The 47640-nt window shown below is 72.9% G+C and carries 42 protein-coding genes, 1 pseudogene and 1 riboswitch (1 of these 44 cut by a window edge); of the genes and pseudogenes, 26 read left to right on the top strand and 17 right to left on the bottom strand.

Going from position 1 to position 47640, the window contains the following annotated elements; translation table 11 throughout:
- Positions 1 to 195: 195 nt before the first annotated feature.
- Positions 196 to 1197 carry a ribonucleotide-diphosphate reductase subunit beta gene (locus tag ACA361_RS38935; RefSeq protein ID WP_375020158.1) on the bottom strand — a complete coding sequence of 334 codons (1002 nt, stop codon included), beginning with the start codon at positions 1195 to 1197 and terminating at the stop codon, positions 196 to 198.
- Positions 1194 to 3497 carry a ribonucleoside-diphosphate reductase subunit alpha gene (locus ACA361_RS38930; protein ID WP_375020157.1) on the bottom strand — a complete coding sequence of 768 codons (2304 nt, stop codon included), beginning with the start codon at positions 3495 to 3497 and terminating at the stop codon, positions 1194 to 1196. Before ACA361_RS38930 ends, ACA361_RS38935 begins: the two co-directional genes overlap by 4 nt.
- 90 nt (positions 3498 to 3587) lie before the next feature.
- A riboswitch (cobalamin riboswitch) is annotated at positions 3588 to 3861 on the bottom strand.
- A 104-nt stretch (positions 3862 to 3965) separates the two neighbouring features.
- Between ACA361_RS38930 and ACA361_RS38925 the strand changes: the two genes are divergently transcribed.
- The 7 genes from ACA361_RS38925 to ACA361_RS38895 all read left to right on the top strand — a co-directional run bounded on the left by ACA361_RS38925 (position 3966) and on the right by ACA361_RS38895 (position 11375).
- Positions 3966 to 4562, top strand: coding sequence for a hypothetical protein (locus ACA361_RS38925; protein WP_375020156.1), 597 nt, complete (start codon positions 3966 to 3968; stop codon positions 4560 to 4562).
- 110 nt (positions 4563 to 4672) lie between these two features.
- On the top strand, positions 4673 to 5398 hold the full coding sequence (locus ACA361_RS38920; RefSeq protein WP_375020155.1) for a YcnI family protein: 726 nt from the start codon (positions 4673 to 4675) through the stop codon (positions 5396 to 5398).
- A complete protein-coding gene (locus ACA361_RS38915; protein ID WP_375020154.1) occupies positions 5395 to 5958 on the top strand; it encodes a copper resistance protein CopC in 564 nt (187 codons plus the stop codon). Before ACA361_RS38920 ends, ACA361_RS38915 begins: the two co-directional genes overlap by 4 nt.
- Positions 5959 to 6134: 176 nt before the next feature.
- Positions 6135 to 6905 (top strand): group II truncated hemoglobin, encoded by a 771-nt coding sequence (locus ACA361_RS38910; protein WP_375020153.1) that lies wholly within the window; start codon positions 6135 to 6137, stop codon positions 6903 to 6905.
- A 244-nt stretch (positions 6906 to 7149) separates the two neighbouring features.
- Positions 7150 to 8832, top strand: coding sequence for an AMP-binding protein (locus ACA361_RS38905; RefSeq protein WP_375020152.1), 1683 nt, complete (start codon positions 7150 to 7152; stop codon positions 8830 to 8832).
- Entirely contained in the window at positions 8829 to 10445 is a 1617-nt protein-coding gene (locus ACA361_RS38900) for an AMP-binding protein (RefSeq protein ID WP_375020151.1), read from the top strand. Before ACA361_RS38905 ends, ACA361_RS38900 begins: the two co-directional genes overlap by 4 nt.
- A gap of 99 nt (positions 10446 to 10544) precedes the next feature.
- Positions 10545 to 11375, top strand: coding sequence for a LuxR C-terminal-related transcriptional regulator (locus ACA361_RS38895; protein WP_375020150.1), 831 nt, complete (start codon positions 10545 to 10547; stop codon positions 11373 to 11375).
- A gap of 1 nt (position 11376) precedes the next feature.
- On the opposite strand, the gene ACA361_RS38890 is transcribed toward ACA361_RS38895, so the two are convergent.
- Entirely contained in the window at positions 11377 to 11634 is a 258-nt protein-coding gene (locus ACA361_RS38890; protein ID WP_375020149.1) for a hypothetical protein, read from the bottom strand.
- A gap of 197 nt (positions 11635 to 11831) precedes the next feature.
- On the opposite strand from ACA361_RS38890, the gene ACA361_RS38885 reads away from it, so the two are divergent.
- A complete protein-coding gene (locus ACA361_RS38885) occupies positions 11832 to 12467 on the top strand; it encodes a hypothetical protein (RefSeq protein ID WP_375020148.1) in 636 nt (211 codons plus the stop codon).
- Positions 12468 to 12487: 20 nt separating this feature from the next.
- On the opposite strand, the gene ACA361_RS38880 is transcribed toward ACA361_RS38885, so the two are convergent.
- The 3 genes from ACA361_RS38880 to ACA361_RS38870 form a co-directional block, all read right to left on the bottom strand.
- On the bottom strand, positions 12488 to 14077 hold the full coding sequence (locus tag ACA361_RS38880) for an amidohydrolase family protein (RefSeq protein WP_375020147.1): 1590 nt from the start codon (positions 14075 to 14077) through the stop codon (positions 12488 to 12490).
- Positions 14077 to 15333 (bottom strand): alanine racemase, encoded by a 1257-nt coding sequence (locus ACA361_RS38875; protein WP_375020146.1) that lies wholly within the window; start codon positions 15331 to 15333, stop codon positions 14077 to 14079. The genes ACA361_RS38880 and ACA361_RS38875 overlap by 1 nt, the downstream gene beginning before the upstream one ends.
- A 76-nt stretch (positions 15334 to 15409) precedes the next feature.
- Positions 15410 to 16156: an ABC transporter permease gene (locus tag ACA361_RS38870; protein WP_375020145.1), complete on the bottom strand. Its 747-nt coding sequence runs from the start codon at positions 16154 to 16156 to the stop codon at positions 15410 to 15412.
- Between the two features lie 171 nt (positions 16157 to 16327).
- Here ACA361_RS38870 and ACA361_RS38865 point away from each other — a divergent pair, with 171 nt between their 5' ends.
- The gene (locus tag ACA361_RS38865) at positions 16328 to 17107 is read left to right on the top strand and encodes a polysaccharide deacetylase family protein (RefSeq protein ID WP_375020144.1); all 780 of its coding nucleotides are present in this window, start codon (positions 16328 to 16330) and stop codon (positions 17105 to 17107) included.
- A 133-nt stretch (positions 17108 to 17240) separates the two neighbouring features.
- Here the strand turns inward: ACA361_RS38865 and ACA361_RS38860 are convergent, their stop codons facing one another.
- The gene (locus tag ACA361_RS38860) at positions 17241 to 17570 is read right to left on the bottom strand and encodes a hypothetical protein (protein WP_375020143.1); all 330 of its coding nucleotides are present in this window, start codon (positions 17568 to 17570) and stop codon (positions 17241 to 17243) included.
- A 222-nt stretch (positions 17571 to 17792) separates the two neighbouring features.
- Here ACA361_RS38860 and ACA361_RS38855 point away from each other — a divergent pair, with 222 nt between their 5' ends.
- From ACA361_RS38855 to ACA361_RS38845, 3 genes are all read left to right on the top strand, one after another.
- Positions 17793 to 19109 (top strand): sensor histidine kinase, encoded by a 1317-nt coding sequence (locus ACA361_RS38855; RefSeq protein ID WP_375020141.1) that lies wholly within the window; start codon positions 17793 to 17795, stop codon positions 19107 to 19109.
- Between the two features lie 19 nt (positions 19110 to 19128).
- Entirely contained in the window at positions 19129 to 19773 is a 645-nt protein-coding gene (locus tag ACA361_RS38850) for a LuxR C-terminal-related transcriptional regulator (RefSeq protein ID WP_375020140.1), read from the top strand.
- Positions 19774 to 19922: 149 nt separating this feature from the next.
- A complete protein-coding gene (locus tag ACA361_RS38845; RefSeq protein WP_375020139.1) occupies positions 19923 to 20777 on the top strand; it encodes a hypothetical protein in 855 nt (284 codons plus the stop codon).
- 183 nt (positions 20778 to 20960) lie between these two features.
- On the opposite strand, the gene ACA361_RS38840 is transcribed toward ACA361_RS38845, so the two are convergent.
- On the bottom strand, positions 20961 to 21743 hold the full coding sequence (locus tag ACA361_RS38840) for an enoyl-CoA hydratase/isomerase family protein (protein ID WP_375020138.1): 783 nt from the start codon (positions 21741 to 21743) through the stop codon (positions 20961 to 20963).
- Positions 21744 to 22260: 517 nt separating this feature from the next.
- Here ACA361_RS38840 and rho point away from each other — a divergent pair.
- Positions 22261 to 23430 (top strand): annotated as a pseudogene (rho, locus tag ACA361_RS38835) (transcription termination factor Rho); the annotation flags it as partial.
- Here rho and ACA361_RS38830 read toward each other — a convergent pair.
- Positions 23408 to 24364, bottom strand: coding sequence for a serine/threonine-protein kinase (locus ACA361_RS38830; RefSeq protein WP_375020137.1), 957 nt, complete (start codon positions 24362 to 24364; stop codon positions 23408 to 23410). The pseudogene rho and the gene ACA361_RS38830 sit on opposite strands and share 23 nt — an antisense overlap.
- Before the next feature lie 107 nt (positions 24365 to 24471).
- Positions 24472 to 26049: an acyl-CoA synthetase gene (locus tag ACA361_RS38825; protein ID WP_375020136.1), complete on the bottom strand. Its 1578-nt coding sequence runs from the start codon at positions 26047 to 26049 to the stop codon at positions 24472 to 24474.
- Positions 26050 to 26386: 337 nt separating this feature from the next.
- On the opposite strand from ACA361_RS38825, the gene sigE reads away from it, so the two are divergent.
- From sigE to ACA361_RS38805, 4 genes are all read left to right on the top strand, one after another.
- Entirely contained in the window at positions 26387 to 26938 is a 552-nt protein-coding gene (sigE, locus tag ACA361_RS38820; RefSeq protein WP_375020135.1) for an RNA polymerase sigma factor SigE, read from the top strand.
- 139 nt (positions 26939 to 27077) lie between these two features.
- A complete protein-coding gene (locus ACA361_RS38815) occupies positions 27078 to 27881 on the top strand; it encodes an alpha/beta fold hydrolase (RefSeq protein WP_375020134.1) in 804 nt (267 codons plus the stop codon).
- Between the two features lie 80 nt (positions 27882 to 27961).
- The gene (locus ACA361_RS38810; protein ID WP_375020133.1) at positions 27962 to 28513 is read left to right on the top strand and encodes a YceI family protein; all 552 of its coding nucleotides are present in this window, start codon (positions 27962 to 27964) and stop codon (positions 28511 to 28513) included.
- A gap of 409 nt (positions 28514 to 28922) precedes the next feature.
- A complete protein-coding gene (locus tag ACA361_RS38805) occupies positions 28923 to 29150 on the top strand; it encodes a hypothetical protein (RefSeq protein ID WP_375020132.1) in 228 nt (75 codons plus the stop codon).
- Positions 29151 to 29199: 49 nt separating this feature from the next.
- On the opposite strand, the gene ACA361_RS38800 is transcribed toward ACA361_RS38805, so the two are convergent.
- Positions 29200 to 30549 (bottom strand): sensor histidine kinase, encoded by a 1350-nt coding sequence (locus ACA361_RS38800; RefSeq protein ID WP_375020131.1) that lies wholly within the window; start codon positions 30547 to 30549, stop codon positions 29200 to 29202.
- 165 nt (positions 30550 to 30714) lie between these two features.
- Here ACA361_RS38800 and ACA361_RS38795 point away from each other — a divergent pair, with 165 nt between their 5' ends.
- Genes ACA361_RS38795 through ACA361_RS38785 form a run of 3 tightly spaced genes read left to right on the top strand, consistent with a single transcriptional unit; the run spans position 30715 to position 34078 of the window.
- On the top strand, positions 30715 to 32196 hold the full coding sequence (locus ACA361_RS38795) for a glutamate--cysteine ligase (protein WP_375020130.1): 1482 nt from the start codon (positions 30715 to 30717) through the stop codon (positions 32194 to 32196).
- A 41-nt stretch (positions 32197 to 32237) separates the two neighbouring features.
- On the top strand, positions 32238 to 32993 hold the full coding sequence (locus ACA361_RS38790) for a response regulator transcription factor (protein ID WP_375020129.1): 756 nt from the start codon (positions 32238 to 32240) through the stop codon (positions 32991 to 32993).
- Positions 32990 to 34078 (top strand): ATP-binding protein, encoded by a 1089-nt coding sequence (locus ACA361_RS38785; RefSeq protein WP_375020128.1) that lies wholly within the window; start codon positions 32990 to 32992, stop codon positions 34076 to 34078. Before ACA361_RS38790 ends, ACA361_RS38785 begins: the two co-directional genes overlap by 4 nt.
- Here ACA361_RS38785 and ACA361_RS38780 read toward each other — a convergent pair.
- On the bottom strand, positions 34062 to 35336 hold the full coding sequence (locus tag ACA361_RS38780; protein WP_375020127.1) for a helix-turn-helix domain-containing protein: 1275 nt from the start codon (positions 35334 to 35336) through the stop codon (positions 34062 to 34064). The two genes, ACA361_RS38785 and ACA361_RS38780, sit on opposite strands and share 17 nt — an antisense overlap.
- A gap of 272 nt (positions 35337 to 35608) precedes the next feature.
- On the opposite strand from ACA361_RS38780, the gene ACA361_RS38775 reads away from it, so the two are divergent.
- Positions 35609 to 37240 carry a cytochrome bc complex cytochrome b subunit gene (locus tag ACA361_RS38775; RefSeq protein WP_375020126.1) on the top strand — a complete coding sequence of 544 codons (1632 nt, stop codon included), beginning with the start codon at positions 35609 to 35611 and terminating at the stop codon, positions 37238 to 37240.
- A gap of 6 nt (positions 37241 to 37246) precedes the next feature.
- On the opposite strand, the gene ACA361_RS38770 is transcribed toward ACA361_RS38775, so the two are convergent.
- Positions 37247 to 37921 (bottom strand): response regulator, encoded by a 675-nt coding sequence (locus tag ACA361_RS38770; protein WP_375020125.1) that lies wholly within the window; start codon positions 37919 to 37921, stop codon positions 37247 to 37249.
- Positions 37918 to 38067 carry a hypothetical protein gene (locus tag ACA361_RS38765; protein WP_375020124.1) on the bottom strand — a complete coding sequence of 50 codons (150 nt, stop codon included), beginning with the start codon at positions 38065 to 38067 and terminating at the stop codon, positions 37918 to 37920. The genes ACA361_RS38770 and ACA361_RS38765 overlap by 4 nt, the downstream gene beginning before the upstream one ends.
- On the opposite strand from ACA361_RS38765, the gene ACA361_RS38760 reads away from it, so the two are divergent.
- The 3 genes from ACA361_RS38760 to ACA361_RS38750 all read left to right on the top strand — a co-directional run bounded on the left by ACA361_RS38760 (position 38059) and on the right by ACA361_RS38750 (position 39931).
- Entirely contained in the window at positions 38059 to 38124 is a 66-nt protein-coding gene (locus tag ACA361_RS38760; RefSeq protein WP_375020159.1) for a multicopper oxidase domain-containing protein, read from the top strand. The two genes, ACA361_RS38765 and ACA361_RS38760, sit on opposite strands and share 9 nt — an antisense overlap.
- 451 nt (positions 38125 to 38575) lie before the next feature.
- Positions 38576 to 39295, top strand: a complete 720-nt coding sequence (locus ACA361_RS38755) for a hypothetical protein (protein ID WP_375020123.1) — start codon at positions 38576 to 38578, stop codon at positions 39293 to 39295.
- On the top strand, positions 39296 to 39931 hold the full coding sequence (locus tag ACA361_RS38750) for a class F sortase (protein WP_375020122.1): 636 nt from the start codon (positions 39296 to 39298) through the stop codon (positions 39929 to 39931).
- A 43-nt stretch (positions 39932 to 39974) separates the two neighbouring features.
- Here ACA361_RS38750 and ACA361_RS38745 read toward each other — a convergent pair whose 3' ends face one another.
- A complete protein-coding gene (locus tag ACA361_RS38745) occupies positions 39975 to 41153 on the bottom strand; it encodes an MFS transporter (protein ID WP_375020121.1) in 1179 nt (392 codons plus the stop codon).
- An 88-nt stretch (positions 41154 to 41241) separates the two neighbouring features.
- On the opposite strand from ACA361_RS38745, the gene ACA361_RS38740 reads away from it, so the two are divergent.
- Entirely contained in the window at positions 41242 to 42129 is an 888-nt protein-coding gene (locus tag ACA361_RS38740) for a LysR family transcriptional regulator (protein ID WP_375020120.1), read from the top strand.
- A 125-nt stretch (positions 42130 to 42254) separates the two neighbouring features.
- Positions 42255 to 42707, top strand: coding sequence for an iron chaperone (locus ACA361_RS38735; protein ID WP_375020119.1), 453 nt, complete (start codon positions 42255 to 42257; stop codon positions 42705 to 42707).
- An 84-nt stretch (positions 42708 to 42791) separates the two neighbouring features.
- Here the strand turns inward: ACA361_RS38735 and ccrA are convergent, their stop codons facing one another.
- Together ccrA and ACA361_RS38725 are read right to left on the bottom strand one after the other, a co-directional pair.
- The gene (gene ccrA / locus ACA361_RS38730; RefSeq protein ID WP_375020118.1) at positions 42792 to 44123 is read right to left on the bottom strand and encodes a crotonyl-CoA carboxylase/reductase; all 1332 of its coding nucleotides are present in this window, start codon (positions 44121 to 44123) and stop codon (positions 42792 to 42794) included.
- On the bottom strand, positions 44101 to 47640 hold the 3' portion of the coding sequence (locus ACA361_RS38725; RefSeq protein WP_375020117.1) for an SDR family NAD(P)-dependent oxidoreductase. 3045 nt of this gene lie beyond the right edge of the window; 3540 of the gene's 6585 nt are visible here — the last part of the coding sequence; its start codon lies off the right edge, out of view; the stop codon is at positions 44101 to 44103. Before ACA361_RS38725 ends, ccrA begins: the two co-directional genes overlap by 23 nt.

Raw genomic sequence — 47640 nt, 5'->3', positions numbered from 1 at the left:
CATGAGGGCCTCCTGGCGATCGGCGTAGATGTCGCAATCCACACCGAACCCGGAGGCCCTCCCTCACTTCAAGATCATCCGACCGTGTCCACCGCGTTCGCAACCTCCCGGGTCAGTACAGCTAGCCGGCCCGCCGCCCGCCCGGCGCCCGTAGCCGCTCTTCGCGCGGCCGCGGTCCCCGGGCGGGCGGCGGCGTCAGAACGCCTCGTCGAAGGAGACGCTGCCTTCCACGCCGATCTGGTAGGCGGAGACGCGGCGCTCGAAGAAGTTCGACAGCTCCTGGACGTCCTGCAGCTCCATGAACGAGAACGGGTTCGCCGAGCCGTACCGGACGGGCAGGCCGAGCCGGGCGAGGCGCTGGTCGGCGACGTACTCCAGGTAGCGGCGCATGTCGTCGGCGCTCATGCCCGGCAGGCCGTCGCCGCAGAGGTCGCGAGCGAAGGCCAGCTCCGCCTCCACGGCCTCCTCCATCATGCGGGTGACCTGGGCGGTCATCTCCGCGTCGAACAGTTCCGGCTCCTCCTCCCGGACGGTGTCGACGACCGAGAACGCGAACTCCATGTGCATGCTCTCGTCCCGGAAAACCCAGTTGGTGCCGGAGGCGAGGCCGTTCAGGAGGCCGCGGGAGCGGAGCCAGTAGACGTACGCGAAGGCCCCGTAGAAGAACAGGCCCTCGATGCACGCGGCGAAGCAGATGAGGTTCAGCAGGAACGTGCGGCGGTCCGCCGCCGTGCGCAGCTCGTCCAGGCCGCCGAGCGCGTCGATCCAGCGGAAGCAGAACCCGGCCTTCGCCCGGATGGACGGGATGTGCTCGATCGCCGCGAACGCCTTGGCGCGCTCGTCGTTGTCGGGAAGGTAGGTGTCCAGCAGCGTCAGGTAGAACTGGACGTGCACGGCCTCCTCGAACAGCTGGCGGGAGAGGTAGAGGCGTGCCTCGGGCGCGTTCACGTGCTTGTAGAGGTTCAGCACGAGGTTGTTCGCCACGATCGAGTCGCCGGTGGCGAAGAACGCGACCAGGCGGTTGACCAGGTGCAGCTCCGCCGGGGTGAGGCGGGCGAGGTCGGCCAGGTCGGAGGCGAGATCGACCTCCTCGACCGTCCAGGTGTTGCGGATGGCGGCGCGGTAGCGCTCGTAGAAGTCGGGGTAGCGCATGGGCCGCAGGGTCAGGTCCATGCCGGGGTCCAGCAGCAGGCTCACTGGCACGCCTCGCAGGTCTCGGGGTTCTCAAGGGAGCACATGACCGCTTCCGTAGGGGAGACGGTCGTCTGGGCGATGCGCGTCGCCGGGCGCGAGCGCAGGTAGTAGGTCGTCTTGAGACCGCTGCGCCACGCGTACGCGTACATCGAGGAGAGCTTGCCGATCGTGGGCGTCTCCAGGAACAGGTTCAGCGACTGGCTCTGGTCGATGTACGGCGTGCGCGCCGCGGCGAGGTCGATCAGGGCCTTCTGGGGGAGCTCCCAGGCCGTCCTGTAGAGGGCGCGCAGTTCCTCGGGGAGGTCGGTGAGGCCCTGGACGGACCCGTTCGCGCGCTTGATCGCGTCCCGTACCGGCGGCGTCCACAGCCCGAGCGCCTTGAGGTCGGCGACCAGGTAGCCGTTGATCTGCAGGAACTCGCCCGACAGCGTCTCGCGCTTGAACAGGTTGGACACCTGCGGCTCGATGCACTCGTAGCAGCCCGCGATGGACGCGATCGTCGCGGTCGGCGCGATGGCGATCAGGAGGGAGTTGCGCAGGCCCACGTCGGCGATCCGGGCGCGCAGGGCGTCCCATTCGGCCGTCCGGGACGGGCTCGCGTCCGGGAAGTGGTCCAGGTGCAGCCGCCCGCGGGCGGTGCGGGTGTGCTCGTACTCCGGCAGCCGGCCCAGCTCCTCGGCCAGGTCGGCGGACGCCCCGTACGCCGCGAGCGCGATCTCCTCGGCGATCCGGGTCGAGAGCGCGCGGGCCTCGGCGGAGTCGAACGGCAGCCGCAGCTTGAAGAACACGTCCGCCAGGCCCATCACGCCCAGCCCCACCGGCCGCCAGCGCCGGTTCGCGCCGGCCGCCTCGCCGGTCGGGTAGAAGCCGCGGTCGATCGTCCGGTCCAGGAAGCGCACGGCGGTACGGACGGTCGCGCGCAGCCGCGCCCAGTCCACCCCGTCCGGGCCGGTGTGGGCGGACAGGTTGACCGACCCGAGGTTGCACACCGCCGTCTCCGCGTCGCCCGTCACCTCCAGGATCTCCGTGCAGAGGTTGGACAGGTGGACGACGCGGCCCGGCGTGGCCGTCTGGTTGCAGGCGCGGTTGGCGGCGTCCTTGAACGTCATCCAGCCGTTGCCGGTCTCCGCAAGGGTCCGCATCATCCGGCCGTACAGGCGCCGCGCCGGGACCTGGCGCACGTACCGGCCGTCCTCCTCGGCCTTCCGGTACGCGGCGTCGAACTCCTCGCCCCACAGGTCGGTGAGCTCGGGCACCTCCTTGGGGTCGAACAGCGACCACGTCCCGTCGGACTCGACCCGGCGCATGAACTCGTCCGGGATCCAGTTCGCGAGGTTGAGGTTGTGGGTGCGGCGCGCGTCCTCGCCGGTGTTGTCGCGCAGCTCCAGGAACTCCTCGACGTCGGCGTGCCACGGCTCCAGGTACACGCACGCGGCGCCCTTGCGGCGGCCGCCCTGGTTGACGGCGGCGACGGACGAGTCCAGCGTCCGCAGCCACGGGACGATCCCGTTCGACAGGCCGTTGGTGCCGCGGATCAGCGAGCCGCGCGACCGGACCCGCGACCACGAGATCCCGATGCCGCCGGCGTACTTGCTGAGCCGGGCGACCTGCGCGTACCGCTCGTAGATCGACTCCAGCTCGTCCCGCGGCGAGTCCAGCAGGAAGCACGACGACAGCTGCGGGCGGCGGGCCGCGGAGTTGAACAGCGTCGGGGAGCTGGGCAGGTACGACAGCGTGCTGAGCAGGCCGTACAGCTCCGCCGCCTCGGCCACGGTGTCGGAGAGGCCGACAGCGACGCGCAGGAGGAAGAACTGAGGGCGCTCCAGTACGCGGCGGGTGCTCGGGTGGCGGAGCAGGTAGCGGTCGTAGAGGGTGCGGAGGCCGAAGTACTCGAACCGCTCGTCGGCGGCCTCGTCGACCAGCGCGTCCAGCTCGGCGGCGTGCGCGGCGGCGAACGCCGCGGCCGCGTCCGACAGGAGCCCCTCGCGGTGCGAGGCCGCCACGGACTCCGCGAACGTCCGCACGCCCTCGGCCGCGGTCTCCTCGGCGATCTTCGCCGCCAGCAGCCGGGCGGCGACCCTGGAGTACGCGGGCTCGGCCGCCACCAGCGCGGCCGCCTCGGCGACGGCGCGGTCGCGCCGCGCCGCCTCCCCGGTCTCCCCCCGTACCGCCGCCAGCAGCGGCCCCGGCTCGGCGCCGGGCAGACCGGCGCAGGCACGCTCGATCGCGGCGCCGATGTCGCCGCCGTCACCGTCGCCGGACACCCCGGACGGGCGCGGTGGCGCCGTGAGTTGCCGTGTCACGTACTCGCTCTCCCCTTGAGATCGGCCCGCGGGCAGGGGAGGAGGACAGCACGGCAGGCCGCCGCGCGCCCACCGGCCTCCCGCGAAGCCTGGACGTCCATCAGTGCGGGCAGGTCTTCGGACTCGCGGGCACCGCGCGTCCCCCTCCGGGCCTCCCGGAAGGAGCGCGCGACCTAATGACCGTCGCTTCCCGGCGCACCGTCACGGTGCGCCAGTGCTCTATGACGGCGGTCGTTCCCGCTCACCGCTGCGGGGCAGTCCCGGAATTGGGCGGCCCGCGACATCGGGCCGCACCGCACCGGGTTCCCTCTTACGACGCCCGCACCGCGATCGGCACGGGCGAACCAGCACGATCATGACCCTACATGTGGCGGGGGCCGATTGCGACAACACTAGATGTTGGGTCGCCATACCGATCCCGGGGGGTGTGTAGAGATCACCGGCCGCGGGTGGGACGATGTTCGCGCCATGTCCCCGCACCCGCCGCGTCCCCTCTTCCGTACCTCGCGGGCGGTGGTCTTCACCACCGTCTGCGTGACGCTGGCGACCCTCGGGCACTCCCTCACGTCCACCGCGACCATCCCGTACTGGGCGGTCGCGGCGGGCTTCGGCGGCGTCCTCGCGGTGACGCTGGCGCTGGCGGGCCACGAGCGCTCGCTGCCCACCCTGCTCGGCGGGCTGCTGGGCGGCCAGTTCGCGCTGCACAGCCTGTACGCGGGCGCCGAATGCACGACCGTCACCGCGACCGGGCACCACGCGATCGCGGTCACGCCGGACTCCGGCGGCGGATCGGGGACGGCGATGACGCTCGCGCACGTCGCGGCGGCGGTCGTCTCGGCCTGGTGGCTGCGGCGCGGCGAGCGGGCGGCCTGGTCGCTGGCCCGCCGGATCGCCACCGCCCCGGCCCGGGTCCTGATCGCGATCGAACCCGCCACCGCCCCGCCGCGCACCGCGCCGGTCCCGGTGGAGGAGACCCCCGCCCGTCCGAGCGGGCGGATCCTGCGGCACGAGGTCGTGCGCCGGGGCCCGCCGTGCCGTTCGAGGGCGCTCGCGCTCGCCTGCTGAGCCCCCGGCTCGTCGCGCAGGCCGAGCCGTCGAGTGCCGTACGCCACCGGACCGTGCGCCCGTCCCGGGCCCGTCCGGCCTTCACCCGTACGCCTCGAACGGAGATTTCCATGTCCCGGACCACTACCGGCATGTCACGGCATATACGCAGATCAGCCGCCGTCGCCGCGCTGGCCGCCGTCGCCCTCACCGGCCTGGCCACCGGCGCGTCGGCCCACGTCACCGCCGACCCCCGGACCGCCGAGCAGGGCTCGTACACCAAGGTGTCCTTCCGGGTGCCGAACGAGCGCGACAACGCGCGGACCACCAAGCTCGTGATCGAGATGCCGTCCGACCCCGTGATCGAGCACGTGTCGGTACGGCCCGTGCCCGGCTGGAAGGTCGAGGTCGAGCGCGCCAAGCCGCCGAAGCCCGTCAAGACCGAGGGCGGCGAGCTCACCGAGTACGTCTCGAAGATCATCTGGACCGGCGGTGAGATCGAGGCCGGGCGGTTCGAGGAGTTCGACGTCTCGATGGGGCCGCTGCCCGCGAACGCCGACCGGGTCCTCTTCAAGGCCGCGCAGACCTACTCCAACGACGAGGTCGTGAACTGGGACCAGGACCCCGGCGACGGCTCCAGCGAGCCCGAGCATCCCGCTCCGTACCTCAGACTGACACCGAAGGCCGCGGCCGAGCCGGTCGCCGCGAACGCCGCGAACGGCACGACGCCGGCGGCCGCCGCGTCCCCGGCCGGCGACGGCACGGCCCGGCTGCTCGGCGGCCTCGGCCTGGCCGCCGGAGTGATCGGGATCGGCGTCGGCGCTCTCGGCCTCACCCGCGCAAGGAGGAAAGCATGAGGTTCCGCAAGATCACCCTGGCGATCGCGCTGGTCGGGGCGGTGCTCGGGCTCGGCGCCGCGCCCGCCTGGGCGCATGACGCGCTGAAGTCCTCCAACCCGGAGAAGGGCGCCGAGATCGCGTCGCCGCAGGAGATCGAGCTGACCTTCACCGGCACCGTCCGGGTGCCGCAGATCGTCCTCACCGGGCCCGACGGCGCCAAGCACGGCGCCGGGGCGGCGCGGGCGGTCGACAACAAGGTCACCCAGGCGGTGGACGGGACGCTCCCGAACGGCGAGTACACGGTCGGCTGGCGCGTCGTCTCCAGCGACGGCCACCCGATCACCGGCAGCTTCAAGTTCTCGGTGAAGGGCGGCCCCGCCGCGGACCCGTCCGCGGCGGCGTCCGCGGATCCCGCCACGTCCGCGCCGTCCACCCCGTCCGCGCCCGCCACCACGCGGGCGGCGGGCGAGGAGGAGAGCGGCTCCTCGTCCGGCTGGCTGTGGATCGGCGTGGCCGCCCTGGTCGTCGCGGTCATCGCCGGCGGCGTGTTCTGGGCGCGGCGCCCCGGCGAGGACTGACGCCGGCGGCCCGCGCTCCCGAGCGCCGGCCGGCGGTCCGGACAGGCCCGGCATCCCGTTCCGCGCGGGGTGCCGGGCCTGCCGCTCCCGGCCCTGCCGGGTTCGGCCAACCCCTCCCCGCGTGATGATTACTCGATTACATTGATAGCGCCATCCATGATCAAGGGCGTGATCACATGATCGTCGAGTACATCCGCTATCGCGTCGACCGGCAGGACGCCGAGGAGTTCGAGGCCGCGTACGCGCGCGCCGCCGTCCCCCTGGCCGCCGCCCCCCAGTGCGTGGACTTCGAGCTGTCCCGCTGCGTGGACGAGCCCGAGTCGTACATCCTGCGCATCACCTGGACCTCGGCCGAGGCCCATATGCGGGAGTTCCGCGGCGGCGAGCACTTCACGGCCTTCTTCGCCGAGATCCGCCCCTACGTGCAGCGGATCGAGGAGATGCGCCACTACGAGCGCACCGCCGTGAAGGGGACCGGTTCAGCCGTTCCGAGCCTGTACGAGTGGGCGGGCGGAACGGCGGCGTTCGACCGCCTGACCGAGGTCTTCTACGCGCGAGTGCTCAAGGACGACCTGATCGGCCCGCTGTTCGCGCACATGGACCCGGGGCACCCCAGGTACGTCGCGATGTGGCTGAGCGAGGTGTTCGGCGGCCCCTCCCGCTACACGGACGAGCGCGGCGGCTACCCCCACATGCTCGCCCAGCACCTCGGAAGGCACATCGGCGAACCGCAGCGCCGCCGCTGGGTGAGCCTCCTCATGGACGCGGCGGACGAGGTCGGCCTCCCCGCCGATCCCGAGTTCCGTGCCGCGTTCTCCGGCTACATCGAATGGGGCACGCGCCTGGCCGTCTCCAACTCCGCCCTGGAAGCCGCGCCGCCGTCCGACGGCATCCCCGTGCCGCGGTGGGGGTGGGGCGTCGCGCCCCCCTACGTTCCGGAGTCCTGACCTCTCGCGGCGTACGAGACCGACCGCGCGCTCGTCCGGCGGCTCGCCGGCGAGGGCGTCCTCGCCCCCGGCTGGACGGTCGACACCGCCGCCGGCACGCTGCGCGCGACCTTCGTACCGGGCGCCCTGCCGGGTAGGAACCGACCACCCACTTTCGGGGGTGGCGCGAGGTCGCCGGCGTGGCCAACGATTCTCGTGGCCGACGAGGTGGAGCCAACGGCTTCGGGGCTGACGAGGAGGACCCATGGCTGCAGTCGAGTTCCGCGCGGCACGCGACTTCCTGCTCGCCCATCGCGAGGACTACGCGACGGCGTACGAGAAGTTCCGGTGGCCGGTGCTGACCGGGTTCAACTGGGCGCTGGACTGGTTCGACAGGCTGGCGGAGGACAACGACGCGACCGCGCTCTGGATCGTCGAGGAGGACGGCTCCGAGGAGCGCCACTCGTTCGCCGACATGGCCCGCCGCTCCAACCAGGTCGCCAACCGCCTGCGCGCGGCGGGCGTCCGCCGCGGCGACCGCGTCATCCTCATGCTCGGCAACCAGGTCGAGCTGTGGGAGACGATCCTGGCCGCGATGAAGCTGGGCGCCGTGCTGATCCCGACCACGACGCTGCTCGGCACCGCCGACCTCAGGGACCGGCTCGACCGCGGCCGCGCCCGCCATGTCGTCGCCGCCTCGGCCGTGACCGAGCGGTTCGCCGGCATCCCCGGCGACTACACCCGGATCGCCGTGGGGGCCGAGGTCGACGGCTGGCTGCGGTACGCCGACGCCTACGACGCCCCGACCGACTTCACCCCGTACGGCGCGACGTTCTCCAGCGACACGCTGCTGCTTTACTTCACCTCCGGCACCACCGCGCGCCCCAAGCTCGTCGAGCACACCCACGCGAGCTACCCGGTCGGCCACCTGTCCACGATGTACTGGATCGGCCTGCGCCCCGGCGACGTCCACCTCAACATCTCCTCGGCCGGCTGGGCCAAGCACGCCTGGAGCAACGTCTTCGCGCCCTGGAACGCGGGCGCCTGCGTGTTCATCTTCAACTACACGCGCTTCGACGCCGACCGGCTGCTCGGCGAGCTCGACCGGTGCGGCGTCACCAGCTTCTGCGCCCCGCCCACCGTCTGGCGGATGCTCATCCAGGCCGACCTGTCCCGGCTCGCCACCCCGCCCCGCGAGGTCGTCGCCGCCGGCGAGCCCCTCAACCCCGAGGTCATCGAACGGGTCCGCGACGCCTGGGGCGTGACGATCCGGGACGGCTTCGGGCAGACCGAGACGACCGTGCAGATCGCCAACTCCCCCGGCCAGCCGGTCAAGCCCGGCTCGATGGGACGCCCCGCGCCCGGCTACAAGGTCACCCTGGTCGACCCGGTCACCGGCGAGCCCGCCACCGAGGGCGAGATCTGCCTCGACCTCGACGACCGCCCGCTCGGCCTGATGACCGGCTACCACGGCGACGACGACCGCACCGCCGAGGCCATGGCCGGCGGCCGCTACCACACCGGCGACATCGGCTCCGTGGACGAGGACGGCTACATCACCTACGTCGGCCGCTCCGACGACGTCTTCAAGGCGTCCGACTACAAGATCTCGCCGTTCGAGCTGGAGAGCGTGCTGATCGAGCACGAGGCGGTCGCCGAGGCCGCCGTGGTGCCGTCCCCGGACCCGGTGCGGCTCGCCGTTCCCAAGGCGTACATCACGCTGGCCGCCGGCTGGGAGCCCGATGCCGCCACCGCAAAGGCGATCTTCGAGCACAGCCGGGCGCAGCTGTCCCCGTACAAGCGCGTCCGCCTCCTGGAGTTCGGCGAGCTGCCCAAGACCATCTCCGGCAAGATCCGCCGCGTCGAGCTCCGCACCGCCGAGACCGCCAAGCATCCCGGCCCCGGCGCCCGTCCCGAGGGCGAGTACCGCGAGGAGGACTTCCGGTGAGCGGCCTGTCGTACGCCTCGGGGACCTCGGCCCGGCCGCTGCTGGGCGAGACCATCGGCGCCAACCTCGCCCGCACGGTCGCCGCGTTCGCCGACCGCGACGCGCTGGTCGAGCGCGCCACCGGCCGGCGCTGGTCGTACGACCACTTCGCCGCCGAGGTCGACACCGTCGCGCTCGGCCTGCTGGCCCTCGGCGTGACCAAGGGCGACCGGGTCGGGATCTGGGCGCCCAACTGCGCCGAATGGATGTTCGTCCAGTACGCGACGGCCCGGATCGGCGCCGTCCTCGTCAACATCAACCCCGCGTACCGGGTCCACGAGCTGGAGTTCGTGCTCGGCCAGGCCGGCGTCCGCACCCTGGTGGCGGCGCCCTCGTTCAAGACCTCCGACTACGCCGCCATGATCGAGGAGGTGCGCCCGAAGACCGGCCTCCGCGACGTGATCCTCATCGGCCGGGAGTCCTGGGACGGCCTGCTCGCCCGCGGCCGGGCGGGCGACCGCGCGCGGCTCGACGCCATCGAGCTGAGCGCCGACGACCCGATCAACATCCAGTACACCAGCGGGACGACCGGCTTCCCCAAAGGCGCCACGCTGTCCCACCACAACATCCTCAACAACGGCTACTTCGTCGGCGAGACGTGCGGCTACGACGAGGAGGACCGGATCTGCGTCCCGGTGCCCTTCTACCACTGCTTCGGCATGGTGATGGGGAACCTGGCGGCCACCAGCCACGGCTCCTGCGTCGTGATCCCGGCGCCGGGCTTCGACCCCCGCGCCACCCTGGAGGCCGTCGCGGCCGAACGCTGCACGTCCCTCTACGGCGTCCCGACGATGTTCATCGCCGAGCTGAACGACGACTCGTTCGCCGACCACGACCTCTCGTCGCTGCGCACCGGCATCATGGCCGGCTCCCCCTGCCCGGTCGAGGTCATGAAGCAGGTCATCGAGCGCATGGGCATGACCGAGGTGACCATCTGCTACGGCATGACCGAGACCTCGCCCGTCTCCACCCAGACCCGCGCCGGCGACTCCCTCGACCGCCGCGTCTCCACGGTCGGCACCGTCCACCCGCACCTCGAGATCAAGATCGTCGATCCGGAGTCCGGCGCGACCGTCCCGCACGGCACCCCCGGCGAGCTGTGCACCCGCGGCTACTCGGTCATGCTCGGCTACTGGGACGAACCGGCCAAGACGGCCGAGGCCATCGACGCCGCGCGCTGGATGCACACCGGCGACCTGGCCGTGATGGACGCCGAGGGCTACGTCAACATCACCGGCCGGATCAAGGACATGGTCATCCGCGGCGGCGAGAACATCTACCCCCGCGAGGTCGAGGAGTTCCTCTACACCCATCCCGACATCGTGGACGCCCAGGTCATCGGCGTACCGGACCCCAAGTACGGCGAGGAGCTCATGGCCTGGGTCCGGCTCCGCCCCGGCGCCGACCCCCTCACCGCCGAGGCCCTCCGCGAGTTCTGCGCCGGCCGCCTCGCCCACTACAAGATCCCGCGCTACGTGCATCTCGTCGACGACTTCCCCATGACCGTCACCGGCAAGGTCCGCAAGGTCCAGATGCGCGCCGAGGCCATCGACATCCTCGGCCTGGACGCCTGACCCCGCCCCTGACCGGGCCGCCGCCGGCGTGCCGGGGCGAGTGGCCCGGATCACCGCCACCCCTTTCATCCTGCCGGGCGGGCGGGCATGCTGCTGCTCATGGGTGACGACGCGGGAGCGGTGCGTACGGCGGTCCTGTCACTCCAGCGCGCGACCGGGCTGCCGATGGTGTTCGGCGGCGCGCTGAGCGGACGCGACCGGATGCGCATCACGGAACTGGTCGGAGGCACCACCGGCTCGCTCGACGGGCTGGTGGTCCGCCGCAACTCCGGGCTGGGCGGCAAGGCGATGGCCCTGGAACGTCCCGTGTGGGTCAGCGACTACCCCCGCGCGGCCTCGATCAGCCACGACTACGACGGGCCGGTGGGCGCGGAGGGGCTGCTCTCGATCGTCGCGGTGCCGATCGTCGTCCGGCGCAACGTCCGGGGCGTCCTGTACGGCGCGCTCCGCGAGCCGCTGTCGCTCGCGGACCGCGTCCTCGCCATGGCCGTGCAGGCGGCCCGCGACCTGGAGCAGGACCTCGCCGTACGGGACGAGGCCGACCAGGCCCTGGCCCGGCTCAACGCGCCGTGCGCCGGCTCGGCGGCCGCCCGCTGGGAGGAGATCCGCGCCGTCCACGCCGAACTCCGCGGCCTGGCCGACCAGGTCACCGACCCCGACGTGCAGGCCCGCCTCCTGAGGGCCTCCAGCCGCCTCGCCGCCGCCGGCCGCGAGGGCGCGCCCGCCGCCGCGTCCCCCGGCCTGTCCCCCCGCGAACTCGACGTGCTCTCGTACGTCGCCATCGGCTGCACGAACGCGCAGGCCGCCCAGCAGCTCGGCCTGCTCCCGGCGACCGTGAAGAGCTACCTGAAGTCGGCGATGCGCAAGCTGAACAGCCACACCCGGATGGAAGCCGTCGCCAGGGCCCGCCGCTCCGGCCTGCTCCCCTGACTCACCGCCCGGCGCGCCGGTCCTCAAGGACCTCTTCGATGGTGCGGACGGCGCCCGTGGCGAGGCGGGGATCGCGGTCCCGGTAGTAGGGCAGGAGGTTCAGGGCCATGGCGAGGGCGCGGCCGCGGCCCCGGGCCCAGGTCGCGTCGTCCACGGCCAGCGCCCGGCGGAAGAGCGGGCGGGTCGCGGAGGACCGCTTCGCGACCAGCCGGGCCACCAGTCCGGCGTCGATCTCCAGTTCGTCGTCGTGGATCCGCATCCGCCCGCATGTCCGCCAGGTTAGGGGGCGCTCCTTCGTAAGGGTTCCGTATGGGGGCGGTACGGGTTCGGTCCGGTGTCCGCGTGCCGTGTCGAGGACGGGCGGCCGTTCATCCGACGGTCATCCGGGCGCCGTCCGGAACGTCCCGGGCGGACAGCGCCCCCGCTCATCATGGGCGGCCGGACCAGGGAGGAGCGGTGTTCCGTCGCAGGGGGAAGCGGGCCGGCGGCACGGGGAACCGCGGGCGGCGGCTGGCGGCCGCTCAGGCGCCGGCGATCTGGGCGCTCACCGGACTGTACGTGCTGGCCCTGCTGGGGCTGGCGGCGTACCTGCTGGCGGCCTCGGGGGCGATGCTGAACGAGACGCTCGGCCGGATGTTCGCCGCCGTCTGGACGGTTCCGGCGATCGGCGCCCTGGCCGCGGCGGCGCACGGGGTCGTCCGCGCGTACACCAGCGCCCACTGGCTGGACGGCACCGTGCTGGTGGCGCGGCGCCTCGGCGGCACCGTGCGCTGCGACCTGTCGCGGGCGGCGGTCGAGGTGGACCACGGGATCGACGATCCGCGGCTCGCGCCGAGCCTGCTGGACGGGCGGCCGCCCGACCCGTGGCTGACGGCGCGCGTGCCGGGGGAGCGGCCGCTGCGGGTGCGGCTCCAGCGGGCGGGGACGGTGTACGGGATGTCGCCGGACGATCTGCGCGCGCTGGCCGCGGCCATCATGCACGGCCGTACCTGCGGCGGCGACCGGGCGGCCGAGGTCGCCGGCGAGCTGGTGTGGCTCGCCGGCGCGCCCGCCGGCCGGTCCGCGGAACCAGACGACGGACGGGGCGGGTAGCCCGCGACGGCCGGCCCGTGTCAGTGGACGCGGCCGTCCGGCCGGCGGCGCAGCGAGCGGCCCGGGAGCGCGCCGGTGCGGCGGCCTTCGGCGATCACGGGGACGCCGCCGACCAGGACGTACGGGATGCCCTCGGCCCGGCGGCGCGGTTCGGCGAACGTCGCCGCGTCCCGGACGGTCGCGGGATCGAAGAGCACCAGGTCGGCGTGGTACCCGGTGCGGACGAGCCCGCGGCCGGCGAGCCGGAGCCGCCGCGCGGGGCGCCCGGTCAGGTGCGCGACGCACTCCTCCAGGGAGAAGACGCCGAGGTCACGCGCGTAGTGTCCGAGGAAGCGCGGGAACGTCCCCCACGCGCGGGGGTGCGGCTTGGCGGGGGCCAGGAGGCCGTCGCTGCCGCCGGTGTGGGCGGGGTGCCGCATGATGGCCCGGACGTTCGACTCGTCGCCGATGTGCTGCAGGATCGTGGTGCCGAGGTCGTCGGCCAGGAGGCGGTCGCAGTAGGTGTCGAACGGGGAGCGCCCGGAGGCGGCGGCGAGTTCGGCGACGGTACGGCCGACGGCGCCGGGGTCGCGGGAGCCGGCGATCTCGATCGTCTCCCATTCGACGGGGACGCCGTGGCAGCCGTCCGAGCCCTCCACTTCCATGACGTACCGGATGCGCTCCCGTTCGGACGGGTCGGCGAGGCGGCGCAGCGTCGCGGCCGGTCCGCCTTCCGCGGAGCGGCTCGGCAGCAGCGCGGCCAGGGTCGTGGCGCCGGGCAGGTAGGGATAGGTGTCGAGGCTGATGTCGCAGCCGCCGGCGATGGCCTCGTCGAGCAGGGCGAGCAGCTCCGCGGCGCGCCCCCTGTTGACGGCGAAGTTCATCGTCGCGTGGGCGAGGTGCAGGGGGCAGCCCGACGCGCGCGAGACCTCCACCATCCCGGCGTACGCCTCCAAGGCGCCGGCGCCGTACGAGCGGTGGTGCGGGGCGTAGAAGCCGCCGAGCCCGGCGACGACGCGGCACAGCTCGACGAGTTCGCCGTCTTCGGCGTACATGCCCGGCACGTACGTGAGGCCGCTCGACATCCCGACCGCGCCCTCTTCCATGCCGAGGGCGACCAGTTCGCGTTGCCGGTCCAGTTCGGCCTCCGTGGGCGGGCGCGCGTCCCATCCCATCGCGAGCATCCGCACCGAGCCCTGCGGGACGAGGTAGCAGGCGTTGACGGCGATGCCCTCGTCGAGGCGGTCCAGGTACTCGCCGACGCTCCGCCAGTTCCAGTCGAAGCCGGGCGGGTCGCCGTTCCAGCCCGTGATCGCCTGGCGGGTGGCGGCGAGCGTGGCGTCGTCGGACGGCGCGTACGACAGGCCGTCCTGCCCGATGACCTCGCACGTGACGCCCTGGCTCACCTTGGCGAGATGGTCCGGTTCGGCGAGGAGCGCCAGGTCGGAGTGCGCGTGCATGTCGATGAAGCCGGGCGCGAGGGCGAGGCCGGACGCGTCGATCGTGCGCCGGCCGGTGAGCCCGGCGCCCATCTCGGTGATGCGGCCGTCCGTGACGGCGACGTCCGCGACGCGTGCGGGCCCGCCGGTCCCGTCGATGACGGTGGCTCCGCTGATGACCAGGTCCGCCATCAGAACCACGTCCGTACGAGGTCCACGACGACGGGCTCCTCGGCGCCGGCGTCGTCCACGACCGGGATCAGCGTCCACTTGTCGAACGCCGTGCACGGGTGCGAGAGCCCCAGCCGCACGACGTCGCCGACCTCGACCGCCGCTCCCCGCAGGAAGGCGTGCTGGTCGTTGAGGGCGGTGACGCGCGCCTTCGCCAGCGGGGCGCCGCCGGTGCCGCGGACGATCTGTGGCTCCGGCATCCCCTCGTCGAACGGCAGGTCGCGCTTGCCCGCGTCCAGGAGCGCCAGCTCCGGCTCCGGCCGGGACACCACGCGCGCCCACCCGTGCATCGCCGAACGCAGCCGCTCCCCGTCCCCCGAACCGCGCGCGAACGGGGAGATCCCCCGGTAGAAGCCGTCGTCGTGGACGAGATAGGCGCCCGAACGCAGCACCAGCCGGCCGTCCAGGCCGCCGAGCGCCGCCACCACCTGGTCGAAGAACGCGCTGCCGCCCGCCGTCACCAGCGGCTCGTCCGTCTCGTACGGGAGGCGCCCGTGGAGGTCGGCCAGGCGGCCCAGGTACGTGTCGACGGCCGCGAGCCCCTCCGCGGACGCGTCGTGCGCGAGGGCGCCCTCGTAACCGCCCGTTCCGGCGAGCCGCAGCGTGGGGGCCTTCTCGGCGGCCTCCCCGATGGCGACGGCGTCGTTGACGTCGCGGGCGCCCGTACGGCCGTGCGGGCCGCCCAGCTCTACGCAGACGTCCACCTGGCGCTGCGCGCGCGCCGCCCGCAGCGCCTCGTCCATCAGTTCGACGGAGCGGACGGAGTCCACCCAGCAGACGAAGTCGAACTCGGGGTGTTCTTCGAGCTCCGCCGACAGCCACGCGAGTCCGGCCGCGTCGAGCAGCGCGTTCGCCAGCAGCACGCGCCGTACGCCGAACGCGCGCGCGACGCGGAGCTGCGGCAGGTTCGCCACGGTGATCGCCCAGGAGCCGGCCTCCAGCTGGCGCCGCCACAGCTGCGGCGCCATCGTCGTCTTACCGTGCGGTGCCAGCAGTGCCCCCGCCGACCGGGCCCAGCCCGCCATCAGCTCCAGGTTGTGGTCGAGGGCGCCCGCGTCCAGGGTCAGCAGCGGGGTGCCGAACTCGTCCAGCGGACGGCGGGCGCGCGCGTACTCGCGCACGGTCGAGCCGTGCGCCGAAGCGGGAACGGCCTTGAAGCGCCAGTCGAGGACCTCCTCGCCGAGCGCGTCCACGGCGGCGCCGTCGATCATTGCCATGACCTGACCTCCTCTGTTGCACGTAACGCGATTCCGCCGGCTGCGGGCACGTCGCCTGAGAGCGGCGCCGGCGGCCTCATCCGGCGGTCAGGCGGCCGGTGGCCACCAGCTCCAGCGTGATGAGCGCGGCGGCCGACTCGATCGCCAGCAGCCCGATCAGCACCAGCAGCTGCGTCGCCCCGGCCTCGACCGGGTCCGAGCCGCCCAGCAGCACGCCGACGAACGCGCCGGGCAGCGTGACGAGCCCGACCGTACGGGTCTGGTCGACCGCCGGGACCAGCGCCAGCGCCGCCGCCGGCCGGCACACCTCCAGGGCCGCGTCCCGCGGCATCAGCCCGAGCGCCAGCCCGCCCTCGTACTCGCCGCGCCGGGTGCGCAGCTCGTCCAGCGCGCGCCGCCCGGTCAGCGCCGTCACCGTCATCGCGCCGCCGATGAGGATCCCGGCGATCGGCAGCACCGCGACCGGGCGCGCCGGGACGAGCCTCGTGGCCATGAGCAGCGCCAGCACGGGCGCCACTCCCGCCGCGATCGGGACGAGCGTCCACCAGGCGCCGCCGCGCACCGTCCCCGTGACGCGGCGGCCGGATGTGGCCGCCGCGACCACGACCATGCCCGTCACGAACACCGCCGTCCATCCCGCGCTGCGCAGCACGGCCGCGATGAGCAGCGAGACCACCGCGAGCTGGACGGTGGCGCGGGCCGCGGCGACCAGCACCTCGCGCGACAGGCCGAGCCCGCCCAGCCGGACGAGCAGCGCCGCGAGGCAGGCCAGCGCGAGCAGGACCAGGCCCAGGACCGGGCCGACGGCGGGAGCCGCGTTCATGCAGTCGTTCTCCCCCGATCAAGGGCGATCTCCCGGAGATCGCCGGATCGCGACAAGGATTCAACGGATTGTGATCGTTTTGGCCGCGTTGGCCCCTTCGGCCCCGATAGCGTGGGGCCTGTGGCGGAAATGGATCCCGGCCTCGCGTCACGTCGCAAGGCTCTCTGGTTGATGGGCGCCGCCGGTCTCCTGGCACTCGGCGCCGACAGCGCGGGCGCGACCACGTCGAGTACCGGCGCGGGCCCGCGGTCGCGCGTCGCCCCGCGTCCGCGGCCGACGCCGACCCCGACGCCCACGCCGAAGGTGCGGCCCGCGCCCTGGACCCCGGGCCGCCTCGCCGCGGCCAAGCCCGGCGAGCCCATCCGCCGCCTGTCGGAGCTCGTCCCGCCCGCGCCGCCGAACACGATCGCGCTCACGATCGACGACGGCCCGCACCCCGAGTACACGCCGCGGGTCCTGGACGTCCTCGCCGAGCACCAGGTGCACGCCACGTTCTTCATCATCGGCCAGCAGGTCAAGGAGTACCCCAAGCTCGTCGAGCGGATCGCCGCCGGCGGCCACCAGATCTGCAACCACACGATGACGCACCCGCTGTCGTTCGACGACCTGCCGAAGAAGCGGCTGAAGAAGGAGATCGCCGAGCCGCACGACGTGATCGCGCAGACCTCGCAGGTCGTGCCGACGTTCTTCCGGGCGCCCGGCGGCGCCTGGTCGCCCGCGGTCATGGACGTCATCGGCGAGCACGGCATGCTGCCGATCGACTGGGCGGTCGACCCGCGCGACTGGGCCCGGCCCGGTGTCGGCAGCATCCGCAAGACGCTGACGAAGAGCAAGGCCGGGGACATCCTGCTCATCCACGACGGCGGCGGGGACCGCTCGCAGACCGTCAAGGCGATCCGCGCCGCCATCCCGAAGCTCAAGGAGAAGGGGCTGAGCTTCGTCGCCCTCTGACCACCGGGTCGAGGACGCGCTCGGCCGGCGCCGCGTCGCGGTGCTCGGCGACCTCGGTGAGGCGGCCGCCGCCCTGTCCGCCGGCGTCCGTGCGCGCCTCCGCTGACAGGGCGCTTCCCGGCCGCGGCTCGGCTCACCTGACGGTGACGATCTCGTGCATGCCCTGGGCCGCGTGCATCCGCCCGGTGCGGTAGTCGGTGATCCACGTGACCAGCGCGTACGTCCCGGGGCGCAGGCCCACCGACAGCACCGCCGTCCGCCCCGGCGACAGCGGCACCATGCCCGCCGGCCCGCCGGTGAACGGCGCCGGCGCCTGCGGCCCGCCCTCCATCGCGGCGAAGAACGCGCCGACCTCCGCCCGGGTCGTGCCGGGACGTACCGGCATGAAGATGGCCTCGTCGAACTGGCGGGAGCGGTTGGCGACGCGAACCGGCGCGAGTGCGGGAACGCGGAAGTTCGGCATGCGCCAACTGTGAAGCGACCATGATCGTCACCGCGTCCGGCGCGCGATGTAACCGCCCCGGCAGGGGTTACAGCCCCGGATGTAGGCGCCGATCGCCCCTGGTGGGGCGCGGGCTGGGGGTGTACCTGGCTACACCCCCTGCTCGGGGTCCCGGCACACTGTGTTCGGCGGAGATCCGGACAAGACTGGCATCCGTACGATGGGCGAGGTACGGAGGCAACGGTGAACGGCGAACCGACCAGGCGGTCCTGGCTGATGGAGCGGGCCCGCGCGCCCTGGCGCGGATACCTGCTGATGCTGATGTCGGTCCCCGCGATGCTGCTCGCCTCCCTGCTCAGCAGCACGCTCTCGCTGATCAGCGTCGGGGTGGGCATCCTCGTCGTTCCCTGCGTGGTCGGCTGGGTCCGGCGGTTCACCGGCGTCTACCGGACCCGGATCGCCGAGTGGACCGGCCACCGCATCGAGCGTCCCTACCTGCCGCCGGCCCCGGAAGAGGCGGCCGAGACGGGGAACGCGCTGCGGCTGCGCCAGTTCCAGCGGGTGATCACCGACCCCGCCACCTGGCGGGACTTCGCGTGGCTGCTCCTCGACCCGGTCGTCGCGCTGTTCACCGCCGGGCTGCCCGCCTTGATGATCATGTACGGGGTGTGGGGCTGGAACCTGTCGGCATGGGCCGGCGCCGTCTTCGGTGAGCTCGGCTGGGTCGACTACTACACGTTCGTCCGGGTGGACGAGCACTACGCCGACGGGCCGTACCGGATCATCGGCACCGCCGTGCTGGGCACGATGTTCATCGTGGCCGGCTTCCTGCTGGGGCCGAAGATGCTCGACGTGTACGGCCGCTGGGGGACGAGCCTGCTCGGCCCGACCGAGAGGTCGCGGCTGGCGCTGCGCGTCCAGCACCTCACCGAGACCCGTTCGGAGGCCGTGGACGCGTCGGCGGCCGAGCTGCGCCGGATCGAGCGCGACCTGCACGACGGCGCGCAGGCCCGGCTCGTCGCGATGGGCATGAGCCTCGGCGCCATCGAGCACCTGCTGGACCGGGACCCCGAGAAGGCGCGCATCCTGCTCGCGGAGACGCGCGCGTCGTCCGCCAAGGCGCTGGCCGAGCTGCGCGACCTCGTCCGCGGCATCCACCCGCCGGTGCTGGCCGACCGCGGGATCGGCGACGCGGTACGGGCCCTCGCGCTCGACCACCCGCTCCCGGTCGAGGTGACCGTCGACCTGCCGGCCCGGCCCGAGCCGCCGGTCGAGTCGGCCGTCTACTTCGCCGTCTGCGAGATGCTCACCAACACCGCCAAGCACTCCGGCGCGGACCGGGTCTGGGTGGAGCTCGCGTACCGGGACGAGGCGATCCGCGCCAGCGTCACCGACGACGGCAGGGGAGGCGCGAGCCTGGAAGGCGGGACGGGGCTGCGCGGGATCGAGCGGCGGATCGGTACATTCGACGGCGTGCTCGCCCTGAGCTCTCCGCCGGGCGGCCCGACCGTCGTCACCCTGGAGGTTCCGTGCTCGCTGCCGGCGTCCCCCGCGCTCTGAGTCCGGAGCGGGCCCGCTGATGCGGGTCGTCCTGGCCGAGGACCTCGCCCTCCTGCGGGAGGGCCTGGTCAGCCTCCTGGAAGCGCACGACTTCGAGATCGCGGCGGCCGTGGACAACGGGCCGTCCCTGCTGAAGGCGCTGCTCGACCACCGTCCCGATGTGGCGGTGGTCGACGTGCGCCTGCCGCCGTCGTTCACCGACGAGGGCCTGCAGGCGGCGCTGGAGGCGCGCCGGCAGGTGCCGGGCCTTCCCGTGCTGGTGCTGTCGCAGTACGTGGAGCAGTTGTACGCGCGCGAGCTGCTGGCCGACGGTTCGGGCGGCATCGGCTACCTGCTGAAGGACCGGGTCTTCGACGCCGCGCAGTTCGTGGACGCGGTGCGCCGGGTCGCCGCGGGCGGCACGGCCATGGACCCCGAGGTCATCTCCCGCCTCGTCGCGCGCAACACCCGGCGGGAACCGCTGGGACGGCTCACGCCGCGCGAGCTGGAGGTGCTGGAGCTGATGGCGCAGGGCCGCTCCAACGCCGCCATCGCGCAGCAGCTCGTCGTCACCGAGCGCGCGGTCACCAAGCACACCGCCAACATCTTCGGGAAGCTGGGCCTCACGGTCTCGGACGACGACAACCGCCGCGTCCTCGCCGTGCTGGCCTACCTCAACCGCTGAGGCCCCAGATGCGCCGCGCTCCGCGCCATCGCCGAGATCACCCCCGCGAGGGACGCCTCCTGGTCCCTGAAACGCGATTTCGGCCTATCACGGTCCGCACGTGGTGAATTATCTTGCCTGGCAAGAAACAGCCCTCCAGGAGGGGCGCCATGACGTGGATCCTGTTCCTGCTCTGCCTGGCGATCGCGGGCCGGGAGCTCTACCTGGCGTTCGACCGCAGGCGCCCCGCCCCCGAACTCACCCGCCTCCGCCTGCACCTGGAGGACGTCCGCCGGGAACTGGACCGGTTCCGCTCGGCCCAGCGCGAGCGGAACGACCGGCTCGCCTCCGCCCAGGACGACCACGCCGGCGCGCTGTCGGAGGCCGACGCCCGCATCCGGTCGCTGATCGCCCAGATCAACGACCGGATGCTCCCCGAGGTCAACACCCGCCTCACCCGGCAGCGCGAGACGATCGACCGGCTCACGACCGAGGTGACCGGCCTGCGCGACCACCTCGTCCGCCGCATGGACCACGCCGCCGCGGTCTCCCTCGGCGCCGACCCGGCCGACACCGTCACCGGCGCCCTGGGCGGGCGCGCCGGCGACCTCGACCCCGCCGACGACCTCCGCCACGCCTACGAACTCTTCACCGGCCGCTACGGGATGCGGATCGAGCTCACCGCCCCCGCCGCGCACACGATGCGCTACTACCTCTCCGGCCGCAGCCCCCGGGGCCTGGAGCGCGACTTCATCGACCTGCTCCACCGGCTCCGCACCCCCTGCGAGGACCAGGACCTGGACTCCGCCGAGGTCCTCCTGAACGCCCTGCTCCGCACCGAACAGGCCGCCGCCCAGATCGGCCCCCTGCTCCTGGCCCGCACCCCGACCGCCCTGCTCTGCGGCGTCCTCCCCCTGGCCGAACTGCGCAAGACGGAGACCACCCCGCTGGTCGCCGCCCCTGCGACCGCGGCCACCCGCCTGAGCCGCCTCCCCCACCCCCGCTTCCACAACGCGACCCCGTGACTCCGCACCCGTGCTCGGCGTCAGCCGCCGGGACGTGGTCGCGGATCGCCCTTGAGGGGGCGACCAGGAGGCCGACCGGGGTGGCGGCGTAAACCGCGGCGAACTCGTCCTCGGCCGGCCGGGTTCTCGCCATCTCCGAGCCGCGCCCGTCGTCCGCCGCTCGGGACAGCGGGGAACGGCGGCTCAGGTGCGGGAGGTCGTCCAGGTGAAGCGGGGCGGGCGGCGGGTGAGGAAGGCGGCGACGCCCTCGTCCATGTCGCCGGTGGGGGCGTGCGCCTCCTTGAGCCAGGCCCGCACGGCGGGATCGGCGTCGCCGCCGGTGGCCAGGATGTCGACGATCTCCTTGGTGGCCTGCTGGGTGAGGAGGGAGCGGGACGCCAGGGTGGCGGCGAAGGCGGCGACGCGGTCGTGCAGGGCGCCCGGCGGGACGATCTCGTCCAGGAGGCCGATGCGCAGGGCGTGGGGCGCGTCGATGAGGTCGGCCGAGAACAGCAGGTATTTGGCGGCCGACGCGCCGATCTGGCGGACGAGGCGGCGGGTCGCCGAGCCGGGGTAGACGATGCCGAGGCGGGCCGGGGTGACGCCGAAGCGGGCGTCCTCCGCCGCGAAGCGCAGGTCGCAGGCCGTGGCGAGCTGGCAGCCGCCGCCCACGCAGAAGCCCTCGACGGCGGCGATCGTCGGCTTGGGGAACGCGGCCAGCGCCTCTTCCGCGATCGTGGACGGGTGCGCGTCGCCGCGGCGCCGGATGTCCTCCAGCTCGCCGATGTCGGCGCCGGCCGAGAAGTCGCCGCCGGCCCCGGTGAGCACCACGGCGCGTACGGCGGGGTCGGTACGGAACGCGTCGAGCAGCACGGGGAGCCGCAGCCACATGGCCTCGCTCATGGCGTTGCGCTTGTCCGGCCGGTCGATCGTGATCGTCGCGACGCCGCCGGCGACCTCGCCGCGCAGCCACTGCTCAGCGGCCATCCCGCCTCCTTGTTTTCGACGAACCGTAATCGTACGAGCGGTCGGGTTCGCCGGCCCGTCCCGGGGCGTGTCCGGGAACCTTGGCCGGAGATGCGGAGTCATACGGATTGGCAGAGGGAAGGTTCGGGCTCTTCAGAGGGGGAACATGTACGACCGGCGCGTACGGCACGCCGGAGCGCGGGAATGCGAAACGAGTGTTGTGTGCTGTACTGTCGTGGTAGCGCCTTTGTGAGCGTTTCTACCCCGCCCGGGCCATCTGAGCGCCCGGTGATCGTTCGAGTTCCCCCATTCGTCCGTGCCCGGGGGACACGCGGATCCGCGTCCCGGGCCATCGCACCTAGGGAGCCGTCGACAGCCCCGTGAACGGAGCTGCAAACCCCCTTTCGCGTACGCGCCCCGCGCGGCGGAGAGCCGTACGCCGAAACCGACTCCGGGCCCAGCGCGGCGGCGCGCGACCGCCCGAGAAGGGATCTTCATGACCACCACCACACCCGAACGCACGGCCGTGCCCAGGCAGGGCGCCGGCCGGCGCAGGACGCCGCGGGCCGCGGCGCAGGACCTCAGTCCGGCTCCGGAACAGCAGCCCGCGATCCCGTTCCAGGGCGTTCTCTGCGTTCAGGACAAGCACGCCTTCGTGCGGACCGAGAGCTACCTGCCCGGGCCCGCCGACGTGTACCTGACGCTCGCGCAGGTCAAGGCGAGCAACCTGCGGGCCGGTGACATCGTCGCCGGGACCGCGCGGCCCCCGCGTTCCAACCGGGAGAAGCACAACGCGCTCGTCGAGGTCGAGACCGTCAACGGCGGCCGGCCCGAGGACGCGGCGGCGCGGCCGGACTTCGGGAAGCTGACCCCGCTGTTCCCGAACGAGCGGCTGCGGCTGGACAGCGGCGCGCTGGCGCCGCGCGTCATCGACCTGGTCTCGCCAATCGGCAAGGGCCAGCGCGGGCTCATCGTGTCGCCGCCCAAGGTCGGCAAGACGATGATCCTCCAGGCCCTGGCCAACGCGATCAGCGTCAACAACCCGGAATGCCACCTCATGGTCGTGCTCATCGACGAGCGGCCCGAGGAGGTCACCGACATGCAGCGCTCGGTGAAGGGCGAGGTCGTCCACTCGACGTTCGACCGCCCCGCCGAGGAGCACATCACGCTGGCCGAGATGGCCATCGAACGGGCCAAGCGCCTGGTCGAGCAGGGCCGCGACGTGGTCATCCTGCTCGACTCGATCACCCGGCTGGGGCGCGCGTACAACCTCGCGGCGCCGTCCAGCAGCCGGATCCTGGCGGGCGGTGTGGCGACGACCGCGCTGTACCCGCCGAAGAAGTTCTTCGGGGCCGCCCGCAACATCGAGAACGGCGGTTCCCTCACCATCCTGGCGACCGCGCTGGTCGACACCGGGTCGCGGATGGACGACGTGTTCTTCGAGGAGTTCAAGGGCACCGGGAACATGGAGCTCAAGCTCGACCGGGGCCTCGCGGACCGGCGGATCTTCCCCGCGGTCGACATCGAGGCGTCCAGCACGCGCCGCGAGGAGCTGCTCATGGGCGCCGAGGAGCTGCAGCTCAACTGGCGGCTGCGCCGCGCCCTGCACGGCCTCGAACGGCAGCAGGCCGTCGAGATGCTCCTGGAGCGGATGAAGGGCACCACCTCCAACGCCGAGTTCCTGCTCAAGGTCCAGCAGACGACCTGACGGGCACCGTTCCCAGGAACGGACGCGGATCGCTCACCATCAGGCCGATCCGTACGGGCCACGGCTTCGGCAGCAAGCGGCGGCGCCAGGGCGGCGAGCGCGGATCGCCCGGAGGGGCGGGCGGACGGGCCGCCTCGCGGAGCAGCCGAGCGGCCTCGGGCGCGCGCATACGCTCGTTCGGGTCCTGGCGGAGCAGGCCCTCTATCACCGGCGCGAGCCGGCCGGCGCGTACCGGCGGGTCGTACTCTCCCAGCAGTACGGCCAGCATCGACGCCAGCGCGTGGCTGCGCAGGAAGGGCGAGAAGCCCTCGACGGCCGCGTACAGCGTGGCGCCCAGCGACCACAGGTCCGACTCCTGGCGCCCCGGGTCGCCGAGGACGCGTTCGGGCGACAGGTACGCGGGCGACCCCTCGATGCCGGCGACCAGCGTCTCCTCCGGTTCGCTCGCCTGGTCCATGTGCACGGCCAGGCCGAAGTCGGTGAGCAGGATGCGGCCGTCGTTGCAGAGCAGCACGTTGCTGGGCTTGACGTCGCGGTGCAGGATGCCGGCGCCGTGCGCGGCGGTGAGCACCGACAGCACGCACTGGCCGATGCGCGCGGCGCGTTCCACGCGGAGCGGCCCGCCCTCGACGATCACCTGGTGCAGCGAGCGGGCGCGCAGCAGCTCCATGACGATCCAGGGCCGGCCGTCCTCGATGACGATGTCGTGCACGTCGACGACGCCGGGATGCCGCAGCGCGGCGGTGGCGCGCGCCTCCTCGATGAGCCGGCGGCAGAGGAGCCGGCGCTCGCCGATCGTGCGCCGGTCCGGGAGGCGGACCTCCTTGACCGCGACGTCGCGGGCCAGCATGTCGTCGTGGGCCCGCCAGACGGTGCCCATCCCGCCGCGGCCGACCACCGAGAGCAGGTGATACCGCTCCGCAAGCGGTATCAACCGATCTCTCCCCATGAGGTGGTTATGCGCGCGAAGCGCCCCAAGGCATGCTCGGCGACACCAAATGGATTCTTGACCGTGCCGGCCGCGGCGGCGGGCGGGCCGGGCTACCCGGCGAACACCGCCTTGGCCCACTTGTAGTCGGACTTGCCGACGGCCGTGCGCTGCACCTCGTCCACCAGCCGGATCTGGCGCGGCAGCTTGTAGCCGGCCAGCCGCCCGCGGCAGTGCTCGGTCAGCTCCTCCAGCGTCGGCTCCGTCCCGGGACGGGGCGCGATGACGGCGGCGACGCGCTGCCCGAAACGCTCGTCCGGCAGCCCGACCACGACGACGTCGTACACGTCGGGGTGGTCCTTGAGCGCCACCTCGACCTCCTCCGGGTACACCTTCTCGCCGCCGGTGTTGATCATCAGCGAGCCGCGGCCGAGCAGCGTGATGGTGCCGTCCTCCTCCAGCGCGGCGAAGTCGCCGGGGACGGACCAGCGGACGCCGTCGGCGTCGGTGAAGAACGTGGACGCGGTCTTCTTCGGGTCGTTGTAGTAGCCGATCGGGATGTGGCCGCTGCGCGCCAGCCTGCCGATCTCGCCGGGCCGGACGACCTTGAGGTCGTCGTCCAGGACGGTGATGCCCGGCTTCATCATGAACCGCGCGGTGCCCTCCTTCGACTCGATCGAGGGGCCGCAGGCGCCTGTTTCGGACGCACCATAATTATCGAGGAACATGATGTTCGGCAGGTGCTCCTTGAGCTCCGCCTTGGCGCTCTCGGTCAGCGGCGCGCCGCCGGACGCGATCGCGAACAGCGCGGACATGTCGTACTCGCCCGCGCCCAGTTCCTTCGCGACCGGGCGGGCCATCACGTCGCCGACGAGCATGATGACGTTCGCCTTCTCGTCGACCGCGATGCGCAGCGCCCGGCCGGCGTCGAACGCGTGGTCGGTGTAGAGGACGACCTTGGCCCCGCTGAAGAGGCCCATGAACGCGACCCACTGGCCGGCGCCGTGCATGACGGGCGCGCAGTCGAGCACGCACATCGCGTCGGCCTCGGCGTTCACGGCGATGGCCTCGGGGCTGCCGATCGGGTCGCCGAGCACGTTCCCGCCGCCGAGCGCGCCGAAGAAGATGTCCTCGCAGCGCCACTCGACGCCCTTGGGGTAGCCGGTCGTGCCGCCGGTGTACATGATGTAGCGGTCGTCGCTGGAACGCTCGGGGAAGTCGTCGCCGGCCGGCGCGGCGGCCAGCGCGTCCTCGTACCCGACGGCGTCCGCGATCTCGTCGCCGGCGCCGTCCTCCAGCACCACCACGTGCCGCAGTCTCGGCAGGTCGCCGCGGATCTCCTCGACCCGGGCCAGCAGGGACCGCTCGCCGATCAGGGCGACCGAGTCGGAGTCGGACAGCACGTGCTGCAGCTCGGCGGCCACGTACCGGAAGTTCACCGGGATCGGCACCGCCCGGATCTTGAAGATGCCGAGCATGCTCTCCAGCCACTCGGCGCGGTTGTAGGCCAGGATCGCCACGTGCTCGCCCGGCTTCACCCCGGCGGCCGCGAGGTGGTGCCCGACGCGGCTCGCCCGTTCGTTCAGTTCGCGGTACGTACGGCGCTCGTCGCCGGCGACGAGCGCGGGCCGGTCCGGTCCCGCCTCGGCCAGGATCTCGAGCAGGTCGGCCAGGTTGTAGCTTCGCGCCATGCCACGTCCTCGGGTGCGGGGGTGGTGGAGAGTGTCCCGATCATCTCCGGGCGGGCCGCGCCGACTCAATCCTTGCTGACAGATCGTCCAATGAAATGGGTCACACGGTCCGGCCGATGAGTGATCGGTCACATCGCTGTATCCCGACACTACTCGGGCAAATCCGATACGTCCCGCATATGCGCTGATCAGGAGACTTTTCTAGCCGGAGCCCTCCCAAGATCGTCTGCCGTTTCCAGCCACGCCGCGGCGTTCTTACACGGCTCTTATCTGGGTACCGGCATGCTTGGCCGTAACGATTTCGTATCAGACGGGGGTAGCGGTGAGCGCAGGTGCGATGGCGTGGACTCCTCCGACATGGGAGGAGATCGTCAGCGAGCACTCGACCAGGGTGTTCCGGCTGGCGTACCGCCTGACCGGCAACCGGCACGATGCCGAGGATCTGACCCAGGACGTCTTCATCCGCGTCTTCCGGTCCCTCTCGTCGTACAGTCCCGGCACGTTCGAGGGCTGGCTGCATCGGATCACCACCAACCTGTTCCTGGACCGCGCGCGCCGCAAGCAGCGCATCCGGTTCGACGCGCTGGGGGACGACGCCGCCGAGCGGCTGCAGGGCCGCGAGCCGTCCCCGGCCCAGGCGTACGACGACCGGCACCTGGACCACGACATCCAGAAGGCTCTGGACGAGCTGGCGCCCGAATACCGCGCCGCCGTCGTCCTGTGCGACATCGAGGGCCTGACGTACGAGGAGATCGCGGCATCCCTCGGGGTGAAGCTGGGCACCGTCCGCAGCCGCATCCACCGCGGCCGCGCGCAGCTCCGCACCGCCCTCGAACACCGCCGCCCGGCCGACGCCGGCGCCCCCGCGGACACCCCGGCGGCCCTCTGACCTCGGATCTCCCCGTGACCGCAGCACCCGCGGCGGTATGGACCGTTCCGCCGCACCTGATCGCGCATGTCCCGCGTCGCCCGGTCTGTGAGGACCATCACTCGTGACCCGCCGGTAACTTCTGGCCTACCCTCGGCGCGTGGACATCGACTTCGAGCGCCGGGGCGAAGGGCCGCCGCTGGTGCTGCTGCACGGCATCGGGCATCGCCGCCAGGGCTGGGAGCCCGTCATGGACCGGCTGGCGGCCGAACGCGACGTGATCGCCGTCGATCTGCCCGGCTTCGGCGCGTCGCCGCCGCTGCCGGCCGGGACCCCGTACACGGTGGACGCCACGATCGACGTTCTGCTGGACCTCCTCGCGAAGCTGGGGATCGAGCGGCCGCACATCGCGGGCAACTCGCTCGGCGGCCTGTTCTCGCTGGAGGCGGCCGACCGGGGGCTGGTCAGCTCGGCCACCGTGCTGTCGCCGGCCGGGTTCTACAACGCCCGCGAGCTGGCGACGGCCGCCTGGATACTGCGGGCGTCGCGGTTCGCGGCCGGGCTGCCCGCGCACGTCATGGAACGGCTCGCGAGCAACCCGCGGCTGCGGACGGCGATGTTCGGCCTGATCTACGGCCGTCCCGATCTGCTGGAGTGGGAGGCGCTGGCCGGCGACACGCGGGCGATGCGGAGCGCGGCCGGGTTCGAGCCGACGCTGCGGGCCGGGCGGAACGTACGGTTCCGCGGGTCCTGCGCCGACGTCCCGGTGACGATCGCGTGGGGCGTGAAGGACCGCCTGCTGCGCGCGAGCCAGGCCGTACGGGCCCAGCGGGCGCTGCCCAACGCGCGGTTCGTCTGGCTGGAGGGCTGCGGCCACGTCCCGATGGGGGACGACCCGGAGCTGGTGGCCAAGGTCCTGCTGGAGGGCAGCGACCATCCGATCGGGAACAAGGCCGCCGCCTAGCCGGTTGACAGTGTTTGAAACTTCAACTAGTGTCCCCCAGGACCGGTTGTTGAAACTTCAAGCACTTCTCGGGAGAGATCATGAGCATCGCCACCACCGCTCCGGGCCTGACCGCCGGCACCTGGAACATCGACCCGTCCCACTCCGAGGTCACCTTCGCGATCCGGCACCTCATGACCAAGGTACGGGGCAGCTTCACCGACTTCTCCGGCACCGTCACCGTCGCCGAGGACCTCGCCTCCTCCACCGCGACCGCCGAGATCCAGATGGCCTCCCTCGACACCCGCAACGCCGACCGCGACGCCCACGTCCGCTCCTCCGACGTCCTCGACGTCGAGAACCACCCCGCGATGACCTTCACCACCAAGGGCATCCGCGCCGAAGGCGGCGACAACTACGTGGACGGCGAGCTCACCATCCGCGGCGTCACCCGCCCCGTCACTCTCGAGGTCGAGTACCACGGCGTCGGCGACGACCCGTGGGGCGGCGTCCGCGCCGGCTTCTCCGCCACCACCACCATCAACCGCAAGGACTGGGGCATCGAGTTCAACGTCCCCCTGTCCGGCGACAAGGCCCTCCTCGGCGACAAGGTCGACATCCACCTGGAGATCCAGGCTGTGTTCTCGGCGTAGCCCTTGGCGTCGGGCGTTGGACGCCCTCCTTCGGCGGGCTTCGCGGCGATCGCCGCATCGCTCCGACTCGCCCAGGGGCTCGCTGCGCGATCAGATGCTCGCTTCGCTCGCATCTGGCTTCGCACGCGATCGCAACGCCCAGGGTCCGCACGACCTCAGCAGGCCGCCTCAGGTTGTCGGCAACGTGTCGTGCGGACCTGGCGTGGTTCCTCGCGGTTCCGCCGGAGTCGTTGTCGGAAGGCCGCTCACCAGTCGGTGAGCGCCCTTCCGGCGTGTCGGGGGGCCTGCCGGTCAGGTCGCTATGGCTTCAAGAGCAGGGCAATGAATCCCCCGCCCGGGTGCCGATCAGGCCAGGTCACGGCCATGCTTGCTACCGTTGGTAGTCAACTCCGTACAGAGAGGAGCCGTCATGCGTCGGCTCGTGATCACGCTCGTCGCCCTGGCCGCCGGTCTGCTGCTTCCGGCCGCCACCGCCCATGCCGAGGCAGGTGTGGGGCAGAAGGCGACGGCCGCCCAGTCCGCGCCCTCGGACGACGGCTGGCCGTGGTTCTGGGGGAGCGGCGACGACGACGAGGAGCAGGGCTGGGAGAACTGGGACAAGGACACCATCGACCTGGACTTCGACAACATCCTCTAGCGCGCCGGGACGCCAGGCGGCCGCCCGGCCGCCTGGCGTCCGCCGTGTGTCAGGGGAGGCGGGGAAGGGTCAACGTGAAGCGGGTGCCCGCGGGGTGGTCGTCGACCTTCAGGGTGCCGCCGTGCGCCTGGGCGATCTCGCGGGCGATGGCCAGGCCCAGGCCGGTGCCGCCGGCGCCGCGGCTGCGGGCCGTGTCCAGGCGGGTGAAGCGCTGGAAGACGCGTTCGCGGTCGGCCTCGGGGATGCCGGGGCCGTCGTCGGTGACGGACAGCTCGGCGGTGGCGCCGTTCCGCCGTAGCGCCACCTCGACCTTGCCGCCGCCGTACCGCTCGGCGTTGTCGAGGAGGTTGGCCAGGAGGCGGACGATCTGCATGCGCACGCCGCGTACCAGGACTCCTCGCGGCAGATGGGTGTCGATCACCGGGAGGGACGGGTGGCGCGCGATCTCGGTCTCCGCGAGGGCGCCGAGGTCGATGTCCTCCTCCGCGCCGGGGGCGCCGGTGCCGATGCGGGCCAGCAGGAGGAGGTCGGTGACGATCGACTCCAGCCGGTCGGTGTCGCGCAGGGCCGACCGGACCGTGTCCGTCAGGTCGGTGTCCTCGGGGTGCATCGACGCGTCCTCCAGGTTGGCGCGCAGGCCGGCGATCGGGGTGCGCAGCTCGTGGGAGGCGTCGGAGGCGAACTGGCGCTGCCGGGCGACCGCGCGTTCCAGCCGGTCGAGGGTCGCGTTCGCGGTACGGGCCAGCTCGGCGATCTCGTCCTCGCCGGCCGGCTCGGGAACGCGGCGGCTCAGGTCGCTGGCGCTGATCTCGGCGAGCTGGGCGCGGATCTGCTCGACCGGGCGGAGGGTGCGGCCGACGATGTGCCAGGTGATCCAGGCCGCCGCCGCGGAGAGGAGCACGACGGCGAGGGCGAGGAGCAGTTCCAGGAGACCGGTCACCAGGATCGAGGGCATCGGCTTGCCCGCGTACACCACGACGGAGTCGGGGGCCGTGGTGGTGCGGATGACCTCGATGGCCATGCAGCGGCCGCCGGGGCCGCGGCCGTCGCACTCGACCAGGTCCAGGATGCGCTTGTCGCGGGACGGCCACAGCGTGCTGAGCGGCGGGTGGCCGGCCGCGGCGGGGGTGGCGCCGAGGACGCGGCCGCCGGGGGCGACGACCTGGATCAGGACCCGGCCGCCGGACTCGTCGGGGATGGCGGGACCGGTGAGCGAGCCGTCGCGGACGCTGGCGCTGACCCGGCGGGCGGCGAGCTGGGTGTCCTCCAGGAGCCGGGCGCCGACGGCGGCGCGGATCGCGTAGTCGGCCCCGACGGCGATGCCGCCGAAGACGAGCGCGGCCAGCACGGCCGCGATCAGGGTGTCACGTGCCCGGATCGACCGGGGTCGAAGCCGCATCGGTCGTCCTCCTCGGCTGACCAGCCTGTCACGGCCCGTAGCGTCCCCCCAAAACTTACCCATAGGTAATGAATGTAGGGCCGTGTCGGCGCAGGTCACCGAGCATCGGACGGTCCGAAACCGGCCCCCGGGTTTCGCCACCGAACATTGGGACATGCGACTCATATGGGCAGAGATGTCACCCCCATCACCATCAGCGGCGAGGACCGGCGCCGGTACCGCGACAAAGTCCGGCAGTGCCTGGACGTGCTCGCCCGGATGCTGGCCGAGTCGCAGTTCGACTTCGAGCGCCCGCACATCGGGCTGGAGATCGAGCTGAACCTGATCGACGCCATGGGCGACCCCCTGATGCGCAACGCCGACGTGCTCAAGGCCATCGCCGATCCGGCCTGGGCCACCGAGCTGGGCCAGTTCAATCTGGAGATCAACATCCCGCCGCGGGAGCTGGGCGGCTCCGGCACCGGGGAGCTGGAGGCCGAGGTCCGGGACCATCTGAACCTGGCCGACGCGCGGGCCCGCGAGGTCGGCGCGCACCTGGTGATGATCGGCATCCTGCCGACGCTGCGCCGCTCCGACATCGGCGAGGAGACGCTGTCGGCCAACGCGCGCTACAAGATGCTGAACGACCAGATCTTCGCCGCCCGCGGCGAGGAGATGCGCATCTCGGTGGACGGCCCCGAGCCGCTGCGGATGCACACCGACACGATCCTCCCCGAGGCCGCGTGCACCAGCGTGCAGTTCCACCTCCAGGTCAGCCCCGACCATTTCGGGAACTACTGGAACGCGGCGCAGGCCATCGCCGGCCCCCAGGTGGCGCTGGCCGCCAACTCCCCGTACCTGTTCGGGAACCGGCTCTGGCAGGAGACCCGCATCACGCTGTTCGAGCAGGCCACCGACACCCGGCCGGACGAGCTGAAGACGCAGGGCGTGCGGCCGCGGGTGTGGTTCGGGGAACGCTGGATCACGTCCGTGTTCGATCTGTTCGAGGAGAACACCCGCTACTTCCCCGCGCTGCTCCCCCTGTGCGATGACGAGGACCCCGACGCCGTCCTGGAAGAGGGTGGGATCCCGGAGCTGGGCGAGCTGAGCCTGCACAACGGGACGGTCTACCGCTGGAACCGCCCCATCTACGCCGTCGTGAACGGCCGCCCGCACCTGCGCGTGGAGAACCGCGTCCTGCCGGCCGGGCCGACCGTCGCCGACGTCGTGGCGAACGGCGCGTTCTACTACGGCCTCGTGCGGATGCTCGCCGAGGAGGAGCGGCCGGTGTGGACGCGGATGTCGTTCGCGACCGCGGCGGAGAACCTGCACCGGTCCGCACGGGACGGGCTGGAGGCGATCCTGTACTGGCCGGGGATCGGCGAGGTGCCGGCCGCCGAGCTGATCCAGCGGACGCTGCTGCCGCTGGCGTACGAGGGCCTGGACCGCTGGGACGTCGACCCGGCGCGCCGCGACCGGCTGCTCGGGATCATCGAGCGGCGCTGCGCGACCGGGCGGACGGGGGCGGCCTGGCAGATCCAGACCGTCGACGCGATCCAGGAGTCGTTCGGGACGGAGCGGCATGAGGCGCTGCGGCTGATGACGCAGAGCTACACGCGGCTGATGCACTCGAACGAGCCCGTGCACACCTGGCCGATCGGGCCCTAGACCCCCACACAATCCACACATTTCCCTCATACAGTCGGGCTGTGCAACGCATCCTGGTGGTTGAGGACGAGCCGACGATCGCGCGGGCGGTGGCCGACCGGCTGGCGGCCGAGGGGTTCGCGGTGGAGATCGCCGCGGACGGGCCGGCCGCGGTGGCCGCCGCGCGGTCGTACGCGCCGGACCTGATCGTGCTCGACGTCATGCTCCCGGGCTTCGACGGCCTGGAGGTCTGCCGCCGCGTCCAGGCGGAACGGCCCGTACCGGTGCTGATGCTCACCGCGCGCGACGACGAGACCGACATGCTGGTCGGGCTGGGCGTCGGCGCCGACGACTACATCACCAAGCCGTTCAGCATGCGCGAGCTGTCGGCCCGGGTACGCGCCGTGCTGCGGCGGGTCGAGCGCTCCGCCGCCGCCCCGCCCGCCGTGCCCGTCGAGACGGCGACGCTGCGGGCCGGGCCGCTGGAGATCGACCAGGGTTCGCGGCGCGTCCGCCGGGACGGGCTGGAGGTGCACCTGACCCCGACCGAGTTCGAGCTGCTCGGCTGCCTGGCCCGCAACCGCGGGACGGTGCTGACCCGCGCCGTCCTGCTGGAGCAGGTCTGGGACTGGGCGGGCGCGTCCGGGACGCGGGCCGTCGACAGCCATGTCAAGGCGCTGCGCCGCAAGCTGGGCGCGGACCTGATCCGTACCGTTCACGGTGTCGGCTACAGCCTGGAAGTACCCGTCCCCACGGCCGGCGGGCGTGGGGGGTCGTCCCCCCACGGCAACGCTTTGGCCGGGAACGGTGGGGCGTGAGCGCGCCCGTCGTCCACAGGCTGTGGGCGAAGCTGCCGCGGCCGCTGGACCCGCTGCGCTCGATCAAGGTGAAGTTCGGGATCGTCGCGGCCGTGATGGCGTGCACGGCGATCCTCATGGTCCTGTGGGGGTACCTGCTGGACTTCCGTGCCCGGCAGACGCTCCCGGTCGCCGTGTTCGGCTCGCTGGTCGTGGCGCAGCTGCTCGCGCACGGCATGACGTCGCCGCTGCGCGAGATGACCGCCGCGGCACGGGCGATGGCGCGCGGCGACTACAGCCGGCGGGTACGGGCGACGTCGCGGGACGAGGTGGGCGAGCTGGCCCAGGCGTTCAACCGGATGGCCGCCGACCTCGCCGAGGTGGACCGGCAGCGCCGCGAGTTCGTCGCGAACGTCTCGCACGAGCTGCGCACGCCGATCAGCGCGCTGCGGGCCGTGCTGGAGAACGTCGCCGACGGCGTCACCCCGGCGACCCCGGACGTGCTGGAGTCCGCGCTGGAGCAGACCGAGCGCCTCGGCCGCCTGGTCACGCAGCTGCTCGACATGTCCCGGGTGGACGCGGGCGCGGCGCGGCTGGACGCGAGCGAGATCGACGTCGCCGCGTTCCTCGGGGACGTGATCGCGGAGGCGAGCGCGGGCCGTCCCGGCGGCGCCATCGAGGCGGACGTGGTGCCCGGCCTGCGCGCGGTCGCCGACCGCGACCGGCTCCACCAGGTGGTGGCGAACCTGCTCGACAACGCGTCCCGGCACAGCCCGCCCGGCGCGCCCGTCACGGTGACCGCCCGCCCGGCCGAGGACGGCGGCCTGGTCCTGGAGGTCGCCGACGAGGGCCCCGGCATCCCGCCGAGCGAGCGCGCCCGCGTCTTCGAGCGCTTCTCCCGCGGCACGGCCGTCCAGGCGGCCCGCATCGGCACCCCCGGCGGCGGCACGGGGCTCGGCCTGGCCATCGCGCGCTGGGCGGTCGACCTGCACGGCGGCGACATCCGCGTCCTCGGCACGGCGCGCGGCTGCCACATCCGCGTCACGATCCCCGGCGCGCCGGGGCCTCGCGCCGAGACGGCGGACGGGGTCAGCGGCGGAACGTGACGACCTCGCCGGAGTCGCCGACGGCCTCGCGGGCGGCGGGCGGCAGGCGCTCCCCCGCCTGGTCGGTCAGCAGCGCGCGGGCCCGCAGCACGATCTCCAGGTCGAAGCGCAGGTCGGGGTCCATGAGCTGGTCGCCGAACAGCTCCTCCAGCTGGCGCAGCCGGTAGCGGACGGTCTGCGGGTGGACGTGCAGCCGCAGCGCGACCTCGTTGGCGTTGCGGCCGGACTGGAGCCAGGCCAGCAGCGTCTCGGCCAGCCGGTCCTGCTGGCCGGCGCGCAGGTGGGCGAGCGGGGCCAGCCGCAGCCCGGCCAGCGAGGTGATCAGCTCCTCGTCCTGGAAGAGGATCAGCGTGGACATGTGCTCGACGCTGCGGATCACGCCGCTGTCGGCCTCGATCACGCCGCGTTCGACCAGCCCGAGGGTCTTGCGGGCCCACTGGATCGACCGGGCGGCCTCGGCGACCGGAACGGTCGGCCCGATCACGGCCAGCCGGCCGCTGAGGGAGCGGTCCACGACGTTGGCCCGGCCTGGCCCGTCCGGGTCGGGGATGATCAGGCTGGGGGTGCGGCGGGTCAGGTCGACCAGCACGTCCGGCGGGAACGCGGGCTGCCGGGCGCCCTGGGCGTCGCGGCCGAGCGCCACCGCGGCGATCGTCCGGGGGACCGGCCAGTGCGCGGCGGCGGCCAGGTCGGCGATCGCCTCCGGGCCGACCGGCGGGTCGGCGAACAGCAGGTCGAGCAGCCGCTTGCGGCGCCTCTGCATCTCGCCGGCGACGGCGGCCTTGGCCTGCGCGTACCCCTCGGCGGCGGCCGTGGCCAGCTCGTCCTGGAACTGCATCATGACCTCGCCGACCGCGCCCAGCGTGCCGGGTGACACCTCCAGCACCATCGCGCCCTCGGTGATCCGCCGCCAGGCGACCATGCCGCCGACCCGCATCGCGGTGTGGACGGCGTCCAGGCTGCGCCCCTCGCCCGCCTCGCCGCGCCCGATCGCGCGGAAGAAGTCGGCCACCGGGCCGGAGTCGTGCCCGGCGTCGCCGACCCGGTCGACGAAGTAGTGCAGGACGCGCTCGACGGCCTGCCGCATGGTGCCGGAGTACGCGCCGTCGCCCGGCCGGTCGTACTCGCGGACCCGGGACCTGATCTCCTGGATCATGTCGTCGGCGACCTCGTCCAGGTGCGGCCGCATGTGATCGGCCAGTTCCCGGGGCAGGTCGCTCCACGGCCGCTCGAAGGGCCCGGATCCGTCTTCGGCCACGCGTACCTCCCTGACCCGCCCGGTCCCGCGTTGTCGCAGACCGGACACGCGGGGTAATTGCTTACTTATGCGGCATATGTGGTGAAAATCATGTCCCCTGACGGCGCTGGACGCAAAGTCCAGTTGGAGATTCGTCCAGATTCGGACTGCTTCGATGTCGAGATGTCACAACCGAACCCCCTGGCCCGTCCACCCGGTGAGTGCGACATTGGAGAACGAACCACCGATGCGAGGGGTGGACCCGCGGCGGCCCGCCCGTGCGGGAGGTCCGCGTGGCGAGACAGCAGCACCGGCGGCCGCCGAAGGCGCTCGCCGGCACCGGCAAGGCGATCGACGAACGGTTCGGCGGGGCCGCCTGGGCCCGCAAGTCCATCCGCAAGGCGTTCCCCGACCACTGGAGCTTCCTCCTCGGTGAGATCGCGATGTACTCCTTCGTGATCATCCTGCTGACCGGGGTCTTCCTCACCCTGTTCTTCAAGCCGAGCATGACCGAGGTCGTGTACGAGGGGCCCTACCAGCCCCTTCACGGCGTGCGGATGAGCGAGGCGTACGCGTCCACCCTGCACATCACCTTCGAGGTGCGCGGCGGCCTGCTCATGCGGCAGATCCACCACTGGTCGACGATCATCTTCATGGCGGCCATCGTCGTCCACCTGCTCCGCAACTTCTTCACCGGGGCGTTCCGCAAGCCGCGCGAGCTCAACTGGCTGATCGGCATCGTGCTGTTCATGCTCGTAATGGTGAACGGCCTGTTCGGCTACTCGCTCCCCGACGACCTGCTCTCCGGCACCGGCCTGCGGATCCTGGAAGGCGTCCTCCTCGGCATCCCGGTGGTGGGCACGTACGCGCAGATGTTCCTGTTCGGCGGCGAGTTCCCCGGCGACCTGATCATCCCGCGGCTGTACGTCATCCACATCCTGCTCATCCCCGGCATCCTGCTCGCCCTCATCCCCCTCCACGCCATCGTCCTCACCTGGATGCAGACCCACACCCAGTTCCCGGGCAAGGGCAGTACGAACCGGACGGTCTACGGATACCAGTTCTTCCCGGTCTTCATCGGCAAGACCACCGCGTTCTTCCTGTGGGTCTTCGCCGCCACCGCGCTGCTCGCGACGTTCTTCCAGATCAACCCGATCTGGCTGTTCGGCCCGTACGATCCGGGCGCCATCAGCGCCGGCTCGCAACCCGACTGGTACATGGGCTGGCTGGAGGGCGCCCTGCGCATCATGCCGTCGTGGGAGATCAGCGCGTTCGGCCACACCATCGCGATGAGCGTCGTCGTCCCGGCCCTGGTCGTCCCCGGCATCCTGTTCACGGGACTGGCGGTGTACCCGTTCCTGGAACGGTGGGTCACCGGCGACAAGGAGATCCACCACCTCCTCGACCGGCCCCGCGACGTCCCGGCCCGTACCGGCATCGGCATGGGCGGCGTCGTCTTCTACGGCGTCCTGTGGGCGGCCGGCGGCAACGACGTCATCGCCCACACGTTCCAGATCCCCCTCTTCTGGACGACCTGGTTCTTCCGCGTCGCGATCATCCTCGGCCCCGTCCTGGCGTACGCCATCGCGTACCGGATCTGCCTCGGCCTCCAGCGCCGCGACGCCGCGCTCATCGAGCACGGCCTGGAGACCGGCATCATCGTCCAGTCCCCCGACGGCGAGTTCACCGAGGTCGAACGCCGCCTCTCCGACGAGGCCGCCGCCCCCATCACCGACGACCGCCCGCCCGCGGCCGTCGCCCTGGCCCGCCCGGCCGTCAAGGGCGTCGACGCCCCCGAGTCCCGCAGCCGCCTCGGCCGCGTCCGCCTCGCCCTGAACCGCCGCTTCATGGCCGACCTCACCGAACGCCCCCGGCCCCACCCGAACGGCCACGAGAAAGAGGAACGCAAATCCCTCAACCCCTGAACGGCCCTACTCGGTCCGGGTGGAGCGGCCCGGGGTGGTGAGGCCGGATTCGTAGGCGAAGACGACCAGCTGGGCGCGGTCGCGGGCGCCGAGCTTGGTGATCGAGCGGCTGACGTGCGTCTTCACGGTGGCGTGGCTGATGACCAGGTGGGCGGCGATCTCCTCGTTGGACATCCCGGTCGCGACGAGGGCGACGATCTCGCGCTCGCGCGCGGTCAGCCGGTCCAGCTCCGCGCCGCCGGACGGGCGGGGGACGGTGGTGACGTACTCCTCGATCAGCCGCCGCGTGATCGACGGTGACAGCAGCGCGTCGCCGCGGGCCGCGACCCGTACCGACCGCAGCAGGTCGGCGGGCTCGATGTCCTTGAGCAGGAACCCGCAGGCCCCCGCGCGCAGGGCCGCGAAGACGTACTCGTCGATGGCGTAGTTGGTCAGGATCACGACCCGGACGCCCGCGAGGCCGGGATCGGCGCCGATCCGGCGGGTGGCCTGGATGCCGTCCAGCAGCGGCATCCGCACGTCCAGGAGGGTCACGTCGGGCAGCAGGGTCCGGCACAGCTCCACGGCCTCGGCGCCGTCGGCCGCCTCGCCGACGACCTCGATGTCCTCGGCCATCTCCAGCAGCGCGCGGAAGCCCGCGCGGATCAGCGGCTGGTCGTCGGCCAGCAGGACCCGGATCACGCGGAGGCCGGTACGGGCAGTTCGGCGCGGACGGCGAAGCCGCCGCCGTCGCGGGGTCCGGCGGCCAGCGTGCCGCCGACGGCGACCGCCCGCTCGCGCATCCCGATCAGCCCCATCCCGTGCCCCGCGGCCGCTACATGATGCACTGCCACAACCTCGAACACGAGGACATGGCCATGATGGCCGACTTCGAGGTCGTCTGACCCGTGCCCGGGCCGGACGCGTCGCCGCCGCCTGAAGTTCTGGGTGGACGCGGGAGCAGCGGCGGAATTCCTCGACGAACATCGGATCGCCCGGAAAGCCCTCCGATTTGGGCGCGGGGTACTCCAGCACCTCGACCACGGCTTCCACGCCATATCGATCACTATGGCGAAGGGGTGCGACAGGATTCCGAAATGGATCATCTCCCGCGGTCACGCGAGAACCGGAAAGGTTTACGCAACCCTCCAGACTGGCCGGACCCGGTCAGTCCAACATTATTTCCACATAATTCGCTTGTGTCGCAATAGCTCGTCGTTAAGCTGCGAGCCCATCATTCCCATTCGTTCTCACCGGTTCACGATCGGCGAGCGCGCCCCATGTCCCCCGCCATGGGAGGAACGCGCCACCGCCACCGGTGGGGAACACGAAGATCTCCGAACAGAGGAGCAGGACATGCGCGCAACCCGCCTGGCCGCGACAGGACTCGCCGCGGGGGCAATGGTCCTCGGGATGGCCGCCCCGGCCCTGGCCACGCCTCCGGCCACGGTCACTCCCGGTGCCTTCTGCGACGACGCGGACCTCGGCAAGACGGCCAAGGCCGACAACGGCAAGACCTACGTGTGCAAGAAGAAGAAGCCGACGGACAAGCAGGGCCGCTGGCTGCCCGTCGCGCCCGGCGGGGAGGACCCCAAGCCGACGCCCACGCCGACGCTCACGCCCCCGAAGCCGACGTTCAAGTTCGGCTACGACAAGGTGCAGCTGTCGAGCCGGCGCGTCGTGCCCGGCGGTACGACGACGTTCACGGTGACGTGCCCGAGCGCGGTCAGCATCACCGGCAACGGCTACACCCAGAACCCGCTGGCGGTGAAGAAGGTCGGCGCGAACAAGTGGAGCGCCACGGGCAAGTTCCGCAGCAGCCTGCCCGACCCGACGACCGCGACGGTGGTCTGCAAGGGCTTCGGCTCGGTGAAGTTCAGCACCAGCCCGGAGAAGGGCGACGACAACCTCGGCCCCAAGCAGCCGAAGATCCCGACCGGGCGGATCGACACCGGTGACGGCAGCACGCTCGCGCAGGACGCGTCGCCGATGGCGGCGGCCGGTCTGGGCGCGCTCGCGGTGGCCGGGATCGGCGCGTTCGCGCTGCGCCGCAGGACGGTCCGGGAGCGGGGCTGAATGGCCGGGTTCCCAGAGTCGGCCCCTGGTCGCCGCGTCCTCGGCGCGGCGACCGGGGTACTGATCGCCGGGCTCGTGCTCGGCGGCTGCGGAGGCGGCGGCGGGACCGGGGCGTCCGGTACGCCGGAGCCCGAGGCGAGCGCCGCCACGACGGCCGCCGCGAACGCCGCGCCGCTGTCCGAGTCCCCGCCGACGAAGATCACCATCGCGAAGATCGGCGTGTCCGCGCCGGTGGGGAAGCTGGGGCTGCGGCCCGACGGGCGGATCGAGGAGCCGCCTCTCAGCAAGCCCAACCTGACCGGCTGGTACAAGGAGGGCGTCACGCCCGGCGAGACCGGCCCGTCGGTCGTGCTCGGCCATGTCGACGCCAAGGGCAGGCCGGCGGTGTTCGCCCGGCTGAAGGAGCTGAAGCCGGGCGACAGGATCCAGGTCGCCCGCCAGGACGGCTCCACCGCCACGTTCGCCGTGGAACGGTCGCAGCGCGTCGACAAGAACGCCTTCCCGCACAAGAAGGTCTTCGGTGAGGAGCTGGACCATTCGGCCCTGCGCCTGGTGACCTGCGGCGGCGCGTTCGACCCGGCCTCCGGCCACTACAAGGACAACCTGATCGTCTACGCGAAGCTGGCCGGCGCCTGACTTCGCGAGGCCGCCGGTCCGCGCGAGCGGGCCGGCGGCCTTCTCATGTCCTGGCGGGATCCCTCCCGAGGACGGCGGTCAGGAGGGCGCCGAGGGCGAGCGCGCCGCCCAGCCACATGGCGGACTCGATCGCCGTCGCGTCGGCCAGGAGACCGCCGGTCAACGCGCCCAGGGCGATGGCGGTGTTGAACGCGGCGACGAAGAGCGACGAGGCCCCTTCGCGGGCGCCGGGGGACGCGGCGAGCATCCAGGTCTGCGTGCTCACGGAGACGCCGCCGTACGCGAGGCCCCACACGGCCATCAGGGCGGTCGCGGCGGGGACGGAGCCGCCGAGCACGGGGATCAGCAGGACGGTGGCGGCCAGGACCGCGCTGATGAGGACGAGGGTGCGGCGGGGCGAGCGCGCCGCGCCGAGCCCCGCGGCGAAGTTCCCGGCCACGCCCGCGACGCCGTAGACGAGGAGCAGGGTGCCGATCGTGGCGGGCCCGGCTCCGGCGGTGTCCTCCAGTACCGGCCTGATGTACGTGTACGCGGCGAAGTGGCCGGTGACGAGGAACGCCACCAGGACCAGGCCGGTACGGACGGGAGCGTCGCCCAGGAGGCGGAACACCCCGGACAGCGGAACGGTCCGTTCGGGAGGCAGCGGCGGAAGGAGTACGGACAGGGCCAGCAGTACGAGCAGGGCAAGGCCCGCTGTCACCAGGAAGGCCGCGCGCCAGCCCCAGAGCGCGCCGACGTACGCGCCGGCGGGGATTCCCAGTACGGACGCCACGGCGATGCCGCTGAAGACGAGAGAGGTCGCGGGGCCTGCCGATCTCGGCGGTACGAGCCGTACGGCGAGGCTCGCCGCGATGGCCCACACGCCGCCCATCCCGATCCCGACGAGGACGCGGGCCCCGATCATGACGGCGAGGTTCGGCGCCCACGCGGCACCGAGGTTGCCGATCACCAGGACGGCCATCAGCGCGCACAGCACGGGCCGCCGGTCGTACTCCCTCAGCAGGGCGGTGAGGAGCGGCGCGGAGACCGCGGCGGTCAGGCCGGTGATCGTGAGGGTGAGGCCGGCGGCGCCTTCCGAGACGCCGAGGGCGGCGCCCATGGGGGTGAGCAGGCCGACGGGGAGCATCTCGGCGGTGACCACCGTGAACGTGGCGGCGGCCAGGGCCGCCACGCCCGGCCAGGCGTGCGGGGTGTGGACCTGCGGTTTCGTCGGTTGAGCCATGGGACCAGCGAAGCGGGCGGGCCCGGCGGGGAACAACGGGCGATCGCTCATGCTTCTATGAGCCGGGCTCATCGATCGGGGGTGCGGTGTGGGCGGAGTGGAGATCGGCGAACTGGAGGCGTTCCTGGCGCTGGCAGACGAGCTGCACTTCGGGCGGGCCGGGGAGCGGCTGTACCTGTCGCAGAGCCGCGTCAGCCAGCTGATCCGTTCGCTGGAGAGCAGGGTCGGCGCGCGGCTGGTCGAGCGGACGAGCCGGCGCGTGCGGCTCACCCCGCTCGGCGAGCGGCTGCTCGCCGAGGCGCGTCCCGCGTACGACGATCTGCGGGCGGCGCTGGAGAACGCCCGCGCCGGTGCGCGGGGCGTCACCGGACGCCTGCGGATCGCCTTCCAGGGGACGCCGGACGAGCAGGTGATGAGGGCGGTCGAGGTGTTCGGGGAGCGGCATCCGGGCTGCGCGACGGAGATCGTGGAGCTGCCGTTCGACGATCCGTTCGGCCCGGTCCGCCGGGACGAGGTGGACGCCGCCGTGGTCCTGCTGCCGGTACGGGAGGACGATCTCGTGCTCGGGCCGGTGCTGTCCGAGCAGCCGCAGACGCTCGCGCTCTCCACCCGCCATCCGTTCGCCGGGCGGGCCGCGCTCACCGCCGAGGACCTCGCCGACCTGCCCCTCATCGGCACCGGCGGGCCGGCGCCGGACTACTGGAAGCGCGCGCAGGCGCCTCGCGTCACCCCCGGCGGCCGGGCCGTTCCGCAGGGGCCCGCCGTGAGCACCTTGCAGGAGGGGCTGGCGGCGGTGGCGGCGGGGCTCGGCGGCATGCTCCTGTGCCGCCCGACGGCCGAGTACCTCGCGCGCCGCACCGTCACGTCCGTTCCCGTGACCGGGCTCGCGCCCTCGGCGCTCGGCCTGGTCTGGCACCGCGACCGCGAGACCGCCCGCGTCCGCGCCTTCGCGCAGGCCCTCGCACGTCCCGCGTAGTGCGTGCCGGGCACGTACGTGGTGATTTCCGTGGCCGGCACGGAAGCGGTCCCGGGCCCCGCCGGGAGAAGCTGTGGTCACGGCGAACGGCCCGGCACGAGCCGGGATCGACGGAGGAGTGGGACATGGCCGCTACCGGCAGCAGCACGTACGAGGGGTTCACGGCCGAGGAGCGGGCCGCGATGAAGGACCACGCGCAGGAGCGCAAGAAGTCGGCGCGGCGGGCCTCGCGGGCGGAGAAGGCGGCGGAGGCGGAGCGGGACGTCCTCGCGAAGATCGCGGAGATGGACGGCTCGGACCGCGCGATGGCCGAGCGGGTCCATGCCGTCATCACGGCGAACGCTCCGGCGCTGGCCCCGAGGCTCTGGTACGGGATGCCCGCCTACGCGCTCGACGGCAAGATCGTCTGCCACTTCCAGTGCGCGGCGAAGTTCAAGACGCGGTACGCGACGCTCGGGTTCAGCGACCTGGCGGCGCTGGACGAGGGCGCGATGTGGCCGGCCGCCTTCGCGCTGACCGAGGTGACGCCCGAGGTGGAGGAGCGCATCGCCGCGCTGGTGAAGCGCGCGGTCGCCTGAGTGCCGGCGCCGGCCTCCGCGGGGTACGCGCGGCGTGCCGCCCGTGGGCGGGGCGGCACGCCGCGGTGGGGGGTGGGAGGCCGGTCAGCGGCGGAACAGGTTGAGGCGCTCCTCGCCGATCCTGTCGCGGAGGGCCTGGTCGGTGACGCCCTGGCCCTCCTTCTCGGCGCCGCAGAGGACGGCGACCTTGCCGACGTGCTGGTTCGTCTGGACGGCGCGGGTCGCCTCGCCCGCCTCGTCCAGCGGGAAGACGGCCGACAGGGTCGGGTGGATCATGCCGAGGCCGAAGAGCCGGTTGACCTCGACGGCCTCGTGGTAGTTGAAGCCGTGCGAGCCGATGATGCTCTTCAGCCGCATCCACAGGAAACGGTTGTCGTACTCGTGCTTGTAGCCGGTGGACGAGCCGCACGTGATGATCGTCCCGCCGCGCTTGGCGACGTAGACGGACGCGCCGAACGTCTCGCGGCCGAGGTACTCGAAGACGATCTGCGGGTCCTCGCCGACCAGGCTCCGGATGGCCTCGCCGAGGATGCGGCCCGCCTTGCGGTTCCGCATGCCCTCCTCGCCGAGGTTGAGCTCGTTGCGGTTGATGATGTGCTCGCAGCCCTGCGCGCGGGCGAGGGCGGCCTTATCCTCGGACGAGACGACCGCGACCGGGATGCCGCCGCCGTTCTTGACCAGCTGGGTCGCGAACGCGCCGAGCCCGCCGGTGGCGCCCCAGATCAGCACGACGTCGCCCTGCTTCATGCGGGCCCCGTGCTTGCCGACCAGCATCCGGTACGCGGTGGCGGCGCACAGCGTGTTGGAGCCGGCTTCCTCCCAGGTGAGATGGGCGGGCTTGCGGATGAGCTGGTTGGCCTTGGCGATGCAGAACTCGCCGAGCGCGCCGAAATTCGTCTCGAAGCCCCACGCCAGCTGGGACTCGCTCATCATGCCGTCGTCGTAGGAGCCGTGGTCCTCCTCGTCGACGTACGACGGGGAGATGACGACGTGGTCCCCGGGCTTCCAGCTCTTGACGCCGGGGCCGGTGCGGACGACGACGCCGGCGGCGTCCGAGCCGAGGATGTGGTATGGCAGGTCGTGCCGGGCGCCGTGCCAGCCCTGCCGGCCGAACTTCTCCAGGAACGCGAACGTCGGCACCGGCTCGAAGATGGCCGACCAGACGGTGTTGAAGTTGATCGCGGCCGACATGACGGCGACGACGACCTCGTCCGGGGCGAGCTCGGGCATGGCGACCTCGCCCACGTGCAGCGAGCGCCGGACGTCCTTGTCGGTCTGGCCGTCGAAGATGCCGACCTCGTCCTTCAGCGTGTAGGCGGCGCGGAAGGTGGACGGCAGTTCGATGTCCACGAGTTCCTGCCCGCTCGCGCCCGAGCGGGCGGCGGCGAGCAGGTCACTGGACGCGGGCTGAGCCATGGATCTCCTCCGTTGGACGCTTGGTGTCGTGCGGGCGAGCCTCTGGCAGATCACGTGCGGCGAGCTGTGCCTCCAGGTGCACGGCCATCTCCTCGACCCCTGGCGGGTCGAGCAGGTTCAGGTGGTGCGCCCCGGGGATCGTGACGATCTCCAGGGCGGAGCAGAGCCCGCCGAAGCCGTTGGTGCCGTCGAGCACGTAGCGGGCGTCCTTCACCGACCAGGGCGTCTCCTCGGGTGCGTGGTACAGGATGACCCGGCCGTCGTACGGGCCGGGCTCGTACGCCTCCAGGGAGCGGGTGTCCTGGTGGGACGTGAGCTGGTGCGTGAGGGCGGCCGGCGGGATGTGGTCGACGAGCGGGGCGGCCCGTTCCATGACCAGCGCGAACTGCGCCTCCTCGCCGAGCCCGGCGAGCTCCTCGTAGGTGAGCGAGACGTCGAGGCCGTAGGTCTCGTTGATGTAGTCGGCGAACGCGGAGAAGCGGCGGGCGAGGGTGTCGGACTCGTCCTCGACCGGGAGCGGGAGCCCGGCGTCGAAGAGCGCGACGAACTCGACCTCGCGGCCCGCGGCGGTGAGCTGCCGCGCCGTCTCGTACGCCAGCACGCCGCCGAACGACCAGCCGCCGAGGCGGAACGCGCCCTCGGGCTGGGCCTCCAGGAGGTGCCGGACGTAGCGGGCGGCGCGCTCCTCGACCGGCGGGGCGTCCTCGAAGCGTTCGAGGCCGTACACGGGCTGGTCGGCGGACAGCAGGTCGGTCAGCTGGCGGTAGCAGGCGGTGGTGCCGCCGGCGGGGTGGGCCATGAAGAGGGGGCGGCGGGTCCCGGCCTGGCGGAGGGGGCGGACCGTCTGGCGGGCGGCCTCCTCGTCGGCGGCGCGGATGAACTCGGCGACCTGCTCGGCGGTCGGTGTCCCGAACAGCTCGCCGCGCGTCACCTCGCCGCCGCCGATCTCCGTGGCGACCCGCGCGACGACCAGGTCGGCCTGGTGCTCCTGGCCGCCGAGGTCGGCGAAGAAGTCGGCCGTCACGCCGACGCGGTCGAGGCCGAGGACGTCCTCGAAGATCCGGACGGCGAGGCGTTCGGCGGCGTCGCGCGGCATGACGTACCCGGACTCGGCGCCGGACTCGGCCGAGGCGGGCGGCGCCGCGGGGGGCGCCGCCGCGGCGGCGAGGCCGAGCTCGGTGGACGCCCACTCCTCGAACACGTTCACGCTGGCGCCCTGGAGCAGCACGGACGCGGGCACGGTCAGGCCGAGGTCGTGCTCGACCCCGCTCTTGATCCGTACCGCGACCAGGGAGTCCAGCCCGAGGTCGGTGAGCGGGACGGCCGGGTCGAGCCGCTCGGGGTCGAAGCCCAGCACGGACGCGATCCGGAACCGCACCTGGTCGGCGATCAGGCGGCGCGCGGTGACCGGGTCGAGGTCCTTGAGGGCCTCGACGCCGGGCCAGTCGGACGCGCCGGCGGTCGCCGCGCCGGCGGCCTCGGTGAGCGCCGCGAAGTACGGGATGTTCCGGATCTCGGGGAACAGCCCGACGGCCGCGGCCGGGTCGAAGCGCAGCACGCCGGTCGCCGGCCGGCCGACGGCCAGCAGCGCCTCCAGCGCCTCGGCACCCTCGGCCGGGCTGATCGGGTCGATCACCGCGAGATCGAGGTCGGCGGCCCCGCCGACCCGCGACCAGGCGCCCCAGTTGATCGTCGTGCCGGGACGGCCGTGCGCGCGGCGGTGCGCGATCAGCGCGTCGATCGCGGCGTTGGCGGCGGCGTACGCGGCCTGGCCGGGCGAGCCGAGCAGCGCGGCGGCCGACGAGTGCGTGACGAACCAGTCGAGATCGGCGTCCCAGGCGGCCTCGCTCAGCCGCCGGGCGCCCTCGACCTTGGCCCGCCACACCCGGCCCAGGTCGTCCGGGCCGAGGTCGGCGATCAGCCGGTCGTCGATCGCGCCGGCGCCGTGCAGCACGCCGCGCAGCGTCCGGCCGCCCTCGCGGGCGACCTCGATGAGCCGTTCCGCGATGCCCGGGGCGGCGATGTCGCCGAGCACGACGCCGATGTCGGCGCCCATCTCGCGGAGTTCCGCGATCACCTTCTCGGCGTCGGCGTCCGGGCCCGACCGGCCCGACAGCACGATCCGGCCGGCGCCGCGCTCGGCCAGCAGCCGGGCGGTGACGAGGCCGATGCCGCCGTAGCCGCCGGTGATCACGTACGCGCCGCCGCGCCGCACCGCGCGGCGGGACGCTCCCCCGGCGCGCCGTCCCTTCGCAGCGGTCTTGCCGGGCGGCGCGCCGGGAGGCAGATGGGGCGGATGCGGCAGGCGGGCCCGCGCGAGGCGGGCCGCGTACCGGGTGCCGGCGCGCCAGGCGACCTCGCGGGCGGCGCCGTCGCCCAGCACCTCGGCCGCCAGGTCCGCGGGACGGTCGGCGTCGACGAGGGTGGCGCGCTGCGCGGTCCGCTCGAAGGCCAGCACGCGGGTCAGCGCCCGCACGAAGCCCTGGCCCGGCTCGCCCGCCTCGCCGTCCCGGACGGGCAGCGCGGCGCGGGTCGCGATCCACAGCCGGGGTCCGTCGGGCAGCGAGCGGCTGATCCCCGCGACCGTCAGGACGAGCGCCTCGTCCACCAGGCCGGGCGGCGGGACGAGGACGACCGCGTCCGGCGCGCCGTCGCCCACCGGCGGGTGCGCGTCCGGCGGGCGCTCGCTGAGCCGGTGCCGGATCACCCGGTGGCCGCGCGCCTCCAGCTCCTCGCCGGCCGCGGCGGCGAACGGGTCGTCGTCCTCGGCGAGCAGCAGGAACGTGCCCTCGGCGCCGGCCGGTTCGGGTGTCTCCGTCTCATCCCAGACGACCTCGACGAGCTTGTCGGCGAGCGGCACGGGCACGTCGGAACGCTCGACGCGCCGCAGCACGATCCCGGTCGCCTCGGCCAGGACCTCGCCGGCGTCGTCCAGCAGCAGGACCGACCCGACGGTCTCGTCGCCGTCCCGGGCGACCTGGGCCAGGACGTGCCCGCCGCGGTGCGTCGGGCCGTACACCCGGAGGCCGCCGATCGTCTCGGCCAGCCAGGTTCCGCCGTCTCCGGCGGCGTCGGCGGCCTCGGCGGACAGGACGTCCAGGCAGCGGCCGAAGACCTCGGGGTGCAGCCGGTAGTGGCGGCTGCCGCGTTCCGCGCCCGCCACCTCGGTCGGCGCCCCGGCCGGCGCCGGCGGCGGCTCGCGGTGATCGTCGCCGACGTCCGCGCCGGCGAGCCGCACCCAGGTCCCCGCCGGGGTCCGCGCGTGGATCTCGGCGCGCTGATCGTCCTCGTCGTACGTGGTCGTCACGATCGTGTGCTCGGCGAGCGCGAGCGGCCGCTCCATCCACAGGCTGTTGACACGCACCGCGTCCGTGCCGAGGACCTCGGCGCCGGCGGCCAGCGCCATCTCCGCGAACGCGGCGACCGGCAGCGCCCGCAGCCCGTGGACGCGGGCCTCGGCGGGCCAGTCCCGCATCGCCGTGCCGAGGTCGGCGCGCCACGCGTGCCGGTCCTCGCC

The organism is Actinomadura sp. 21ATH, assembly GCF_041951345.1.
Classification (GTDB): Bacteria; Actinomycetota; Actinomycetes; order Streptosporangiales; family Streptosporangiaceae; genus Spirillospora.
The sequence above is the reverse complement of the archived record's forward strand: the minus strand, read 5'-3'. Positions and strand labels throughout refer to the sequence as shown.

Coding starts and splice junctions, on each gene's coding strand:
- ACA361_RS38925 (WP_375020156.1), top strand. CDS start 3,966: ATGTCCCCGCACCCGCCGCGTCCCCTCTTCCGTACCTCGCGGGCGGTG.
- ACA361_RS38920 (WP_375020155.1), top strand. CDS start 4,673: ATGTCCCGGACCACTACCGGCATGTCACGGCATATACGCAGATCAGCC.
- ACA361_RS38915 (WP_375020154.1), top strand. CDS start 5,395: ATGAGGTTCCGCAAGATCACCCTGGCGATCGCGCTGGTCGGGGCGGTG.
- ACA361_RS38910 (WP_375020153.1), top strand. CDS start 6,135: ATGATCGTCGAGTACATCCGCTATCGCGTCGACCGGCAGGACGCCGAG.
- ACA361_RS38905 (WP_375020152.1), top strand. CDS start 7,150: ATGGCTGCAGTCGAGTTCCGCGCGGCACGCGACTTCCTGCTCGCCCAT.
- ACA361_RS38895 (WP_375020150.1), top strand. CDS start 10,545: ATGGGTGACGACGCGGGAGCGGTGCGTACGGCGGTCCTGTCACTCCAG.
- ACA361_RS38890 (WP_375020149.1), bottom strand. CDS start 11,634: ATGCGGATCCACGACGACGAACTGGAGATCGACGCCGGACTGGTGGCC.
- ACA361_RS38880 (WP_375020147.1), bottom strand. CDS start 14,077: ATGGCGGACCTGGTCATCAGCGGAGCCACCGTCATCGACGGGACCGGC.
- ACA361_RS38875 (WP_375020146.1), bottom strand. CDS start 15,333: ATGGCAATGATCGACGGCGCCGCCGTGGACGCGCTCGGCGAGGAGGTC.
- ACA361_RS38870 (WP_375020145.1), bottom strand. CDS start 16,156: ATGAACGCGGCTCCCGCCGTCGGCCCGGTCCTGGGCCTGGTCCTGCTC.
- ACA361_RS38865 (WP_375020144.1), top strand. CDS start 16,328: ATGGGCGCCGCCGGTCTCCTGGCACTCGGCGCCGACAGCGCGGGCGCG.
- ACA361_RS38860 (WP_375020143.1), bottom strand. CDS start 17,570: ATGCCGAACTTCCGCGTTCCCGCACTCGCGCCGGTTCGCGTCGCCAAC.
- ACA361_RS38850 (WP_375020140.1), top strand. CDS start 19,129: ATGCGGGTCGTCCTGGCCGAGGACCTCGCCCTCCTGCGGGAGGGCCTG.
- ACA361_RS38845 (WP_375020139.1), top strand. CDS start 19,923: ATGACGTGGATCCTGTTCCTGCTCTGCCTGGCGATCGCGGGCCGGGAG.
- ACA361_RS38840 (WP_375020138.1), bottom strand. CDS start 21,743: ATGGCCGCTGAGCAGTGGCTGCGCGGCGAGGTCGCCGGCGGCGTCGCG.
- ACA361_RS38825 (WP_375020136.1), bottom strand. CDS start 26,049: ATGGCGCGAAGCTACAACCTGGCCGACCTGCTCGAGATCCTGGCCGAG.
- sigE (WP_375020135.1), top strand. CDS start 26,387: ATGGCGTGGACTCCTCCGACATGGGAGGAGATCGTCAGCGAGCACTCG.
- ACA361_RS38810 (WP_375020133.1), top strand. CDS start 27,962: ATGAGCATCGCCACCACCGCTCCGGGCCTGACCGCCGGCACCTGGAAC.
- ACA361_RS38805 (WP_375020132.1), top strand. CDS start 28,923: ATGCGTCGGCTCGTGATCACGCTCGTCGCCCTGGCCGCCGGTCTGCTG.
- ACA361_RS38800 (WP_375020131.1), bottom strand. CDS start 30,549: ATGCGGCTTCGACCCCGGTCGATCCGGGCACGTGACACCCTGATCGCG.
- ACA361_RS38795 (WP_375020130.1), top strand. CDS start 30,715: ATGGGCAGAGATGTCACCCCCATCACCATCAGCGGCGAGGACCGGCGC.
- ACA361_RS38755 (WP_375020123.1), top strand. CDS start 38,576: ATGCGCGCAACCCGCCTGGCCGCGACAGGACTCGCCGCGGGGGCAATG.
- ACA361_RS38750 (WP_375020122.1), top strand. CDS start 39,296: ATGGCCGGGTTCCCAGAGTCGGCCCCTGGTCGCCGCGTCCTCGGCGCG.
- ACA361_RS38745 (WP_375020121.1), bottom strand. CDS start 41,153: ATGGCTCAACCGACGAAACCGCAGGTCCACACCCCGCACGCCTGGCCG.
- ACA361_RS38735 (WP_375020119.1), top strand. CDS start 42,255: ATGGCCGCTACCGGCAGCAGCACGTACGAGGGGTTCACGGCCGAGGAG.
- ccrA (WP_375020118.1), bottom strand. CDS start 44,123: ATGGCTCAGCCCGCGTCCAGTGACCTGCTCGCCGCCGCCCGCTCGGGC.